Annotated in this window: 52 protein-coding genes and 1 pseudogene (2 of these 53 only partly in view); 14 read left to right on the plus strand and 39 right to left on the minus strand. The window is 41.8% G+C overall.

What is annotated here, in order from left to right; genetic code table 11:
* From ribB to rutR, 11 genes and pseudogenes are all read right to left on the minus strand, one after another.
* A pseudogene (ribB, locus tag G5S32_RS21195) lies at nucleotides 1-490 on the minus strand (3,4-dihydroxy-2-butanone-4-phosphate synthase); its annotated part reaches 119 nt to the left of the window's first position; the annotation flags it as partial.
* A 49-nt stretch (nucleotides 491-539) separates the two neighbouring features.
* Nucleotides 540-1,301 carry an SDR family NAD(P)-dependent oxidoreductase gene (locus G5S32_RS21200; RefSeq protein WP_165314110.1) on the minus strand — a complete coding sequence of 254 codons (762 nt, stop codon included), beginning with the start codon at nucleotides 1,299-1,301 and terminating at the stop codon, nucleotides 540-542.
* Nucleotides 1,302-1,374: 73 nt separating this feature from the next.
* Nucleotides 1,375-2,856: an NCS1 family nucleobase:cation symporter-1 gene (locus G5S32_RS21205; protein ID WP_165314111.1), complete on the minus strand. Its 1,482-nt coding sequence runs from the start codon at nucleotides 2,854-2,856 to the stop codon at nucleotides 1,375-1,377.
* Nucleotides 2,857-3,020: 164 nt separating this feature from the next.
* Nucleotides 3,021-3,200 (minus strand): hypothetical protein, encoded by a 180-nt coding sequence (locus G5S32_RS21210; RefSeq protein WP_165314112.1) that lies wholly within the window; start codon nucleotides 3,198-3,200, stop codon nucleotides 3,021-3,023.
* 76 nt (nucleotides 3,201-3,276) lie between these two features.
* On the minus strand, nucleotides 3,277-3,834 hold the full coding sequence (locus G5S32_RS21215; protein WP_165314113.1) for a flavin reductase: 558 nt from the start codon (nucleotides 3,832-3,834) through the stop codon (nucleotides 3,277-3,279).
* On the minus strand, nucleotides 3,827-4,417 hold the full coding sequence (locus G5S32_RS21220; RefSeq protein ID WP_165314114.1) for a malonic semialdehyde reductase: 591 nt from the start codon (nucleotides 4,415-4,417) through the stop codon (nucleotides 3,827-3,829). Before G5S32_RS21220 ends, G5S32_RS21215 begins: the two co-directional genes overlap by 8 nt.
* 12 nt (nucleotides 4,418-4,429) lie before the next feature.
* Nucleotides 4,430-5,206, minus strand: a complete 777-nt coding sequence (gene rutD / locus G5S32_RS21225; protein ID WP_165314115.1) for a pyrimidine utilization protein D — start codon at nucleotides 5,204-5,206, stop codon at nucleotides 4,430-4,432.
* 35 nt (nucleotides 5,207-5,241) lie between these two features.
* A complete protein-coding gene (gene rutC, locus G5S32_RS21230; RefSeq protein ID WP_165314116.1) occupies nucleotides 5,242-5,631 on the minus strand; it encodes a pyrimidine utilization protein C in 390 nt (129 codons plus the stop codon).
* Between the two features lie 10 nt (nucleotides 5,632-5,641).
* Nucleotides 5,642-6,352, minus strand: a complete 711-nt coding sequence (rutB, locus tag G5S32_RS21235; protein ID WP_165314117.1) for a pyrimidine utilization protein B — start codon at nucleotides 6,350-6,352, stop codon at nucleotides 5,642-5,644.
* Nucleotides 6,349-7,440, minus strand: a complete 1,092-nt coding sequence (rutA, locus tag G5S32_RS21240) for a pyrimidine utilization protein A (RefSeq protein ID WP_165314118.1) — start codon at nucleotides 7,438-7,440, stop codon at nucleotides 6,349-6,351. The genes rutB and rutA overlap by 4 nt, the downstream gene beginning before the upstream one ends.
* Before the next feature lie 339 nt (nucleotides 7,441-7,779).
* A complete protein-coding gene (gene rutR / locus G5S32_RS21245; RefSeq protein WP_165314119.1) occupies nucleotides 7,780-8,463 on the minus strand; it encodes an HTH-type transcriptional regulator RutR in 684 nt (227 codons plus the stop codon).
* A 240-nt stretch (nucleotides 8,464-8,703) separates the two neighbouring features.
* Between rutR and G5S32_RS21250 the strand changes: the two genes are divergently transcribed.
* Nucleotides 8,704-9,825 carry a 5-methyltetrahydropteroyltriglutamate--homocysteine S-methyltransferase gene (locus G5S32_RS21250; protein WP_165314120.1) on the plus strand — a complete coding sequence of 374 codons (1,122 nt, stop codon included), beginning with the start codon at nucleotides 8,704-8,706 and terminating at the stop codon, nucleotides 9,823-9,825.
* Nucleotides 9,826-9,963: 138 nt separating this feature from the next.
* Here G5S32_RS21250 and G5S32_RS21255 read toward each other — a convergent pair whose 3' ends face one another.
* Nucleotides 9,964-10,383, minus strand: coding sequence for a rhodanese-like domain-containing protein (locus tag G5S32_RS21255; RefSeq protein WP_165314121.1), 420 nt, complete (start codon nucleotides 10,381-10,383; stop codon nucleotides 9,964-9,966).
* 184 nt (nucleotides 10,384-10,567) lie between these two features.
* On the opposite strand from G5S32_RS21255, the gene G5S32_RS21260 reads away from it, so the two are divergent.
* Nucleotides 10,568-11,419, plus strand: coding sequence for a LysR family transcriptional regulator (locus G5S32_RS21260; protein WP_165314122.1), 852 nt, complete (start codon nucleotides 10,568-10,570; stop codon nucleotides 11,417-11,419).
* 72 nt (nucleotides 11,420-11,491) lie between these two features.
* Here G5S32_RS21260 and G5S32_RS21265 read toward each other — a convergent pair whose 3' ends face one another.
* The 6 genes from G5S32_RS21265 to G5S32_RS21290 all read right to left on the minus strand — a co-directional run bounded on the left by G5S32_RS21265 (nucleotide 11,492) and on the right by G5S32_RS21290 (nucleotide 18,481).
* Nucleotides 11,492-12,532 (minus strand): TRAP transporter substrate-binding protein, encoded by a 1,041-nt coding sequence (locus G5S32_RS21265; RefSeq protein ID WP_165314123.1) that lies wholly within the window; start codon nucleotides 12,530-12,532, stop codon nucleotides 11,492-11,494.
* A 78-nt stretch (nucleotides 12,533-12,610) separates the two neighbouring features.
* On the minus strand, nucleotides 12,611-13,933 hold the full coding sequence (locus G5S32_RS21270; RefSeq protein ID WP_165314124.1) for a TRAP transporter large permease: 1,323 nt from the start codon (nucleotides 13,931-13,933) through the stop codon (nucleotides 12,611-12,613).
* Entirely contained in the window at nucleotides 13,930-14,439 is a 510-nt protein-coding gene (locus tag G5S32_RS21275; protein WP_165314125.1) for a TRAP transporter small permease subunit, read from the minus strand. Before G5S32_RS21275 ends, G5S32_RS21270 begins: the two co-directional genes overlap by 4 nt.
* A gap of 494 nt (nucleotides 14,440-14,933) precedes the next feature.
* Nucleotides 14,934-15,506 (minus strand): NADPH-dependent FMN reductase, encoded by a 573-nt coding sequence (locus tag G5S32_RS21280; RefSeq protein WP_165314126.1) that lies wholly within the window; start codon nucleotides 15,504-15,506, stop codon nucleotides 14,934-14,936.
* Between the two features lie 248 nt (nucleotides 15,507-15,754).
* Nucleotides 15,755-17,314 (minus strand): AbgT family transporter, encoded by a 1,560-nt coding sequence (locus G5S32_RS21285; RefSeq protein ID WP_165314127.1) that lies wholly within the window; start codon nucleotides 17,312-17,314, stop codon nucleotides 15,755-15,757.
* Between the two features lie 414 nt (nucleotides 17,315-17,728).
* Complete coding sequence (locus tag G5S32_RS21290; protein WP_165314128.1) at nucleotides 17,729-18,481, minus strand: SDR family oxidoreductase; 753 nt, start codon at nucleotides 18,479-18,481, stop codon at nucleotides 17,729-17,731.
* Between the two features lie 208 nt (nucleotides 18,482-18,689).
* On the opposite strand from G5S32_RS21290, the gene G5S32_RS21295 reads away from it, so the two are divergent.
* Nucleotides 18,690-20,501, plus strand: coding sequence for an amidohydrolase (locus tag G5S32_RS21295; RefSeq protein WP_165314129.1), 1,812 nt, complete (start codon nucleotides 18,690-18,692; stop codon nucleotides 20,499-20,501).
* Between the two features lie 46 nt (nucleotides 20,502-20,547).
* On the opposite strand, the gene G5S32_RS21300 is transcribed toward G5S32_RS21295, so the two are convergent.
* From G5S32_RS21300 to G5S32_RS21330, 7 genes are all read right to left on the minus strand, one after another.
* Nucleotides 20,548-20,994: a GNAT family N-acetyltransferase gene (locus G5S32_RS21300; protein ID WP_165314130.1), complete on the minus strand. Its 447-nt coding sequence runs from the start codon at nucleotides 20,992-20,994 to the stop codon at nucleotides 20,548-20,550.
* 163 nt (nucleotides 20,995-21,157) lie between these two features.
* A complete protein-coding gene (locus tag G5S32_RS21305; protein WP_165314131.1) occupies nucleotides 21,158-21,943 on the minus strand; it encodes an ABC transporter ATP-binding protein in 786 nt (261 codons plus the stop codon).
* Nucleotides 21,944-21,954: 11 nt separating this feature from the next.
* A complete protein-coding gene (locus G5S32_RS21310) occupies nucleotides 21,955-22,794 on the minus strand; it encodes an ABC transporter ATP-binding protein (protein ID WP_165314132.1) in 840 nt (279 codons plus the stop codon).
* Nucleotides 22,794-23,735, minus strand: coding sequence for an ABC transporter permease (locus G5S32_RS21315; RefSeq protein ID WP_207621646.1), 942 nt, complete (start codon nucleotides 23,733-23,735; stop codon nucleotides 22,794-22,796). Before G5S32_RS21315 ends, G5S32_RS21310 begins: the two co-directional genes overlap by 1 nt.
* On the minus strand, nucleotides 23,735-24,769 hold the full coding sequence (locus G5S32_RS21320) for an ABC transporter permease (protein ID WP_165314133.1): 1,035 nt from the start codon (nucleotides 24,767-24,769) through the stop codon (nucleotides 23,735-23,737). Before G5S32_RS21320 ends, G5S32_RS21315 begins: the two co-directional genes overlap by 1 nt.
* A 60-nt stretch (nucleotides 24,770-24,829) precedes the next feature.
* On the minus strand, nucleotides 24,830-26,443 hold the full coding sequence (locus G5S32_RS21325) for an ABC transporter substrate-binding protein (protein WP_165314134.1): 1,614 nt from the start codon (nucleotides 26,441-26,443) through the stop codon (nucleotides 24,830-24,832).
* Nucleotides 26,444-26,493: 50 nt separating this feature from the next.
* The gene (locus tag G5S32_RS21330) at nucleotides 26,494-27,654 is read right to left on the minus strand and encodes a mandelate racemase family protein (protein ID WP_165314135.1); all 1,161 of its coding nucleotides are present in this window, start codon (nucleotides 27,652-27,654) and stop codon (nucleotides 26,494-26,496) included.
* A 228-nt stretch (nucleotides 27,655-27,882) separates the two neighbouring features.
* Here G5S32_RS21330 and G5S32_RS21335 point away from each other — a divergent pair, with 228 nt between their 5' ends.
* The gene (locus G5S32_RS21335; RefSeq protein WP_165314136.1) at nucleotides 27,883-28,575 is read left to right on the plus strand and encodes a FadR/GntR family transcriptional regulator; all 693 of its coding nucleotides are present in this window, start codon (nucleotides 27,883-27,885) and stop codon (nucleotides 28,573-28,575) included.
* A gap of 180 nt (nucleotides 28,576-28,755) precedes the next feature.
* Here G5S32_RS21335 and G5S32_RS21340 read toward each other — a convergent pair whose 3' ends face one another.
* The 5 genes from G5S32_RS21340 to nirB form a co-directional block, all read right to left on the minus strand.
* Entirely contained in the window at nucleotides 28,756-29,892 is a 1,137-nt protein-coding gene (locus G5S32_RS21340) for an enolase C-terminal domain-like protein (protein ID WP_165314137.1), read from the minus strand.
* Between the two features lie 638 nt (nucleotides 29,893-30,530).
* On the minus strand, nucleotides 30,531-31,301 hold the full coding sequence (cobA, locus tag G5S32_RS21345) for a uroporphyrinogen-III C-methyltransferase (RefSeq protein WP_165314138.1): 771 nt from the start codon (nucleotides 31,299-31,301) through the stop codon (nucleotides 30,531-30,533).
* 130 nt (nucleotides 31,302-31,431) lie between these two features.
* Nucleotides 31,432-32,277, minus strand: coding sequence for a formate/nitrite transporter family protein (locus G5S32_RS21350; protein WP_165314139.1), 846 nt, complete (start codon nucleotides 32,275-32,277; stop codon nucleotides 31,432-31,434).
* 133 nt (nucleotides 32,278-32,410) lie between these two features.
* Nucleotides 32,411-32,734, minus strand: a complete 324-nt coding sequence (nirD, locus tag G5S32_RS21355; protein WP_165314140.1) for a nitrite reductase small subunit NirD — start codon at nucleotides 32,732-32,734, stop codon at nucleotides 32,411-32,413.
* 13 nt (nucleotides 32,735-32,747) lie between these two features.
* Complete coding sequence (nirB, locus tag G5S32_RS21360; protein WP_165314141.1) at nucleotides 32,748-35,312, minus strand: nitrite reductase large subunit NirB; 2,565 nt, start codon at nucleotides 35,310-35,312, stop codon at nucleotides 32,748-32,750.
* Nucleotides 35,313-35,676: 364 nt separating this feature from the next.
* Between nirB and pelA the strand changes: the two genes are divergently transcribed.
* A complete protein-coding gene (gene pelA, locus G5S32_RS21365) occupies nucleotides 35,677-36,774 on the plus strand; it encodes a pectate lyase (RefSeq protein WP_165314142.1) in 1,098 nt (365 codons plus the stop codon).
* Nucleotides 36,775-36,780: 6 nt separating this feature from the next.
* Here pelA and G5S32_RS21370 read toward each other — a convergent pair whose 3' ends face one another.
* The 6 genes from G5S32_RS21370 to G5S32_RS21395 all read right to left on the minus strand — a co-directional run bounded on the left by G5S32_RS21370 (nucleotide 36,781) and on the right by G5S32_RS21395 (nucleotide 42,989).
* Complete coding sequence (locus G5S32_RS21370) at nucleotides 36,781-37,236, minus strand: low molecular weight protein-tyrosine-phosphatase (protein ID WP_343033181.1); 456 nt, start codon at nucleotides 37,234-37,236, stop codon at nucleotides 36,781-36,783.
* 64 nt (nucleotides 37,237-37,300) lie between these two features.
* Complete coding sequence (locus G5S32_RS21375; RefSeq protein WP_165314144.1) at nucleotides 37,301-38,374, minus strand: XrtA/PEP-CTERM system-associated ATPase; 1,074 nt, start codon at nucleotides 38,372-38,374, stop codon at nucleotides 37,301-37,303.
* 2 nt (nucleotides 38,375-38,376) lie between these two features.
* Nucleotides 38,377-39,855, minus strand: a complete 1,479-nt coding sequence (locus G5S32_RS21380; RefSeq protein ID WP_165314145.1) for a TIGR03016 family PEP-CTERM system-associated outer membrane protein — start codon at nucleotides 39,853-39,855, stop codon at nucleotides 38,377-38,379.
* Complete coding sequence (locus G5S32_RS21385; RefSeq protein ID WP_165314146.1) at nucleotides 39,806-40,732, minus strand: XrtA-associated tyrosine autokinase; 927 nt, start codon at nucleotides 40,730-40,732, stop codon at nucleotides 39,806-39,808. The genes G5S32_RS21380 and G5S32_RS21385 overlap by 50 nt, the downstream gene beginning before the upstream one ends.
* 12 nt (nucleotides 40,733-40,744) lie before the next feature.
* Complete coding sequence (locus tag G5S32_RS21390; RefSeq protein WP_165314147.1) at nucleotides 40,745-42,313, minus strand: XrtA system polysaccharide chain length determinant; 1,569 nt, start codon at nucleotides 42,311-42,313, stop codon at nucleotides 40,745-40,747.
* Between the two features lie 25 nt (nucleotides 42,314-42,338).
* Nucleotides 42,339-42,989, minus strand: coding sequence for an XrtA/PEP-CTERM system exopolysaccharide export protein (locus tag G5S32_RS21395; RefSeq protein WP_165314148.1), 651 nt, complete (start codon nucleotides 42,987-42,989; stop codon nucleotides 42,339-42,341).
* Between the two features lie 724 nt (nucleotides 42,990-43,713).
* On the opposite strand from G5S32_RS21395, the gene G5S32_RS21400 reads away from it, so the two are divergent.
* From G5S32_RS21400 to G5S32_RS21440, 9 genes are all read left to right on the plus strand, one after another.
* The gene (locus tag G5S32_RS21400; protein ID WP_165314149.1) at nucleotides 43,714-45,117 is read left to right on the plus strand and encodes a TIGR03013 family XrtA/PEP-CTERM system glycosyltransferase; all 1,404 of its coding nucleotides are present in this window, start codon (nucleotides 43,714-43,716) and stop codon (nucleotides 45,115-45,117) included.
* 52 nt (nucleotides 45,118-45,169) lie between these two features.
* Nucleotides 45,170-46,018 (plus strand): XrtA system polysaccharide deacetylase, encoded by an 849-nt coding sequence (locus G5S32_RS21405; RefSeq protein ID WP_165314150.1) that lies wholly within the window; start codon nucleotides 45,170-45,172, stop codon nucleotides 46,016-46,018.
* Complete coding sequence (locus tag G5S32_RS21410) at nucleotides 46,011-47,072, plus strand: FemAB family XrtA/PEP-CTERM system-associated protein (RefSeq protein ID WP_165314151.1); 1,062 nt, start codon at nucleotides 46,011-46,013, stop codon at nucleotides 47,070-47,072. The genes G5S32_RS21405 and G5S32_RS21410 overlap by 8 nt, the downstream gene beginning before the upstream one ends.
* A gap of 4 nt (nucleotides 47,073-47,076) precedes the next feature.
* On the plus strand, nucleotides 47,077-48,297 hold the full coding sequence (locus G5S32_RS21415; protein ID WP_165314152.1) for a TIGR03087 family PEP-CTERM/XrtA system glycosyltransferase: 1,221 nt from the start codon (nucleotides 47,077-47,079) through the stop codon (nucleotides 48,295-48,297).
* Nucleotides 48,287-49,732 (plus strand): exosortase A, encoded by a 1,446-nt coding sequence (gene xrtA, locus G5S32_RS21420; protein WP_165314153.1) that lies wholly within the window; start codon nucleotides 48,287-48,289, stop codon nucleotides 49,730-49,732. Before G5S32_RS21415 ends, xrtA begins: the two co-directional genes overlap by 11 nt.
* Nucleotides 49,733-49,854: 122 nt before the next feature.
* Nucleotides 49,855-51,735, plus strand: coding sequence for an XrtA/PEP-CTERM system amidotransferase (locus tag G5S32_RS21425; RefSeq protein WP_165314154.1), 1,881 nt, complete (start codon nucleotides 49,855-49,857; stop codon nucleotides 51,733-51,735).
* 7 nt (nucleotides 51,736-51,742) lie between these two features.
* Nucleotides 51,743-52,927 (plus strand): glycosyltransferase family 4 protein, encoded by a 1,185-nt coding sequence (locus G5S32_RS21430; protein WP_165314155.1) that lies wholly within the window; start codon nucleotides 51,743-51,745, stop codon nucleotides 52,925-52,927.
* Nucleotides 52,928-52,948: 21 nt separating this feature from the next.
* Nucleotides 52,949-53,896, plus strand: a complete 948-nt coding sequence (locus G5S32_RS21435) for a sulfotransferase family protein (protein ID WP_165314156.1) — start codon at nucleotides 52,949-52,951, stop codon at nucleotides 53,894-53,896.
* Between the two features lie 16 nt (nucleotides 53,897-53,912).
* On the plus strand, nucleotides 53,913-55,064 hold the full coding sequence (locus G5S32_RS21440; protein WP_165314157.1) for a glycosyltransferase family 4 protein: 1,152 nt from the start codon (nucleotides 53,913-53,915) through the stop codon (nucleotides 55,062-55,064).
* A gap of 2 nt (nucleotides 55,065-55,066) precedes the next feature.
* Here the strand turns inward: G5S32_RS21440 and G5S32_RS21445 are convergent, their stop codons facing one another.
* From G5S32_RS21445 to G5S32_RS21455, 3 genes are all read right to left on the minus strand, one after another.
* Nucleotides 55,067-56,125, minus strand: a complete 1,059-nt coding sequence (locus G5S32_RS21445; protein ID WP_165314158.1) for an acyltransferase family protein — start codon at nucleotides 56,123-56,125, stop codon at nucleotides 55,067-55,069.
* The gene (locus G5S32_RS21450) at nucleotides 56,109-57,392 is read right to left on the minus strand and encodes a putative O-glycosylation ligase, exosortase A system-associated (protein ID WP_165314159.1); all 1,284 of its coding nucleotides are present in this window, start codon (nucleotides 57,390-57,392) and stop codon (nucleotides 56,109-56,111) included. The genes G5S32_RS21445 and G5S32_RS21450 overlap by 17 nt, the downstream gene beginning before the upstream one ends.
* Before the next feature lie 130 nt (nucleotides 57,393-57,522).
* Nucleotides 57,523-57,671, minus strand: the 3' end of a protein-coding gene (locus G5S32_RS21455; RefSeq protein ID WP_165314160.1) for a glycosyltransferase. 1,024 nt of this gene lie beyond the right edge of the window; the window shows 149 of its 1,173 coding nt (coding positions 1,025-1,173); its start codon lies off the right edge, out of view — the gene reads right to left on this strand; the stop codon is at nucleotides 57,523-57,525.

Genomic DNA, 57,671 nt, shown 5'->3' on the forward strand with positions numbered 1-57,671 from the left:
CAATAATTGCGCAGGACGGTGCCAAGCCTGCCAATCTGGCTAAGTCACATCCAGCTTCAGTATGACCGGGACGAACTAAAACCCCGCCTTCCCGTGCGACAACAGGAAACACATGCCCCGGTGAGACCAAATCAGTCGGCTTTGAGTTTGGAAAGACAACAGTCTGAATCGTCACCGCTCTATCATGCACTGAGATTCCCGTTGTCACGCCCTTGGCTGCTTCTATAGACACCGTAAAGTTAGTGCCAAATTGTTCGGTATTGTTTTTGACCATTAAAGGAAGCTCTAGTTGCTGAGCCATCTGCTCTGTTATTGTCATGCACAGCAAACCTCTTCCTTCCGTTACCATAAAGTTGACGATTTCAGGTGTAATTTTGTCGGCGGCGACAATGATATCGCCTTCATTTTCTCTGCCTTCGTCATCCATTAGGATCACCATTTTCCCTAAACGGATATCCTCGATGATCTCTTCAATTGAACTCAGTTTCATTTTTAATTCCTTTTAAAAATACGCTGGTTTGATTCGGTGTCGGTAGAAATCAGCTTTCGCGATAGATAGCAAAAGGGTTCCACGCTTGTGCGGTCGGCATCACTTCCAATCTGTTTACACACATATGGGCTGGAAGCGTTGCAAGGTAGAACATGGTGTCGGCGATATCTTCAGCCGTTAATGCTTGCGTATTTGCATACAGAGCGTCAGACGCTGCTTGATCCCCTTTGGTTCGCACTAAAGTAAATTCCGTTTCCGCTATGCCGGGAGCGAGATCAGTCACTCGAACACCAGTCCCTAATAGGTCACAGCGCAAGTTATAACTGAACTGCTTAACAAATGCCTTGGTTGCACCGTAAACATGGCTGCCCGGATACGGCCACTGACCAGCAATTGAACCGACGTTGATAATCGACGCACCTTTACCCACTTCAATTAGAGTTGGAAGCAGCGCATGAGTAACATTCACTAACCCCGTTACGTTGGTATCAATCATGGTGTGCCAATCTTGGATATCGACTGTCTGGGCTGGGTTTGGTGATAACGCAAGACCAGCATTGTTCACCAAACAGGTTATCTTTTTAAATGATTCAGGTAATGATTTCACTAGACTATCGACGTCTTCTTTACTGCGAACATCCAACGTTTGATAGTGCACAGGAACGCTTTCACAAAGCTCTTCTGCCAATTCTTTCAGGCGTTCTTCCCGTCTTCCCGTAATCACAAGTGCCCAGCCTTCAGACGCGAATTTTCTCGCTGCTGCTCGTCCAAAACCTGACGTTGCACCAGTAATAAATACCACTTTACCCATATCAATTTATCCATTAAATCTTGAGTGAATTAAGGGTATAGGGATGAATACCCCATACCCTTCCAATAAATGTTTATGCTTTCTCTAGCTCGGTTTTCATCACAACCTGTGGTGAGAATTTACAAATAACGTAGTACAAAATCGCACCACTGAAAGCACCTGTAAACCAACCATAGTCATAGAACCAAGTCATCACATTGAAGAAAATCGCCATCATAGTGAAACAAACAGGGATGAGTAGCGCGATGAAGCCAGCCCAGTTGAATGCCGGATACGCATCTTCCTTATACAGCGCCAACACATCTAGCTTCTGCTTCTTGATGAGGAAGTAATCCACAATCATGATGCCAGCTATCGGTCCCAGTAAACTTGAGTAACCCAGTAACCAGTTAGAAATATAGGCTTCAACGCTAACGTCTGATTCGATCATGCCCACTTTTTTCATCAGTTCCCAAGCCATCATCGCAATACCGATCGCACCTGTCAGTAACACGCCTTTAGTATGGTCAATATGTTGTGGAGAAATGTTTTGGAAATCGTTGGTTGGCGAGACTATATTCGCAGCTGTGTTAGTAGATAGAGTCGCGATGACAATCATCACCATTGCAACAGCCACTAAAAACGGACTGTCTATCTGACCAATCAGTGTAATTGGGTCTGAGATTGTTTGACCAAACATGGTCTCTGATGCGGCTGTCATAACTACGCCTAGTGACGCAAACAAGAACATCGTCAGTGGCAATCCCATGATTTGCCCAATCACCTGATCTTTCTGCGATTTTGCATAGCGGCTAAAGTCAGGAATGTTCAGAGATAACGTCGCCCAGAAGCCAACCATAGCAGTCAAACCTGACATGAAATACTTCGCGAAACCATCGCCTTCAGGACGGTTTGCTGGCGTAGAAAGCAATTCGGTGTATGAGACTTTATCACTTGCCCAGAACAGCAGACCTAAAGACACAATCAGCAATAGCGGTGCTGATAGGGTTTCAAGCCACTTGATGGAGTTTGCACCTTTAAGCACAACGCCAATATTCAGCGCCCAAAAGATAAAGAAGCCAATCACCTCACCTACGCCACCTAGTGATGCCCATGCAGATGAGATCTCTGATAAAAATAGATGAATCGCCAAGCCACCAAACATGGTTTGAATACCGAACCAACCACAAGCGACAAACCCGCGAATCACACATGGTACGTTTGACCCCATAATGCCAAACGAAGAACGAAGTACGACTGGGAACGGCAAACCATATTTTGTTCCAGCGAAAGCGTTCAGCGTTAGAGGCACCAATACAATAATGTTCGCAATAAGAATGGTGAGTAGTGCCTCAACCACAGATAAACCAAAGTAGTTGGTTAATATTCCGCCCAACGTATATGTCGGCACACATATCGAAATACCCACCCACAGAGCAGCAATATTGAACTTGCTCCACGTGCGTTCTTTGATTTTGGTTGGTGCCAAATCACTATTGAAATTCTTGCTAGAAATGAGGTCTTCACCGACTTCTAACTCGTAGAATTCCCCCACTTGCTTCATTTCCGTTTTCATTTGAATCCCCTCTCTTCCTAATTGAGTTAAGGCTTGTTGACCCTAGTTATTTCCCTTCGGCTTTATGCTGCTACCTATCCAAATAAATCAAATGAACCACTAAACCACTCGTTTAATTCTGGAAAACATGAAACGTGAAGATAAAAATCACTGTTACTGATTATTCATGTACCCAAACTACTTGGAGTTGCAGGTAGGCGGCAAGTGAGTGAACCCCCATGAGCATAGATAACTATGTGATTGGGGCGAACGAACGTAGCCAACACCGCTGCAGCTTCAAGTAGGAAGGGTATATCGTTAAAACAAAATCCGTATAGGTAATACGTATCCATAGAAATCGTCATTACTCACTTCCTTTTTCTGATATCCGCCGTTACTGATATCCACTTTTAAAATAAGCCAGCTTTGCAACTCTTCCTGCTACACAAGGCTGTGATACTTACGATTGAAGTAGACAAGATTCGACGTTTTTTCAGACTGGCCAATTCCGAGCACTTCACAGAAAAACACATCGTGAGTTCCCACTGAAGTACGCGATGAAATGCGACAATCGAATACGGTTGAAGCGGCATCTAGTGCAGGCGAACCTGTGACAAACTGCTTCCATTCGACTGAGTCAAAACGTTCTGCTTGGCTCAGTTTGCTGGCAAATGCGCCAGACACCGCTTCTTGTCCCGCTGCTAGCGTGTTAACGCACAAAAACTCAGCCTTATCAAACACAGAAAATACGGATGACGAGCGGTTTAAGCACACCAACAGAGTTGGCGGAGCATCGGTAACACTTGTGACTGCGGTTGCAGTGAACCCCGCAGGTTTGCCATCTACCATTGTGGTAATAACATTTACTGAAGCACCAAGCCCAGACATGCCATCGCGGTACAGCTTTACACCTTTGTCATCTGTAGATGTGAACGGGGTAAAAGTGAGTTCGTTTTCCTTTGCTAAAGAAAACGGAATATTGATAGCCAAATTAGACATACAAACACGCCTCTTCTAAAGGTAAACGAGGTAAACGACCATACAACTTAGCTGCGTCTCCATAGCCGATGTTGATAATTAGGTTGACGCTCCAACTTGTTCCAGCAAAAAATTCCTCATCCACCGCTTTAGCGTTAAAACCAGAGAGTGGTCCAGTATCAAGCCCCATTGCTCGCGCTGCCAAAATCATATAAGCCGCCTGCATGGAGCTGTTTCTCATCGCGGTTTCTAAAGCCAATTCCTCACTAGAGGTAAACCAGCTTTTCGCATCTCCATGAGGAAAGAGTGTTGGCAATGCGTCGTAAAACTTTCGGTCATAAGCAACGATAACAGTCACCGGAGCTGTCATAGTTTTTTCTAAGTTACCGCTTGATAATGTCGGCGCTAAACGCTGCTTGCCTTCTTCAGAAGTAATAAAAACAAAGCGTGCTGGAGAGCAGTTTGCCGAAGTCGGACCTAGGCAGGTCAGTTGATATAGCTGTTCAATTTGTTCTTGGCTCACTTTCTTATCCAGCCAGCCGTTGTGCGTTCTTGCTTCTGTAAACAGTTGCTTTAACGCTGACGTATCCATCGTCTCGTTCATTCGAACGTCTCCTTAAATCTCTTTATAAAAATCAAGCATCGTTTTATTAAACGTTACAGGGTCAGACACATTGCAGGCATGTCCCCCTTTCTCTAATAAATAAAACGAAGAATGGCTGAGTTTTTTATGTAGGTTTGCCGAGCAGGAATATGGCACCAACAAGTCGTCACAGCTTGCAATAACCCCAGTGAAGCACTGAACCGAGTCAATGCTTTTAGAGATATCGAAACTTTCAACAGCACCAATCCTTCTCAATAAATTGCTTTCATTGAAAGGTGAAGAAAGAACCTTGTCTTCTTCCTCCTTCAACAGAGCAGCGTTGTTTTTCATCCATTCAGCAGGGTACAAAAACAGAGGCTGCGCCTTGAAGAACATCTCTACGCCAGAATTGAGCAGCAGAGATTTTCTAATGTCAAAACACAACTTGGTATGATCATCGGTTTTTTCCCAAGCGTTAATGAGCAATAAGCTCGACACTCTTTTGGGACAATCAGCCGCAAGTTGTAAGCCAATAAGCCCACCTAACGCATGACCGATGAAATGAACTCGTTCGCTATCTGTTTGATCCAGCAGCGTGACGACTTCCTTCGCCATGTCCGCCATGCTGTAACCTTGCGGAATATCGCCATGGCTTTGCCCTGTCCCAAAGTGGTCATAGACAATCACTCGAAATCGGCTTTTCAACAGTGGTAGCTGATGATGCCAATAATGATGAGAACCGCCCAAGCCTGAAGACAGAATCACTGTCTCTTTGTATTGCTGACCATCATCATGAATTTCGTAATACATTCGCTGCTCTACCTTCCAATGGTTTAATGGTGCTGTTAAGCCTTTCCGACATGAGCAATTGATGCAATTTCAATCAATGCTTCTTCTTTCACCAATCCACATTGAATGCAGTAACGTGCAGGTTTTTCTCCTGGGAAGAAATCCGCATACACCGCATTGATGGCAGCGTAATCAGCCCAGTTTTTAATCATGATCATGTTGAAGGTGACGTCATCCATCGTGCCGCCCGCTTCTTCAACTACCCCTCGGATCGTGTTCAACACATGACGAGCTTGAGCGGCTGCATCACCGGGAAAAACGACATTGTTTTCACTATCAAAAGGTAGCGTTCCTGAAACATACAGAACACCATCAGCCATAGAACCAGGAACATATGGGGCAAGTGGTTTACCAGTTCCAGCAGGAAGTACGGTTTGTTTAGGCATAGTAATCTCCTTATTTAGCCAAAGCGTTTGAATAATCTTCCAGAGTTGTTACCCATCCGAAGAAAGTTCGGATGTTGAGTAACGCTGCATCGTGCGCTGAGCGCGGTCCCGCCTGATGTGTGGCATCGGAAAGCACGACACCAAAGTATTCGAGATGGAAACCGTCTCTTAATGTCGATTCCACACAGACATTCGTTGCGATACCTGTGAAAACAAGATTTCGTATCCCACGCGAGCGCAGCATGGTGTCTAGGTTGGTGTTAAAGAAGCCGCTATAACGGGTTTTCGGAATAACCCAATCTCCCTGTTGAGGTTTTATCTCTTCAACTAGCTCGTAATCCCAACCGCCTTTTGAAAGAAATCGACCAGATAGCTCTGGTTGCTTACGCATCGTTTTCAGCGCGTTGGACTTATGCCAGTTTGGCGAACCTTCACCACCCGCTTCGACATACTTGTTATCCCAACCGTTTTGCAGAAAAACCACTTGAATACCCGCTTTGCGCGAGATTTCGATAGTTTTGTTGATGTTTTCAATCACAGGTCCAGTGCCGGAAACATCAAAGCCCGCCAAATCCAGATACCCTTCTTTGCTGGCATATGCGTTCTGCATATCCACCACAATCAAAGCCGTTTCACTGGCTTTAATCGCCAGATTTTCTGGTTCAGCTTTTAATACAACTTGTGGAGATTCACCTGTATTCAGTGAGTAGCCAGTAATCATGCTGCGTACGCTCCCTGAACTGTGACGTGTTGACGAGTTTTCATTAACGGTTGAATACGTTCACCAAACGCTGTGACGCCTTCAACAAACTCATCGAATGTCAGTAGAACACCACCAGTGCCTTCAACTTCATCGACTTCATCTAGGAGACGAGCAACCGTTTCGTAAGAACCCACTAACGTACCCATGTTGATGTTTACCGCTGAAGTCGGGTCAGACATTTGGCGTACGTTAGTATCGCTACCCGATTTGGTATCCTGAGCGGCTTGAACACCCAGCCATTCTAAAGCTGCGTCGTCTTTGCCTTCTTTGTAATGCTCCCATTTAGCGCGAGCCGCTTCATCTGTTTCATCAGCGATGATCATAAAGAGCACAAATGAGCTAACTTCACGGCCGGTCTTTTCTGTCGCCTCAATCAAACGGCTGGCTTGAGGTGCAAATGCTTTAGGCGTGTTGACACCTTTACCAAAAATGAAGTTGTGGTCAGCATATTTTGCTGAGAATGCCATGCCAGCATCACTAGAACCGGCACAGATGATTTTCATTTTTTCCTGAGGTTTAGGACTTACTCGGCAATCTTCCATGGTGAAGTAGTCACCTTTAAAATCTGAAGAACCGGTATCCCACAAATCGCGAAGCACTTGAGCGTATTCAGATAGGTAGTCATAACGAGAAGAGAAAAACTCATCGCCCGGCCACAAGCCCATTTGCGTGTATTCCGGCTTTTGCCAACCTGTTACCAAGTTAACGCCAAAGCGACCATGGGAGATGGAATCAATGGTGGAAGCCATACGTGCCACAATCGCTGGCGGCAACGTTAACGTTGCAGAGGTTGCGAACAACTGAATTTTTGAAGTAACAGCAGCAAGACCCGCCATCAAACTGAATGACTCTAGGTTGTGTTCCCAGAACTCTGTTTTTCCGCCGAAGCCGCGTAACTTAATCATCGATAGAGCGAAATCTAATCCGTAATGTTCTGCTCGTAATACGATCTCTTTGTTCAGGTCAAAAGTCGGCATGTATTGAGGCGCATTTTCCGAGATCAACCAACCGTTATTTCCAATAGGAATGAAGACACCAATCTGCATATAAAACTCCTTGTAATTAACCATGCATATATTTACTTCCTCGCATTGATCTAAATCAAAGTTTATGCCAATAAATTATTTGCATTAATTAACAAACAGTTAACTAATTTAGACCTCAAAAATCAGACCAAATGGTCTGTTTTAAAACATCTGGATTGGTGCAAAAGCACTAATCGAGTGCACAAAAAACGCACAACCAGAATGCAAATAGAGGTTAGGAACCAGGTTTTACACTGCGGAAATAAAGACAAAAATGGGAATCTAGAGCGATAAAAAAGTCACTTATAAGTGACCTTTTAGAGACTTCTCGAAACAACTTATTGGACGCTTAACAAGGCACTATGCAATGCCATTGAAGATGATGTTTTGGATGGACTGGCAAGTTTCTTCAAAGAATTTCTTATTGGACAGGTCTTTCCCCGTTATCGCTTTAACCTGAACACTAAAGTCTGCATAGTGCTGTGTGGTTGACCAAATTGTAAAGATCAATTGTGTGGGATCGATTGGCTTAATTTTACCTTGGCTTATCCAACGCTCGATGACTTTAGATTTTTCATCGATGATGTTTTTTAACTCACCATTGAGATAATTCTTGAGAATTGGTGCACCTTGAATGATTTCCAAACAGAACAAGCGTGAAGCTTCAGGTTGATCGCGTGACAGTTCCATCTTGAGACGAATGTAGTTTTCAATTGCGGTTTTAGGGTCGTCCACTTCATCAAAGCCAGCAATTGGCGCAAGCCAATCGTTTAGGATGTTTTCTAAGATGGTTAAATAAAGCTCTTCTTTGCTTTTGAAGTAATAGAATAAGTTTGTTTTGGAAATATCTGCGCTATTGGCAATTTGTTCGATCGTCGTTCCATGAAAACCGTATTGAGAAAACACCGCTAAAGCAGTTTCCAAAATAAACTGTCTTTTATCATCAAACTTTTTTCGTCTACGAACCCCTGGCTCAACCGTTGTACGACTTTTTTTCAACGGACTCACTTTCGTCCCTTTTAGCGATATAGCTGCTTTAGCCATCTGTCTTCCTGACACCTTCTCAATACTACTGAATTGCGGTCATACTAACACCTTCGGATGAGAATGTGTCTTTAGATCTTCGTTAATGTAAACCGCCACTCACTTGAAGCATTACGCCAACCCCCAAATTGAAAAAAACTCATGTACAACATGATCAAAATGCGATTGAGTTCATATAAATAAACATTAATCATTTAGCCATCTAGACGTATTCAGTTTTGTTTATTTAGAGGTAACAAGATGTCTGAACATATTAATCCGTTGATCACTCCTTTCTTTGCTGACCAAGTTGGTAGCCTACTACGCAGTGACAAGCTAAAAGCCGCTCGATTACAAAAGCAAAACAACGAAATCACAGCTGAGCAGTTGATAAAAATTCAGCGAGAAGAAACCCGTTTACATGTTGAGCAACAAAAGTTGGCTGGACTTACCGCTATTACTGATGGTGAATATTCAAGAGCATGGTGGCACTTTGATTTTCTTGAAGGATTAAAAGGAGTTGAAGGCTACACACCTGAAGTACCGCTTAACTTTAAAGGAACCAAACCCAAAACGCATAGTGTTAAGATCACTGATAGAATTAGCTTTGACTCCAATCACCCGTTTCTTGGCGATTTTGTGTTCCTGAACTCATTACTTCAACCAAATCAACATGTGGCCAAACAGACAATTCCAAGTCCAAACATGCTTTTTCTACGTGGGAAAAATGTGGCTGAATGCTACCAAAATAATGACGGGCTGTTCATCAACGATTTAATCCAAACCTATCAGGATGCTATTCAAGCTTTTTATGATAAAGGCTGTCGTTACCTTCAACTTGACGATACTTCTTGGGCTTCATTCTTCTCAGTTGATGGAGTGAATAGTCTCAAAGAGCAGGGATACGACACCAACAAGTTACTCGCTATTTTCGAATATTTGCTTAACGAATCGATTAAAAACAAGCCCCAGGATATGCTAGTTACAATGCACATTTGCCGAGGAAACTTCCGATCGACATACTTTGGTTCTGGGGGATATGAAGCAGCCGAAGAAACCATATTTGGTCGACTCAACGTTGATGGATTGTTCCTAGAGTTTGACGACGAACGCTCAGGCGGATTTGAACCGTTAAGACATGTGAACAGAACAGATCTGTTCATCGTATTGGGGTTAGTCACATCTAAGACGCCAGACATTGAGCCAAAGGATTACATCAAGTCTCGGATTGTTGAAGCTACAAAATACATCCCCCTTGAGCAGTTACGCTTAAGCCCACAATGTGGGTTCGCATCCACTGAAGAAGGTAACATTCTCTCAGAGCAACAACAGTGGAATAAGCTCAAACATGTTGTTGAGATTGCTAACGAAGTTTGGGGATGAAAGCCGCTAGCGAATCTGGTGACTTTGAGTGGCTCCCTTTAAGGGGGCTCACTATTTGTACTGTACCCTAACACGTCTTCCTTCCTCACGAAATCTGGCTACCTGAAATATCTACGTCACTCTTTACTTAACCAACTTTTAGCTTTGAGCCTCATCCAATCGGCGATTCACAGGGTATCGCTCGAAATCTTCCCAATACTGAATACCGCCAATCATCTCTTTAACAGCAAAGCCTAGTGCTGAGATTTTTTTTGCAGCTTTAGTCGCACCGTTGCAACCCGGTCCCCAGCAATAAACAACAAAGATTGTATCTTTAGGAAAATGAGCGAAAGACTCCGCACTAATATTGGCGTGAGGCATGCTCTCTGCAGTGATAGCGTGGCTTTTGTTGTATGCATCTACACTTCGAACATCGAGCAAAATGAACTGTTTGTTGCTCTCTTTAATATCTGCATAAACATCTGAGCAGTCGGTTTCAAAGCCCAGTTTGCTAGTAAAAAACGCGTTCGCAGTTTCACTGTCCGCGGCTGGATGGGAAAGTACATTTGATATTTTCATAGCGATTTATCTCCTTAACGCTGTTGAACCAAAACCATGTTGTTTCCTAGTTAGTGTATTAGGCATAAGTGGTGGAGAGAATTCGTAGTTTCTGAACGGAGCGTTAAGAGAAAACAAATATACTTTTGCTTCTGAAAGCCGATAATGAGCTATCGATTGTGACTTTTGGAACGCGCTGGATTACATGGAATTTTATCACCTACGCTCATTTGTCGTTGTTGCCCAAACCGGCAACTTAACCCTAGCGGCTAAGCAGCTATACACAACGCCACCAGCCGTCAGTGCACACATCAAAGCTTTAGAAGAAGAGCTGCAAGTTCCGTTGTTTGTAAGAAGTAGCAAAGGCATGACTCTCACCGAGAAAGGCGAGCTGTTACTTAAGAAGGCGCAGAAAACCTTAGATTCTGCGTTTGATTTGGTTAACACTGCGGCATCCAGTCAAGACGAAATCATCGGCACTTTTCGATTAGGAATGAATCAAAAGCCAGCTCAACTTCAGATACCTCGTCTTATTGAAAATTTACTGATAAGCACTCCCGGCATTACTCTTCAAATCCAACCCGTGTCTTCAGGTAAAACAATTGAAGCGATTCGAAATGAAGAGCTGGATGGCGGTTTTATTTATGGAGAAATACCTAGTGATTTAGCCGCCATGAAAATAAAATCGCAAAGGATAACCACCATAGCACCATTTGGTTTTGTTTCTAATGCACCTTTAGAAACTGAACGTTGGATCACAATGGGGTACTACTGCCCATTCGATATCTTTCTAAAATCAAAGTTAGGAAGAGAGATCAATGCCATTACTAGCAGCGACGATGACGCAACAAGATTAGAGCTAGTAAAAAGTGGTTTGGGTATCAGTTTCTATGAGTTGGAAGACGCACAGACACATGCGCAAAACAATGAAATCACCCTCCTTTCTGAGCTCGATTTTGACGCCGAACTCTACTTTGTTGTCGCACAAAACAAAGCAAGCTCACCGATTACTAAAGCTGTGTTGCAAGAGCTCAGTACTCTTTGGAATATTAACTAACCTTTATCAACCACCTAAAACAACATCAGCGACCAAAGCCGCTGATGTTGTGAATCTAAACAAAGAAATGGATTAGCTGTAACGATAAGGTCTGCCTGCTTTTTCCATATCTGAGTTGTATTTCTTAAATATCTCAACCACTTTTGCTTTAGTTGGCGATTCTTTCGCAATCTCATCCCAGAATTTGTGCGATTCAGCTTCAACAGTTGCCCATTCCGCATCTGGAATTGAAGTTAGCTTCATGTCTGCACCCTCTACACGAAGTTTTGCTTCACCGCCCCAGTACCACCATTGACGATAGTAATGAGAACTATCCATACAGAGTTGTAGTAGTTCTTTTAGATGTTCAGGTAGCGCATTGTAGCGATCCATATTGGCAAAGAAGTGTCCAATCCACGCACCAGAGATGTTGTTGGTTAGGAAGTAATCGGTCACTTTGGACCAACCAACCGTGTAGTCTTCAGTAATACCAGACCATGCAATACCATCTAGCTCACCCGTTTGAAGACCCACTTCCACATCTTCCCATGGAATGGATACAGGAACTACGCCGAACTTAGCAAGGAAGCGCCCCGCTGTTGGGAAAGTAAAGATACGAAGACCTTTAAGATCCTTTAGGCTAGTAATTGGTTTTTTAGTTGCGAAGTGACAAGGGTCCCATGCACCTGCGGAAATGTGTTTAACGCCCACTTTCGCGTACTCTTCTTTCCAGATTTCGTCCAAACCGTACTGATTGAATAACACAGGAATATCCAGTGAGTAACGGCTGCCAAATGGGAAGTAGCCACCAAAAGTGGTCACTTCCGTTGGAGAAGCCATTGAGTCATCATCAGACTGAACGGCATCTATGATGCCTTTTTGCATCGCACGAAACAGCTCACCAGTTGGTACTAATTGGTCTGCGAAATACAGTTCAATTTGCATTTCATCGCCCGCAAGGCGGTTAAACATTTCAATAGCAGGTTTCACTACGTGCTCGGCCAACGCTGGCCCAGCGTAGGTCTGCATACGCCACTTAATTTTTGGGTTAGCAGCAAACGTTTTGGCAGGAGCAAGTAGAGTTCCTGCTGTAAGCGCCGCAGCACTGGTTAGAAACTTACGTCTTGAATTCATGGATATCCCTCCGGTTAATTTCCCTGTGGACTTATCGTCCGACTGGTATTTTTATTTCTAAAAAAATCGAGTTATTGCTTATTTTCCGTAAACGTAATCAGGCAACCACAACGCCATTTGTGGAAAAATCATAATTAGAATCAGTGAAAGCACCATGATGGCAACAAATGGTCCTATGGAGCTGTATATATCCCGCAACGTAATACCAGGTGGTGCCATAGCACGCATCAGGAACAGGTTGTAACCAAACGGTGGCGTAATATAGGCAATCTGAGAGGTGACCGTGTAGAGCACTCCATACCAAATGAGGTCAAATCCCAACGCGTGCACTAAAGGGACATACAACGGAGCCACGATAACCAGCATCGCCGTATCATCAAGAAAGGTTCCCATCACCAAGAATGAAAGCTGCATCAGGATAAGGATTGTCCATGGGCTTAAACCTAGCTGTTCCGTAAACAAAGTTTCGATGGATTTCACCGCTCCTAAGCCATCAAACACCGCGCCAAAGCCCAAGGCTGCAAGAATGATCCACATGAACATACAGGATATAGCTAACGTGCTACGCACAGAGTTCTCGAACACAACGCGCGTCATACGTCTTTTAAGAATTGCCGCAAGAAACGCAGCCATTGCACCAATAGCTGAACTTTCCACAAGGCTTGTCCAGCCATTTACGAAAGGAACCATCATCACTGCGAAAATGCCTAGCGGCAGGATACCTGCACCGAGCAAACGAAGTTTTTCAGACATCGGAACATTGCGCTCTTCTGCACTAAGAACAGGACCAAGACTGGGGTTAATGCGACAGCGAATAGCCACATAGAGAATAAACAATACCGCCATGACTAAACCAGGTATTACACCCGCAAGCCAAAGCTGACCAACAGGTTGACGCGCAATCATCGCATACAGAACCAACACCACTGATGGGGGAACAAGTATTCCCAAAGAAGAGCCCGCCTGAACAACGCCTGTGACCATTTTCTTGTCGTATTTACGCTTTAGAAGCTCAGGTAACGCAATGGTTGCACCGATTGCCATACCCGCAACGGACAAACCGTTCATGGCTGAGACCAGCACCATAAGGCCAATAGTACCTATCGCTAGGCCTCCGGGCATAGGCCCCATCCAAACATGGAACATCTTGTATAAATCGTCAGCAATTTTCGATTCAGACAGAATATAGCCCATGAAAATAAACATGGGCAGTGTAAGCATTGGGTACCAGTTCATCAGCTTTACAGCTGCGGTAAAAGGGATTTCGACCCCTCCGTTTCCCCATAAGAGAATAGCAGCAATGGAAGCAACAGCACCTATTGCAGCAAATACACGTTGACCCGTTGCCATAAGCAACATCATCAACGAGAACATCATTGTTGCGATCATGCCGTAACTCATTTGAGCTCCACTCCTCTTATCGTCGCGATATCTTTAATAAATTGTGAAATAGACTGTAGGATCATCATGAAAATACCAGCGCACATCAGCGCCTTTATCGGCCACAGCAGTGGTCGCCAAGCAGTACGAGTACGCTGAGCATATTCAAGCGAATAAAGTGTGCTCTCCAATCCGCCATAAAGAAGTACAGCAAGATAAAAAAGCAAAAAGAATACGGTGAAAGCGTCAACCCATGCGCGCGTTTTGACGGACCATTCACCGTAAAATAAGTCCATTCGAACGTTCGCGTTGAGTTGGATAGCGTATGCACCACCTAAAATGTAGTAAGCAACCATCATGAATTGGGCAGACTCAAGCGTCCACAATGACGGCATAAAGAAGGTTTTAGAGATAGAAGACCAAAGCAGGATCCCCACCATGACAAATATGCCATACGTCATGATACGACCAACGCAGCGATTAAACGCGTCGACGTATTTCACGTAGGCAACAACAAATCCGGGCATGAAATTTCCTTATTACCAATCCCTTAAAAAAAGTGCAGATAATTCACTTTATCCATATCAATTTGAAGACTGATGAATCTGCTGTTTTTGTAATTAATGTTCTATAAACAGTCAGTATGAGCACTTATTTGGTGAACTAGGCAAAAGACACGCCAATTTGTATTTTTTATACAACTTAATGACTTAGAATATGAAAAGTGAAACACCACACAACATAACCATATGATTTAGATGGGTAATATTGATAACAAAAATATTGCTTTAAATATTTGACACAAGAGATAGCCAACAAATTCTTTCAGTAAATCAAAGGTAATTGCACTAAATTAGGTTAAACATTAACCACTATGGCGCAGATTATATTGATGTCTAAAAACGATTTTGCTATTGGCAATCCACAGTAGAACGTGCCCATTGTTATAAGTCATTTAAAATGAGCTGGCACCGACGTCATAAGGCCGGTGCCAAATCCGTTACAATCAACTAATTCGAATCTATTTCGAACGAGGCAATACAGTGAGAACACGCACGATAAACGCGTGCAATTCAGACATGTAATTGATTAAGAACTTCTCGGTACCTTCGTCAGTCACCTTACCATCTTCAGTGATGAGACCCGGTTTAAACTGAATGTACGCTTCGACCGTATTCATCAGCGGCGAATTACAGAAACAAAGCACACCCCGTAAGCTTTGCTGAGCAACAGCAGTGCCGATTGAACCTGGTGAAGTACCAATAACGGCTGATGGTATACCAGTGAAGGAATTCTGTCCCCAAGGACGACTTGCCCAGTCAATAGCATTCTTTAAACCGCCGGGAATTGAACGGTTGTATTCCGGCGTAACAAACAACACACCGTCCATTGCGGCTATGGCTTTTTTGAATTCCAGAGCAACGGCTGGAAAATCCGCATCATAGTCTGGGCTATACAAGGGTAGATCTTTAATCGGAATTTCAATTAGTTCGAGTTCTGGTGGTGCAAGGCGTGCCAGTGCTTTTGCTAATAACCTATTGATAGAATTGGAGGACAAGCTACCTACGAAGTAGCCGACTTTGTACTTTGCCATACCATTAATCTCCTACTTTGCTTTCTGCTTAGCATGGAAGTGCGTGGTGAGAAGCATGTGACCACTGTCTTTATGTCTTCTACAGTGTAGTTCACATATTAAGCACACTTTGATTATGGACACTCTGGACTTAGCGAGTTTAAACAAAGCGAAGGAAGATAATTGGTTGGTTTTCTGACATATCTATCGTCGAAAAGACACAAAAAAGCCTGCTCGAAAATTGGCAGGCTTTTGATTACTTAATGGAATTACATTACGTATTCGTAGGGTGCTTGGATACCTAGTGGAATACCTACCGCCCAGTAAGCAAGTAAGAACACAGTCCAACCAATCAGCATCGCGATAGAGAATGGCATCATCAGAGAAGCCAGAGTACCGATACCAGTAGACTTCACGTAACGTTGGCAGTAAACCACTACCAGTGGGAAGAACACCATCAGAGGCGAAATAATGTTAGATACCGAATCACCAACACGGTAAGCCGCTTGAGAAAGCTCAGGTGAGATGCCCACCGCCATCAGCATTGGCACTAGGATTGGACCAATCAATGCCCATTTGGCAGACGCAGAACCGATGATTAGGTTAACTGAGGCAGTTAGCAGGATCATGCCCACGATTGTTGCTTCGCCCGGAAGGTTCATTGCTTTCAAACCTTCAGCACCGTACAACGCTAGCATAGTACCGATGTTTGATTGTGCGAAAACCGATAGGAACTGAGCACAGAAGAACGACATTACGATGTATGCACCCATGGTAGACATGGTAGTTGCCATCGCTTTGATGATGTCATTACTGGTTTTAAATGTGCCAGAAACTCGCCCGTAGACATAACCTGGAATGATGAACAGGATGAAGATCAACGGAACAATCGACTTCATGATTGGCGCTGAAAACGCAGTAATCTGACCATCTGGAGAGCGTAGTGCTGAGTCTTCAGGCATTAGCGCAGCAACAAGAAGCGCGATACCAGCAACCATTGCCCAACCTGCGTAACGGAAAGCTTTTGATTCTAGCTCAGTGAAAGACGCAAGATCCGGCGCTTTTTCTGCATCTTCATCAATTGGCGTGTTTGCCAAACGTGGCTCGATGATTTTCTCAGTTACGTACCAACCAATAGCAATAACAACAACAGAAGAAAGACCAGTAAAAATGATGTTCGCCAGAGGGTTAACTACGTATTCTGGGTCAAGAACCTGAGCCGCTGTCTGAGTGAAGCCTGCTAACAATGGATCGATACCAGAAGGGATAAAGTTCGCAGAGAAACCACCAGAAACACCAGCAAATGCCGCTGTAATACCGGCTAAAGGATGGCGACCCGCTGCGTGGAAAATAATACCACCAAGAGGAATAACCAGTACGTAACCCGCATCAGCTGCGGTGTGTGACACAATCGCCACCAGAATCAACATTGGCGTTAATAGCTTCGCTGGCGTGAAGTTCAACATCTTCTTCAGACCAGTAGTGATGAAGCCTGAAGAATCAGCCACACCCACACCTAACATCGCAACCAACACGATGCCTAGCGGTGCAAAGCCAGTGAACGTTGTCACCATGCTCGCAAGAAAGTTCGCTAGTGACTCACCAGTTAGCAAATTTTTAATGACCAGCGCTTCGCCAGTTCTTGGGTTTACAAGATCAAACGAAACGTTTGATAACAGTGCAGATGCTACCCAAGTAATAACGAGTGCCCAGAAGAAAAGAATGGCCGGATCAGGGATTTTGTTACCTGCCCGTTCAATGAAATTAAGAAAACGATCCATACCGCTCGGCTTCGGTGATGTCGCTTGATTTAATGCTTGGTTACTCATCGTAACTCCATAATCAAAGATGTTGGTTCCAAAGGCTTTCTAAAAATTATTATTTCAGCCCATTTTTCAACGTTTGATTCTATTAAATCAGCCATACAAAAGCACAAGACACTATAAATATAGAAATACTTAGATACATATTTCGATGAAACATAAATAATGTGCAACAAACAACACACAAAAGCGGATCGAAAGTTAAAACAACTGCAAAACTGATATGCAACAGCTCGCCATATAACTTAAAAAATAACCATGACTAAACGAATATCTCTCAGCTAAATCGATAACGGTTATCTATCTGATTTTATGACGCTGTTAACATTTGCTATCTCTCTACATTAAAACCAAACATCTCGAACCTATCGGCAAATTCAATCCAAATTGCCTGTAGGAAACACTTAAACACTTAAACACTTACAAACCACCGGCAAGATCCAAAAAATTGCCAGTAGAAAATGAAGACTTATCTGAAGCTAACCAGTAGATGGCTTCAGCGACTTCTTCGGGTAAACCACCACGTTGCAGCGGAATTCTTGATCTCAATCTTTCAATACGTTCGGGCTCACCACCATCAGCATGCATGTCAGTATGGATTAATCCGGGACGGACGCAGTTAACACGAATGCCCTCTGCTGCTACCTCAAGAGACAAACCTTTCGTCATCGTATCAATAGCGCCTTTCGATGCAGCGTAATCAATGTATTCATTTGGAGAGCCAGAACGGGAAGCGGTTGATGAGACGTTTACAATAACGCCACCTTGCCCACCATGACGGGTAGACATGCGTTTTACGGCTTCTCTGCAACAGAGAAAATAACTGGTGACATTGTTACTGAGGATAGTATTGATTCTCGCAGCGCTCATCTCATCCAGACGCATCTGCTTTTTCAAAATCCCAGCATTGTTAACAAGTACAGTGATAGAACCCAACTGCTTATCGACAGTTTCAAATAGTCGCATTACATCTGCCTCCTGAGAGACATCAGCCTGTACCGCAATACATTGACCACCTAACGCCACAATCTCTTCTACAACACTTGCCGCCGCTTCGGCATTTGATTTGTAGTTGATACACACCGCATAGCCTTGGCGAGAAAAGAGCTTTGCTGTCTCTGCACCAATACCTCGCCCACCACCAGTGATAATCGCAACTTTTCGTGAATTCATACGGCTTCCTTGTTGTCTGGCGTTCTCTAGTTATGAATAGTTATCTTACAGTACAGTAACTTAATTAGGGAGCAGCTCAAACTTTTTGCTTTCGAACTCCACTTAAATGCAACAAATGGAATAACGCGCACTCTACATACCAATTCCATATCTATACTGTCTTACAACTGATTAATTGAAATACGTCACTATTGCTAGGAGTAACCTAATGAAGTTTCTGCCTTTTGCTGTCGCTTGCCTGGGCATCAGCTCTGTCGCTCAGGCCACTAGTCCGACAAAACCTTATGCTCAAACCATCTATATTGGTGGTGATATTGTTACCGTAAATGACACAGCACCAACCGCTGAAGCGTTGGCTGAAAAGAACGGGCGAATTCTCGCCGTTGGTAAAGAATCAGACGTCATGAAGCTGCGTGACAGCAACACCAAAGTGATAAATCTGAATGGTAAGACACTGATTCCCGGCTTCATCGATGGTCATGGACATGTGTTTAATACTGGTATTCAAGCGTTATCAGCCAATTTGTTAGCAGCTCCAGATGGTAATGTGAAAGATATTGCTTCATTACAGGCAGCGCTTAAATCTTGGATGAATAAGCCTGAAAACAGCCGTCACGGAATTATCCTTGGTTTCGGCTATGACGATTCTCAATTAGCTGAGCAGCGCCACCCTACTCGTCAGGAGTTGGGCGTGGTTTCTCAAGACATTCCTGTGTTGGTGATTCATCAGTCTGGGCACTTAGCGACTCTCAACAGCAAAGCGTTACAGCTCGCAGGTTTCACTGCTGAGAGCAAAAATCCAGAAGGCGGAAATATCCGCCGCGAGAAAGATGGTAAAATGCCCAATGGCGTATTAGAAGAAACGGCATTCTTTGGCGTTCTCATACCGCTATTTTCAAAACTCAATGAAAAAGAAAATGAAGCGATTTTTAGAGCAGGTATGAAGCTCTACTCTAGTTTTGGTTACACCACTGCACAGGAAGGACGAGCGACGGGATCATCAGTGCAGACCATGTATAACCTTGCACAACAAAGTAAGTTACCCATTGATGTCGCCGCTTATGCAGACATTCAGGTTGCGCAGGATTTTATTAAACCGCCTTACTATTCAAGCCAATACAATAACGGCTTCCGAGTTGCTGGCGCTAAACTCAATCTCGATGGCTCTCCTCAGGGTAAAACAGCGTGGCTCACCAAGCCTTATTTAGTTCCACCTGTTGGGCAAAAAGAAGGCTACAAAGGTTATCCGAGCATGACCGATGAAAAAGCCGCTGAGTATATAGAGTTAGCACAAACCAAAGGTTGGCAGCTCTTAACGCATGTCAATGGTGATGCTGCTATTGACCAGTTGCTAAAAGGTATTGAAGCTAGTGAGAAAAAACATGGCATACCAGACCGTGGTTTTGTTGCTATACATGCTCAAACCGCCCGCAAAGACCAAGTTGAAACATTCAAACGCTTGGGGGTGTTCCCATCATTCTTTCCAATGCACACCTTCTACTGGGGAGACTGGCACATGGATTCGGTTCTAGGTGGTGAGCGCGCACAAAACATATCGCCGACCGGTTGGGCTCGCGACTTAGGGATGATTTATACCTCACATCACGACTCACCAGTAGCCTTACCAAACTCCATGCGTGTTTACTCAGCGACAGTGAATCGTATCAGCAGAACAGGAAGAGTATTAGGACCAAAACAGAAGGTATCAGCGATTGATGGGCTAAAAGCACAAACATTGTGGGCAGCCACTCAATACAAAGAAGAGAAGAATAAAGGCTCTTTAGAAGTAGGAAAGCTAGCTGACTTCGCCATTCTTTCGGCCAACCCACTTAAAGTCGCCCCCGAAACATTGGCCGATATTGAGATACTGGAAACCGTTAAAGAAGGTCAAACCGTTTATAAACGTGATGAGCAGTCAACAGCCAGTAAAGAAATGGGTGGTTGTATTGATTCCGCTCGCTGCCAAGCCATTGCAACCACTGCAATGATCTCAGCAGGCATGCTCCACCACTCGCATTAACACCTAGTACTTCTAGTGCAGATAGGCCCCCCCCTATCTGCGCTAGCTACTGCAGTGTTTTGCTCATACAAATTGACCTGTCTACTCCAACGTATTTGCCATACGGTTCTGACTCAACATACGAATTTCGTTGATAAAACTCCACCGCTTTTACGTTGACACGCCGCGTGGAAAGCACAGCTTTGCGATAACCTTTAACGGTAGCATAAGCCTCCAACGTGCTTAGCAGATAACTCCCGGCGCCAGAGCGTTTTGAATACATCCGTTTGATCTCGCAAACGCCCTCAATCTGTCTACGAAAAACTCCACAGGCAACAGGTATCTGTTCAGCATAAACAACGACGCAACCGTCTGATTGAATGTCGAACTCTTCGGCTGAAAAAGAGCTTTCACCTGAGTCATTAGTGACACTAACAAGAGAAGCATTTAGCTCAGTAACTAACGCCACAAAATCTGCATGAGTAGGATCTACTCTTTTATGCTCAAAACTCATCTCTTTTCGTATCCTTTGTAATCCATACCGCGAGCAAATACAGAATGACATCTAAGAGAACACCTAGCAACGAGCGGCTTTTCCGCTTGCAAAAAAAAGCCCACAGTTTTAGCTGCGGGCAAAGTTCACTTTCACTTATCAACTACTTTTATTAAATCCTTGGTTAGTCAGTAACCAACGCAGCAGCGCTCGCCATATCGCGAGAATACTGATGGCTCGCTTCCACCAGCATTTTTGTGTAAGGGTGGTTTTCTGGTGTCATGACCAAGTCACCACTTTGCAGCGTTTCAAGTATTTCACCGTTTTGCATCACGGCAATTTTACTGCAAAGGTGCGCAACCACAGCCAAATCATGGCTTACTAACAAATAGGTCAGATTTTCGGACACTCGAAGCTGGGCAAGAAGGTTCAAAATCTCTGCCTGAACAGACACATCAAGCGCAGATGTTGGTTCATCCAGCAGCAGAATCTTAGGCTCTAGAATCAATGCCCTCGCAATCGCAACACGTTGACGTTGCCCACCGGACAACTGGTGCGGATAGCGATAACGAAAGTCTGCATTCAGGCCCACTTTAAGTAAAATCTCATTGATACGCTCATCCTTACGATCCATACCATGAATGGTAAGTGGCTCTTTCAAGGTAGATTCCACCGTGTGTAACGGGTGCAAAGAACCATACGGATCTTGGAACACCATCTGAATGTTTCGGCAACGTGCTTTTTGCAGCTTCTTCTCTAGCGTAAAACCGTCGATTTCCAGATGCCCAGTCCAGTGATTAAATATCCCTGCCAAGCATTTCAATATCGTGGTTTTACCCGAGCCCGATTCGCCCACGAGCCCAAACGATTCATTTTCTTCTACTGCTAAATTGATGTTTTTTAGAACCTGAGTTGCTGCTTCTCTTTCACCAAAGCTGAGGTTCAAATCATGCACTTCTATCATCGACATAACTTAACTCCTTATGCTTCTAGCCATGCTGGTGAACGTTGCAGAACAGGCAACACATCACGGCGGTTATCTAAACTCGGCAATGATGCCAGCAACCCTTGTGTGTAAGGATGTTTAGCATTATCGAGATCTTTCGCAGCAATGCTTTCTACCACTCGTCCCGCATACATCACTAATACTCGGTCGCAGAAGCTGCGCACTAAGTTTAAGTCATGACTAATAAAGATAAGTCCCAAGCCACGCTCCTGAACCAAATCATCTAATACCGCAAGAACTTGTAATCGCACTGATACATCAAGCGCGGAGGTGGGTTCGTCAGCAATAATGATTTCCGGCTCTGGAATCATCATCATAGCGATCATGATGCGCTGTCCCATACCACCTGAAATCTCGTGTGGGTAAAGATCATAAACGCGTTTCGGGTCGCGGATTTTTACCGCATTTAGCATAGCTAAAGTACGCTCCTTCGCTTCAGCTTTGGATACTTTGGTGTGCACCAAAAACGCTTCGGAAATCTGCTTACCCACTGTCACCACTGGGTTTAACGAGTATTTAGGGTCTTGCAAAATCATCGAGATGCGATTGCCACGAACCTTCTGCATTTGGGCTTCTGTTGCCGTCAACAAGTCCAAATCTTTAAAACGCATGGTATCGGCTGTAACAGATGCACTGCGTGGATGAAGCTTTAGCAGTGAGCGACCCACCGTAGATTTACCAGAACCCGATTCGCCCACAATACCCAGTTTTTCTTTCCCTAATGTAAAGCTCACGTTGCGAACTGCATCAGTCAGTTTGCCGTCGTTTTTGAACTGGATACGCAAGTTTTCAACTTCAATTAATGGATTATTCATTATTCACCTCGAGGATCCAGTGCGTCGCGCAGACCATCACCTAATAAGTTAAACGCTAGCGAAACCATCATGATTGCCATACCTGGGAAGGCAACCATCCACCAGCATTCAAGCATGTAACGGCGTCCAGAAGAGATCATTGCACCCCACTCTGGAATTGGTGGTTGAGCACCAAGCCCCAAGAAGCCTAAACCCGCAGCCGTTAAGATGATGCCCGCCATGTTGAATGTCAGACGGATAATCACTGAAGACAAACACATAGGAACAATGTGGCGAATGATGATTCTTGGCGTTGATGCGCCCGTCAGTCTCACTGCCATGATGTAATCAGCGTTACGCAATGTCATTGTTTCTGCGCGAGCTAGACGAGCAATCGGCGGCCAAGCTGTTAAGGCAATAGCGATAATCGCATGGTCTAGACCCGGACCTAAAGCCGCCACGAAAGCGAGCGCCAATACAAGGCTTGGGAATGAAATAAAGATATCGGTTATGCGCATGAAAATGGTGTCAACAATACCACCGAAGTAACCAGAAATTACCCCGACCGCCAGCCCAACAGGACCGATGATGACAGTTACTAAGAACACCACGTATAAGGTAACGCGTGAACCCCAAATGATTCGGCTGTAGATGTCACGACCATATTCATCAGTACCAAACCAGTGCGCACCACTAGGTGCTTTCATCGCGTTGGTTAAGTCCTGAACCGTTGGGTCGTAGTGACTGAGCCAAGGGGCAAAAATCGCAATCAGCATCAAACAACACACCACGACAATACCACCCATGGTAAGCGGGTTTGCCAGTATTCTTCTCGCTGTGCGCTTCGCATTTTCTAGCGACGCGTGATAACGAGAATTCGGTGCAGCGGCTGCTTTCGCTGTTGAAGTCTTTTCTGTTGTCGAAGCCATTTTATTTGTAGAAACCACAGTTGTCTCACTCATTATCGGGTCCTCGGGTCAAACACTTTATAAAGAGCATCTGCAATCAAGTTCAGCGTGATGAAAATCATGCCGACAATCAGAACACAGCCCATTACAGCATTCATGTCACCACGTAGTAGGCTGTGTGTGAGGTATTGACCAAATCCCGGCCACGCAAATACTGTTTCAATCAGTACCGCACCTTCCAACATGGTGCCGTATGCCAAAGCGACGATAGTCAGTAACTGAACACGAATGTTCATGAACGCGTGTCCCCAAAGAACAGCACGAGCAGAAAGACCTTTAACACGAGCAGTAATGATGTATTCCTGAGAAAGTTGCGCCAGCATAAAGCTACGCGTCATACGGCTGATATAAGCCATGGAGTGCATGCCCAGAATACAAGCAGGTAAGATTAGGTGCGATAACGCACTGCGAAACACTTCCCACTCACCAGCCATTGCTGAGTCGACCAGTAGCAAACCTGTTTTTGGTTCAACTAAACCATCAAAGTAAAGGTCAACACGACCTGCGCCACCAACCCAACCGAGCCATGCGTAGAAAATCAACAAGCCCATCATACCGAACCAGAAAATAGGCACGGAATAACCGGTCAAACTCATTACACGCACAATGTAATCACCTAAGCGACCACGTTGTGATGCTGCATAAACACCAAGCGGAATACCACAACCAGTACCAATGATGATGGCGAATGTGCCGAGTTCGACAGTTGCAGGTAATACGCGAGCAATCTCTTCGCTTACCGGCTGACCTGTCATTGCAGCACGACCAAGGTCACCATGCAGTAGGTCGTTAACGTAAATTAAATATTGTTTCCAAAGTGGCAAGTCCAAACCTAACTGTTTGTATACCTGCATGTAAGTTTCATGGTCTGCATCAGGGCCAACAATTGACAACACAGGGTCAACCGGCATAACACGACCAATTAAAAAGGTAAGTGTGAGTAATCCGAGCAAAGTAATAGCAATAGTTACGAGCTTTCTGCCGATTGCTGCAAGATTATCCATCCGCAAGGGTATAGCATTTACCATAATTAAATCCTTTACGCTTTACACTGGCTGCACTGATTGGCAGCCAGTGTTTCATCATGATTAACGTGCTTTGTACACATCTCGAAGATGAGTCGTATAAGAAGGATGAGGAACATAATCACGAAGATCAGAACGTACCACCACTGACTCTACAACTTGTGAAATAGGCTGAATCGGTGCTACCAAATCTGCATAGAGATTCTGTGCTTTTTGGTAAAGCTCAATTTGCTTCTGTTCATCCATTTCGCCTGCGGCTTGTTCGATAAGATTGTTCATCTCTTCGCTATGGAAAGAAGTTCTCCAACCTTGGAAGTTGGTGAGTTTTGCTTCGTCACGGTTATCTGGGTTGTACGCCAGTGAACGCAAGTTCGCATGCGGATGAGGCTCAGCACCGCCGCCGCCACGGCCAACAATCATCTCGAATTGACGTTCACGCATTGCGCCATAAACTTGGTTACCGGTACCAGTTAACAGTTCAGCTTCGATACCCGCTTCAGCAAGCGTTGCTTGTACCGCCGTTGCGATTTGTAGGAATGGTGGTTCAGCAAGAACGCGAATGGTAGTTTTGAAACCATCTTTATAACCGGCTTCATTCAACAAATTCTTCGCCATATCTACGTCAAGTTTGTAGCCAGGCTCTGCAAGCGTTGCAGGTAAACCCAATTGAATTGGACGCTGATGGTAAACACCATAGCTAGGCATGATGGTGTCGTTAATACCTTTATAATCAATCAAATGACGAACAGCATCACGTATATTTTTGTCTTTAAAGTGCTGATCTTTCATGCTCATTGCTAGGTAATAAACGTTACCCTTTTGCACTTCTTCGACTTTCACTTCGTTTTCGCTTTTAAGAGCGTTAACGTCAGCTACCGATAAACCTTTCGCAATATCGATATCGCCTTGTTTCACCATTAAGCGCAAACTTTGAGATTCGGTCATATGGCGGAACATCACACGGCGCATCTTAGGTTCACCGCGCCAATAGCTGCTGTTACGGTTCATGATGATCACATCATTTACACGCCACTGAGCGATATCATATGGGCCTGAACCTGCACTGTGGGAGTTAAGCCAGTCACGAGCATAGTCATCATTTACGATGTGTTTCTTCGCAAGCTCACTGTCGATAATAAGTGCGCCAGCTGAACTCGCTAACGTATACATCACCAATTTTGGATCAAGACGTTCAGGGGTATTCAGCTCAATGGTGTAGTCATCAACCACGTTAACCAATGAATCAATGTTGTCCGCTTTAAAACCGTAGGTTTTCCAGTAAGAAGCCTGAGCCAAATTTAACTTAACCGTACGCGCCCATGACCAAGCCACATCTTTAGCTGTGAAATCGTTGCCAGACTGGAACTTCACACCTTTACGTAGCTTGAAGGTGATTTTTTTACCGTCATCACTGTAAGTCCAGCTCTCTGCTAACGCAGGCAGCAGTTTGGATTTTTCAACAGGATCTAACTCAACCAATGCTTCGTAGGTGTTAGAAACAACGTCCATTGCATCGTTACCCGTCAGCGCAGCAGGATCGAAGGTCAGCATGTTGTTCATACTCATACCTATGATGAGCTGGTCTTTCGGCGTAGCAGCCTCAGCAGTACTCATCAAAGGTGAAGCAGCAAACAGAGCACCTGCAATCAATACTGCGAGAGTTTTTTTGTTTCGCATTCTTGTTTCTCCACGTTATGGATTAGTTTTTTAATTTTGAACGTTTGGTTTTATTGGAATTCGTTCGTTGTATTTTCTTCGATGTAAGCAAAGTTAATGTCTTCACCTAAACCGGGTTCTTGGGATAGATGTACAAATCCCTCCTCATCCATAGGATCAGGCAGGCTGTTTAAATAATCAGGAACTTCGTCGTAGTTTAAGAACGGGTGCAACAAGCCTCGTTCATACCACTGACAGTTTTTAATCGCTGCACAAACGGCAAGGTTCGCTGCGCCGTTACCATGCACTTCGCAGTTCATGCCAAATGCTTCCGCCAAATGGGCAGTTTTTAAGGTCGGACTGATTCCACCGACACCCGGAACACCTGCGCGTAAAATGTCGCAGCTTTGTGAAAGTACCCATTCTGCACGGGTATGATGCTTGCCTGATGCAGACTCAGGGCCAAGAACTGGGATATCCAGCTTACTCTTCAACCATGCATAAGAAGCCGTACTTTGCTCGTTCATTGGCTCTTCAAACCATGCAAAATCAAGACGCTGCAACGCTTTACCTATGGTGTATGCCTCTGTGCGGCTATACCAATGAAATCCATCAAGCATCAGTGCGATGTGTGGTCCAACGGCTTCACGGACCGCCTCACAAGCTTTAATGTCCATGATCACACTTGGTGCAAATGAAACTGGAGGCATCCAAGTATGTAACTTAATGCCTTTGTACCCTTTATTAACGAGTTGCTCTGCAAAACGAGCGTAATCTTCCGGTGTTGCTAACCCACCTTCAAGTTCATCTCCACACATAGTGCTGCCATATGCAGGCACTTTGTCACGGTAGCCTCCAATCAAACGGTAAACTGGAGTATTCAATGCTCGTCCAGCTAGATCCCATAACGCTTGATCAACCACGGCCAGAGCTCTGTCTGTTAGCTGCCCTGCACTGCCACGTTGCCAGTGCTCTAGCTCTTGCCAAATCAATTCGCGGTCAAAAGCGTGTTTACCTATTAATACTTTTTTGAAAAATGCATGTACAACATGTGCGCGGATCACTTCAACAGGTCCAAAAGCATGCCCCTTATGGCCATCTTCCGTTTCAATCGTCAGCATCGCTAAACTTGCTTGCGAGCCTGCAGGATTGGGATGAGAGTGACCAGCAGTATCAGCAGAGCGTTTTGCTAAATACTGAAAAACATTTACTTTCACCATACTAATGATCATACACACTCCAACTTGTAATACATATTCCATCTAATCCATGGATACAATTTAGCAAATGAAAAACCAAATAAATGACGACTGAATCTAAAAATAACTAGGCTTACAGTTTATTTACTACTCAAAATAAATACTCATGATATGTATCACAATTTTATTGGAGTATTAAATTGACATAAAATACCAACTTGTATTACAACTTTAGCAAGCAAATATGAAGGAGAAATTCAAATGGTAGTACAACGTAGCGGACGATTATCAACTCAAGTTGTACAGGAAATTATCAACGACATTGATAATGGGAAATACCAAGCGGGCGACAAGCTTCCAACAGAGCATGAACTGATTGAATTGTTTGGGGTAAGCCGTACCGTTATTCGTGAAGCGATTGCGAATCTACGCGCCAGCAACCTTATTGAAACCAAACAAGGTAAAGGTGCGTTTGTCCTAAGTAAGCCTTCTCAAGATCTCTTTCAGTTGAAACACTCAGGTGCATCGACCGCAGATGAACTTGGCTACATTCTTGACCTTCGTATCGCTATTGAAGCTGAAACTGCTTTGATGGCCGCTAAAAACCGTACAGAAAAAGACATTGAAAGAATTAAAGATGCCATCAAAGAGATGGAAAACTTGATCAGTGAAGATAAAGAGCCGCTTCAGGCCGACCGAAACTTCCACTATGCAATTGCGATGGCATCCAGAAACCCACACTTTCTTGGGCTGCTCAAGTACATAGACAATACTTTAGCAACTCATAAGAAAAATACCTCTATTGCCCCGGTTGCGCGTAAAGTATTGGCATTTAAAGAACACGAACAAATCTGCCATGCGATTGAGAAAGGCGACCCAGATGCTGCGCGCGCCGCAATGAGACTGCATCTATCAGGCACACGTGAACGTTTAACGGCTAGGATCAACCACTAAGTATCATTTAACGCTCATTTTGCGCGAGTTTCCTCATCGATACTCGCGCTCTCAAAGAAGCGGTTGCCAAAGCAAGCACGCTAATCTTCTAAATACCTAAAACAACAAAAGCTTATCTTTCTCAAGACAAGCTTTTTTATCGTGGAGAGGCTGCCAAAACAAATATGACTTCTTGGCTTGTTACTTATTAGCGTAGAAGTACTGCTTTGATTTCAGTAGCCCTTCTCTTTCCAATTTATCCAGATTGAGTCGCTGTGGGTTTCCTGGCATATCTGTCGGTAGATAGAAACGCCCATTTCGCTCTTGTGGAATATTCAAAGCGTATTCACAGACCGGTTTACTAATAGGTTCGTGGAATTCAATCAGTTCATCTTCGTTAAACAAGGTGCCAAATAGAGCACACAGATAAACTCGACCACCAGACATAAATCGCAGACCTTTCTCACGAGCAAGATCGCGAATCGCAATCAGATCATCAATTCGAGTCATGCGACCAACCGAAGGCTGTAACACATCAACACCCTTCTCAGCGTAGATTTCAAACTCATAGCTGATACGCATAGATTCACCAAAGGCGATTGGAACCTTAAAGCCCCTCTCTTTTAGCTCACGAATACCATTCATGTCATTGGCGTGAATCGGCTCTTCAAGCCATGCAAGATTGAAAGATTCGGTAAGCTCAGCAAATTTCGCAGCCGTCGCCACATCCCATTTCTGGTTGGCATCCACTGCAAGCTCAATATCCGGCCCAACAGCCGTGCGAACTTTATCGATACGGCGTAAATCTCGTTCCATATCATCGCTGCCGACTTTGAACTTTACAGTTTTATAGCCTTCGTCGACATAGCGTTGCATGTCGTCTACCAGTTCAGAATCTTCCAATAGTATTGAGCCGCCACCTTTATAAGCGTTCGCCCAATCTTTGGTTGCTCCTAAGAAGCGATGTAATGGCATGTTTTTACGCTGCGCGAGAAGATCCAACATTAGCGTATCCATTTTCCCAAGACACACCGCCTTTTCACTTTGGCAACCATGGTTCCTAACCTTCCAATACAAAAACTCACGCCATTCGTTAAAAGTGCGTGTTTCACCAGTTAGAATAAGGGGAAGAATGGTATTGATGAAGGTTTTATCAATCGCAAGATAATGAGCCACAAAGCCTTCTGTATCATATAGTTCGATACAGCCTCGCTCTGGAGCATATTTTCCTAGACCACCTGTGCCATCTTGGAATATTCGTGGTAAGGAGATCGGATCAAATTCGTAATATATCGCCTTACTGAAGCACAACTTTTCGTCGAAATTGTAGCGAAACATGAGCTACCTCATCAGTTATTGTTATCACACTAAATATTGAATATTTCGTCGCTTTTACAAGGCTGCGTCTTATTCGCTTACCATTTCAGCGTCGCTTGCTCTGTCCCATAGATATGAAAACCCGCTTTGTCTGATGAGATTTAACTGAAGTAAAGAAAAACCCTTTTCGCTCAGTCAAAGCCACTCAACAAAACAACTTGTCATACATGTTACATTAAAATAATGAAACAAATTTACCAGATAAAAATCGCAATAAATGACGACCAAATCTCATTTTTGCTAGGTTTTTAATAGTTTTAGTTTCCAGGCCATTAAGCCATGACATATATCACAATTATTTCATATGTTTAATTCTTCATAAAAATACAACTTGTATTACAACAATGATTTTACAAAACGATGGTTCTGCCCTCACCAGAACACAGAAGAGTTACGTTAGAAATAATTGGAGTACACCTGATTACTAGTCTTGAACGCCAAGAATTGGATGGTCTTTATGCACTTTGAGATAAAGTCAGAATGAAGAGATGCAGGTTATGAAGATTAATGTCTTTACTAAATCGGGCGAAAAGGCGAGTTGAGAATAAAGCTCACGCGATTGTCACATGGCAACAGCGTGAACTTCTTTTGTAAAGACTTTATTTGTTGAACCAATCCAGTTTATTGTGCAACTCAGTAACGCTGCCAACCACAATCAGAGCTGGGCTTTGTGCTTGTTCCGCGAGCAGTGCCAGTTCGTTTAACTTACCTTGGAATACACGCTGCTCTGGTCGCGTGCCGTTTTCAATAATTGCACACGAGATCTGTGGGTCTAAACCATGAGCAATCAGGTTATCCATGATGTGACCGCTTTGCTTTAAGCCCATGTAGAACACGAGTGTGTTATTTGATTGCGCCAGAGATTGCCATTCAATTTCACGGCCATCTTTTTGCACATGTCCCGTAATAAATTGAACGCTTTGCGCATGATCTCTATGAGTAAGTGGTATGCCTGCATAAGCGGTTGCACCAGCCGCAGCAGTTATTCCCGGAACAACTTCATAGGCAACGCCATATTCGGCAAGCTCTTCTAACTCTTCACCACCACGACCAAAGATAAACGAGTCACCGCCTTTTAAACGCACAACACGCTTACCTTCCTGCGCTTTCTGCACCAGAATTTGATTGATTTGCTCTTGAGGTACGCAGTGAAAATCGAGCTTTTTGCCGACGTAAATAAGCTCTGCATTCGCATCCGCTAGTGCGAGAATTTGCTCGGAAACCAAACGGTCATACACAACCACTTCCGCCTGTTGAATGACGCGATAGCCTTTTACGGTCAGCAGGTCTGGGTCACCCGGACCTGCACCAACAAGCGAAACAAAGCCCGCTTTCAAGTCATGGTTTTTCACAGCGATATCAGAATTCATAGCAACGCCCGTTATTTCAAATTTGGATATAAAGAGAAGCACTCATCGGTTATGTAAGTCACTGCTTTTTATAGCCAAAAATATCTGTATTAAAAGGGCTCCATCACTTTAATGACGGAGCCCATAAACATTAATTGCTTAGTGCAACTTCAGCGTTTACTTCAGTTTCTGCACTTAACGCTGGCGCTGTTTTCGCGTGAGTTAGGTATAGAGGGATACAAGTAAATACTAGACCGCCCACAATGTTACCAAGAATGGTTGGGATCAGGTTGAAGTTCAACCAAGTTGCCACGCCAAAATCTGCGCCTAGCATCATACCTAGCGGGAACAGGAACATGTTTACTACTGCGTGTTCAAATACCAATGCGAAGAAGATGAAGATTGGAAGCCACATTGCGGCAATTTTGCCAGCCACAGAACGAGCAGTCATATTACCGATGACACCTAGACACACCATTAGGTTACATAGGATGCCGCGTACAAAACAGGTAATCCAACCATCAGCACCTAGGTTTTCAAAACCCACAGTACGAGACGTTGCAACAGCAATAAATTTTTGACCAACGGCATTTGGCTCTACGCTAAAGTTCATAGTTAAAGAGAGTGCGATCAAACCAGCCACGATCAGTGAACCAACAAGGTTACCGAAACCAACAAGCCCCCAACAACGAAGCACACGAACCCAAGTGATACCCGGACGGTTTTCAAATTTAGCTAGTGGCGCAATACCAAACACACCAGTAACTAGGTCATAACCCATTAAGCTCAGAATACAAAAGCCAACAGGGAACACCAGTGCGCCAACAACGCCCAAACCTGTTTGAACAATTGTTGTAATCGCAACCACAACCGCTAACGACAAAATCACACCTGCCATCATGCCACGTAAAATAAGGTCACGAGTGCTGGTTTTCACTTTTGCCTCACCAATGTCGATCATGGTTTGGACAAACTCTACAGGTTTTAATGCAGACATGTGGATCTCCTAAAATGTAAAAATAAAAATGTGTAAAACGGAAGATTAAATAGAGAAAGGCTTTCAAACAGTTTCTAGACTAAAGCCTTTGCCTATTGAATCTGCCCCTCCCAGTGAGAGGGGCATTAATCAGTTAGGCTACGATTTCAACTTCGCCCTTAGTGACTCTTGCTTGGTAAGACTTCACGCTAAAACGTTCATCTTCCATACACACACCTGTCGCCAAGTTGAAGCGCTGCTTTTTCAGTGGGCTTGCTACCCAAAGCTCACCTTTGTGCTGACAAATCAAACCGCGAGACAGTACGTTCGATTGGTAAAACGGGTCGGTATTACTGATAGCAAACACTTCTTCAGCATCAGTAGGACGAAACACCGCAACTTGCTCACCGTTAACTAGAGCACAAACACCAGTACCCGGAATGATGTCGCTGATTTGGCAAATTTTTTCAAATGACATATCCAACCTTCCCTTATGCTTCAGTTGCCGCTACGTGTAAGATGTCGCCTTTCATTTCAGGATGTTTTTCCGTGAACGTTGCAGGGCGGTGTTGCGCTCGCTCAGGTACAAACACGACGTTTTCATCACGTTTGTCTGAGTTGATGAAGTGAGCAAAACGAGTCAGTTGTGATTCGTCGTTGATAGTAGCTGTCCACTCACACTCATACTCATCCACTAGCTTCGCGACGTCAGTTTCTAGTTGAGCATTAATGCCGAGTTTGTCTTCAACAATCACTTGGCGCAGATAATCCACTCCACCTTCCATGTTTTCTAACCATACTGAAGTGCGTTGAAGTGGCGCAGCCGTACGAATGTAGAACATCATGAAACGGTCGATGTATTTGATGAGCGTTTCTTTATCCAGATCGCTTGCCAGAAGATCCGCATGGCGAGGTTTCATACCACCGTTACCACAGACGTACATGTTCCAGCCTGCATCTGTTGCGATGATGCCTAAGTCTTTACCTTGAGCTTCTGCACATTCACGAGTACAGCCAGACACACCGAACTTCATCTTGTGAGGAGTACGAATACCTTTGTATCGGTTTTCGATCATTGAACCTAAACCGACCGAGTCTTGAACACCGTAACGACACCAAGTAGAACCCACACAAGTCTTCGCCATGCGAAGTGCTTTGGCATACGCTTGACCAGTTTCAAAACCAGCATCAATCAGCTTGCGCCAGATTTCAGGTAGGTCATCTTTTTGCGCGCCAAACAGACCAATACGTTGAGCACCGGTAACTTTGGTGTATAGCTTGTATTCTTCAGCTACCGCAGCCAGAGCGCCTAACGCTTGCGGTGTTACTTCACCACCCGCCATACGCGGAATAACTGAGTAAGTACCGTCTTTCTGAATATTGCCTAGGAAGTTGTCATTGGTGTCATGCAGTTTCACCAACTGAGGTTTCAGAATGTGTTCACCCCAGCATGAAGCCAAAATAGAACCAGCGAGTGGTTTACACACTTCACAACCGTAGCCTTTGCCATATTTCGCTAACAGTTCATCGAAGGTTTTGATCTCTTCAATTCGGATAAGATGGAAGAGCTCTTGGCGAGAATAAGCAAAGTGCTCACACACATCGCTTTTCACTTCGATACCTGATTTCGCAAGCTCTGCGTTTAGAACAGAAGTCACCAGTGGAATACAACCACCACAACCAGTGCCAGCTCCCGTTACCGCTTTGATATCTGCAAGTGTGTGATGACCATCAGCAACCGCTTTGGCGATCTTGCCTTTGGTCACATCAAAGCATGAACAAATTACTGCGCTTTCAGGCAGCGCGTCCGCTCCAAGTGATGGTTTTTCTGCGCCAGCATGTGCAGGCAGAATCAACGCATCTGGGTGTTCAGGCAGGTCAATTTCATTGAGCATTAGCTGAAGCAGATCACCGTAGTCAGAGGTATCTCCCACAAGCACTGCGCCAAGCAATTTCTTGTTGTCATTCGATACAATCAGGCGTTTGTAAACTTCCTGCTCTTCGTTTTGGTAAACGTAGCTCTTACAACCTTCGGTGCGACCATTCGCATCACCGATTGAGCCCACTTTCACGCCAAGCAATTTCAGTTTTGCAGACATGTCTGCACCTTCGAATTTGCTTTCCGTTTTACCAAGCAGGTGGTCAACCGCGACTGTTGCCATCTTGTAGCCCGGAGCCACAAGACCAAAGAACATTTGGTTCCAAGAAGCACATTCACCAATCGCGTAAATGTTCTCATCAGAGGTTTGACAGTGGTCATTAATCGCTACACCACCACGAGGCGCGATATCCAGATTCATTTGGCGCGCAAGTTTGTCCTGAGGGCGAATACCCGCAGAGAACACAATGAAGTCTGTTTCAAGCTCAGTGCCGTCAGAAAAACGCATTACATTACGAGCCGTTGTACCTTCTGGCACAATCTCAAGCGTGTTTTTGCTGGTGTGAACATTCACGCCCATGCGTTCAATTTTCTGACGTAGCTGATTACCACCAGCCAAATCTAGTTGCTCTGCCATCAGCTTAGGTGCGAACTCTACTACGTGAGTTTGAACACCCAGCGCCTTCAATGCACCAGCGGCTTCAAGACCTAACAGACCACCACCGATAACCACGCCAGATTTGCTTTTTTTGGCGCAAGCTTCAATGGCTTTAAGATCTTCAATGGTGCGGTAAACAAAGCAGTCTTTACTTTCATGGCCTTTAATAGGAGGAACAAACGGGAACGAACCAGTAGCAAGGATCAACTTGTCGTATTGAATTTCACGACCAGTACTTGAATACACAACGCGGTTTTCACGGTTAACGTTTATCGCACGTTCGCCAAGAAGGATGTTAATACCGTGCTTTTGGTAGAAACCTTCTTTTACGAGTGAAAGCTCTTCGGCTGTGTGATGTGAGAAGTAAGAGGAAAGATGCACACGGTCGTATGCTGCTCGAGGTTCTTCACAGAAAACAGTGATATCCATTTGAGAGACATCGATTTTCTCGACTAAATCTTCGATGTAACGGTGACCAACCATTCCGTTACCGATGACGACTAGCTTCAACTTGCTCATTGTAATTCCTAAGGGTTAGGTTCTTAACTAAGAGAAGTTTTATTTTTTTGCTCGAAATATTACATGATGTAGGTCAATTCAGTTTTTAAACTACCCTAAAGTGGTATGTGCTTTATCAATAGATTGAGTGTTATTGATATTTTTTGCGGTTGTATTATTAACCACGAGCATCCAATAAAGAGAGACTCAGAGAACCCTATGTGTGTGAGTAAGGTTTTTCTTAAAAAAACAACGATCCTTATAACTATTCGATTTTCCTACCTATTTCTCATAAGAACTTAACAAGTTCATTTACAATCATTGTCACACTATCGTTATTGGTCTCTTGTTGATGTCCCTACTGCAAACTTCCAAAGTTTTTTCAATGTTGTCTACGCTAACTATTATTGGCTGCACAAGTTTACCAGCACAGAACTGGCAAACCATTTCTGTAAGCGACTTTGCGGATTCCATACACCATGCCCGTATGAAGTTTGAAAAGGAAAATCCTCCTTATGAACTTTACCAACAAGATCAAATCACTTTCATTGCAGATAACATTCTGGCAGGGCAACTAGATGATGGTGGGTGGAGTAAGAACAAGGATTGGCTACGCGTTTATGATGCCAACGAAATCTTTCTGTTGAAACAAGGTCGAAGTACATTAGATAACCGTACTACTTGGTCGCAAATCGAGTATCTCGCAAAAGTTCATGAACAAACGCAACAAAAACAATACGCCGATGCTGCAATTCGCGGGATTGAGTACTTAATCTCAGAACAAAGAGAATCCGGAGGCTGGCGCGGTTATGATATTGAAGCAATCACCTATAATGACGGAGTAATGGTCGGGGTTCTACAAACACTCAAATCCATATTAGACAATCGTACTCAATATAGTTTTGTCGACCAAAATTTATTTAAAAGAGTGCAATCTGCTTATAATAAAGGGGTTGATTGCGTGCTTAAGACTCAAATAATAATAGATGGTCAATTAACTGCTTGGGCACAACAATATGATCATAAAAGCCTCAAGCCAATTTGGGCTAGAAGCTTTGAACCGCCAGCATTGAGCAGTAGTGAAAGTGTTGCAGTGACACGTTTCCTAATGTCGATTGATGAACCATCAACTGAAATCCAAAACGCGGTAGTTTCTGCAGTAACGTGGCTAGATAAAGTTAAAATTCCTGATATCAAGCTAGAGAAAGTACCGGCACCTGCTATTAACTTTAATTATCATTGGAGTAACTTTGATTATGAAGTCGTAGAAGAAAAAGGAGCGAAACCAATTTGGGCTAGATATTATGACTTAGAACATCAACAGGCCATATTCTGCACTCGCCAGAGCATCATCACCAGCAACTATAAAGATTTAAGTCGCGAACGTCGTACGGGTTACGGTTGGTACGGATATTACGCAAATAGGCTTATCGAAAAAGATTTCCCGAAGTGGGAAGCACGATGGCATGGCGACCAGAAATAGCGGCCCCTATGAGATTTCTGTACGCCATTTTTCTACCCATGCCTCAGCGGCATCATCAATGAGTGTAAATGCTAAACGAAAATTTAGCTCACCTCGTTTGTACGGATCTTCAATTGCGGTTGCACCTACCCAATGAGAAAACATAAATACTTTATGCTTAATACTGGGGAAAGTGTCACAAATGGATTCCATATGCTTGGCTTCCATAACCAATATGAAGTCATTACTTTGCAGCATATGCTCTGTTAATTGCTTAGCTCGGTGGCTTCGAAGATCAATCTGCGATTCCTCAGCTATTCGCACGGCAACAGAATCAGCACGCTTCCCTACTAGACGATTTATATCGGTATCTAAACCGGCTGAAGAAATCGTCAGTTCAGGAAATAATTTCCTCAATTTATATTCGCCATAAGGAGATCGGCAGATATTACCAGTGCAAATAACTAACACTTTTCTACACACTTTCTGCTTCTCCGGTTATACATTTTTGTCATTGAAAGTATCTAACGAACAAATGCTATGACTGTCACTTTTTACGATAAGTATTATCTAAAAAAGAAGGCTCAGATACTTGAGATAACTCGTTTCTTTTTTTTACGATCATTTTATCTAAATTCTTAAGCGTCATTGTTTTACGATAGATCTCTTCATCTAGAACCTTCATTACATCCATAAGTGTGCGGTGAGCCCTGTCCATATCGGGTATATGTACATCTGGCATCATTTCTTGCGCTTTAATACCTAGAGGAGAAAAAGCCGTAGGCTCTGGACGCCTTGCCTTTAACCCCCCGGACAATTCTTCCCCTAACTCTTCAATAATACTTTGAATGTGGTCGAGAGTAATGGTTCCAATACCTTCCATGAAGGCATATAAAAACAGTCGGTCCATAAATATATTGATTTTTCTCGGGATCCCTCCGGTATAATTTGTTATTAAATCAAATATATCCGAGTCTAGACTTGGGTTTTCATTCCACCCAACTGTACGTAGCCGATGAAGAATATAGTTTTTTGTCTCATCAATATTGAAAGATTTCAGATGACATGATGCAATGATTCGTTGTCTGAATTGTTCCATTTCTGGCAATTCAATAATAGGTTTAAGCTCTTCCTGTCCAAGCAAAAAACTCTGTATTAAAGGTTTTCCATCTGCCTGAAAGTTCGACAGCATTCTGAGCTCTTCTATCGTTTCAGCGGACAAATTCTGAGCTTCATCTATAATCAACAAAGCACGTTTACCTTGCTGGTATAACGCGAAAAAGTAGTTTTCTAAGCGACGAAGTATATCAGCCTTATTTAAACCTTCGACTTGAAGACCAAAATTGGCGGCAACCATAGTAACAAGCTGCTCGGGATTCAAGCGAGTGGTTGCAATTTGTGCAGCTGTAATAGATTCGTCCAATGAGACAATCAAACTACGCGCTATCGTTGTTTTACCCGTACCTATTGGACCTGTGACGACAATAAACCCTTCCCCTAATTCCAATCCATAGCGTAGATAAGAGATGGCTTTTGAGTGATGTGCGCTTTCAAAAAAGAACTGGGGATCAGGGCTAAGTTTAAACGGTTTGTCTGATAATCCATAATATGATTCATACATACTTAAAGCTCTTTCCTTACATTCAGGTAAACTCGATTTTCTTGATATTCTCGATCAACATTCGATGAAGAACGGTTTTTATAAGAAAACTCCAAACTCGCATTAAAATCCTTCGTAAAATCATGCTTCAGCTCTAAACTTAGCTTTCTATAGTAATCCTTCTGATAAGTATCGCCAGCCGTTTGAAATGTATAATACTCGTACAGAAAACTAGGCTTAAACGACGTTTTTCTTGAAAGATGATGATTTAAAGATAGCTCACTACTATAAGTATCTACATCTGTATCATCTGACAAAGTGTTAATAGCCTTTTGATTATCAGCATCTATTTCCAAATTAAACGTTGTACGTCGCAATTCCAAAACCGACTTCCAAGCTAATTTTTTTGTAATACTTAAATCTTCTATCCGGTTGCCTTCAATATATAGGTCTCGGTCATAGTTAGTCACTTCTTCCGTGTAACTAATCGTATTCGTCCAACGTCGGTTACTGTGAGTGAGAGATAGGTTATACGCATCGCCATAAAACCGTCTCGTATATTCGAACTGTAGATTCGTTCTATCAGATGGCTGCAGCACCACTGAACCTCGCCAGTGATCAGAATTATCATCATCTAGTGAAAACTCATATCCAAGGCTCAGATAGGAATATCTATCTATATAATATTTGATGCCAGGTCCCCAACTTGATGAATCAGCGCTGTCGCTAGCAGTCTGTCCGGAATAATCTTCGTAATATAAGTGCAGATATGGACTTAAACTGTGTATAGGTTGTAAGCCAATTTCTTGATCAAGTTGCATAGACTCCGTGTCATTGGTATCACTATGACCGATTGTCTTTTGATAGGTATATTTAGTTGTCCAAAAGTAGCGCTTTATATCCTGTCCCTGAGTGAAATTAATGTTCCCTTTATAGCTATGATTGTTACCGACATTGTCCTTATAGTCCTTAACAGAACCATAGATACTGGCATTCAAGTCTACCATTCCGGCAGGATTAGTTTGGTATGAGAAACCTACTGTCGCCTCTCTACTCTCTACGGTATTACCATTCACAATATCGCTACTGGCGTTATTTGTGATATCCGATGCAATATTGGAGATAGATGCAGAAATATTACCGCGAAAACGATTTTGGTCGAATAATCCTTTATCTGCCGTCAATTTCAAATCATGAAACAGTCCGTTTTTATCTGAATTATTAGAGTAATACAGCTGTTCCATTGAATAGGACAATGAGGCGTTACCATCATTCCCTGTCGACTGAATATCCAAACCAGCTATAAACGATGCGATTTCACTTGTTTGTTCATTTGAAGCGGTTAAGTCTACATTGTCTGTATAAGTCACTCCTGCTTCAACTCTGGGCTTTACGGTGACATCGGCTGCAAAACCAACATTGTTAAAAAACGCCAAGCAGATGAGATAGCTTCTATTTATTCTTACCCTTCGAACCATAGCCATAGCCGTACCCATATCCATATCCGTATCCATAGCCCGCTTTATGTACAGCCTTATTAACTATAAAACCGATATTCATATCACTATTCAACAAAGCAACTGCCTGTTTTACATCTGAAATTTTGGTTTTATTCTGTTCAACAACAATGACGGCTTGTCCGATAAGATTAGACAAAGTAACGGTTTCAACCACCCCTAATAGGGGTGGACAATCCAAAACAATTATCCTATCTGAGTAGCGGTTGGCCAGTTCTTGCATTAAAGCGAGCATTCGATCGCTGGATAAAAGCTCATAGCTCATATGATGTGCTCTACCAGCTGGCATAATTCGAAGATCTGGGACAGATGTCGGATAGATAATGTCTCCTACATCGTCGATTTCACCCGATAGATAATCAATGAGTCCGGCCTGCTCTCCTAAGTCCAAACATTCATCGATACTAGGGCTTAGTACATCCGCATCAATAAGCAATACGGTTTTGTCTTGTTCAGAAGCAATACTTAACGCTAGATTAATAGATATGAATGTTTTCCCTTCATTTGGATTGGCACTCGACACCATCACAAGATTATTTGCTAATGTTTCTTGCCGATTGACTCCAAACGCATTTTTCAACAATTTCTGTTTAATAACCCGAAATTCATCTCTGACTAGGCGTTCGGACATACTCGCGTTCAAGCTAATCATTCCTAACGACTTGAGGCGGGCGTCATCTATGAAAAGAGTTTTCTGTTTCTTGTGAGATACAGAGACTTCCTTGTCCTCTATTTTTTCAGAATACGCAGTCGCTATTTTGACTTTGGTACTCAGTTCATCGGTCTGTAGCTTAGGTTTCACAGACTCAGCATTACCGGGAGAACGATTAAGCTGTTCCATCGCTTTTTCAATAGTACTCACAATAGCTTATCCCTAAATAAATCTGTCGCGTACGATCGTATTAAAACTTTGAACTAACTCCTCACGTAGAGGTGGCATCATGTTCATTGCCAAAAACGCAGCGAATAGTCCAAGCAATAGAATGTTAGAAAAAATAAAGACCCTCATTTTTCTCTTTTCCCACTTAATCAATCCAGAAACCTCTGTAGCAGATACAATACCTAAAACAGGTAGTTCAAGTGATTGAACTAAATCTCGACTGGAAGATATAACCGGGGATATTTGACTGAAAAGAAAAGAAATACCACCACCAGCGCCCAAAGAAAAGATAAGAACAGCGACGAGTAACATTACTCGTGGAGGGCCAGATGGTTTATCAGGGACTCTTGGTGGGTCGATAATACGGAACTTAATATCATCAGACGAATTATCAACACTTTTTGAGATCAGCGCACTTTCCTTACGAGACAACAATTGCTCATATTTGTCTTTAGTAATGTCATAGTTTCGAGTCAGAGCAGTTAATTTTGCTTCTACATCCGGAACTTTATCTAAGCTCGCCTGCAACTCATTAATACGTGACTTGTATTGTTCAACACGAGTGTTCAATGAAGCCACTTCATTTTCAAGCTGACCGTAATTCATTTTCAAATCTTGATAGATCAAATTATTTTTTAGCGCTTCATCCGCAGTAAAACTAGATAGTTTTGCATCTTTAACGTCTTGTAACTCTTTTAACTGCCTGCGAGTTTCAATAACATCGGGGTGTTTATCAGTATAGCGAAAGAGCAAATCGTCAAGACGCTGTTGCAAGGATTCAATGCGATCATCATATTCGGTACGAATCTTAGAGATATCTCTTTTTGCTCTCTGCTCTTCTTTAAGCATCTGACTACGGACAGAATCAAAACGGGTTTTTGTCTCTTTTAGCTGCAGTTGAGCCGTTTCTAAAGCTCCTTTGTTTTGTTCTAATTGTTGTCGATACCCATTGCCCGATCCGGGCATAAAATTGAAATATTCTCTTTTGAATTCAGCCAGTTTTTGTTCAGCATCAATAAGTCTCGACTCATAGTCTTCAATCTGGGTAGTAATTATTTTACTTGCATTATCAGTATCTAACCTTTGCTCAGACAAGGTATTCTCAACAAAGACATTTAAAGCAGCTTGAACAACATTCTTCACATAAATAGGGTCTGAGCCACTGTAGCTAATAGTGTAGAGATTTTCTCTACCTGCAGAATGGATTTGAATATTAGACCCAAGGTTCTTAATTACCTGCTCATACTGCTGACTATTTCTTGCTCTTACATCAGCGTCGACATTCCTGGCTATCGTCTCCAAATTACTTCGGCTGAGCAGAGTTTTGACCATTAACTCTAACTCCTTAGTAGGATCTGTTTGAATAGCCAACCCGCGCAACAAAGGTTGCAAAATAGAACGGGTGTCTGCATGTATACGGGCCTCTGATGTAAACTGACTCGGAAGCATAGTCACCATAGCCCATCCAATTGGGCAAACGACCCAAACCACGATAAGAATATAACGCCTCTTTAACCAGACACCGCGCAGATACCCAATGATCTGCTCAAACATTTCCTGCATATACTTTTCTTTCCTTGGTTAAAAGTTAATACCATGCTTCGGGAATAATGATAATATCGCCTGGCAGGATATCGACATTTGCCTTCATATCCCCTTCCTTAAGCAAATCAGCCATTTTCAAACGATATTGTTCCTGCTTTCCATCTACAATTCTCACCAAACTAGCACTGTTACCATCCGCATACTCAGTAAGACCACCCACTTGTATCATCACATCAAGTAGAGTCATATGCTGTGCATAACTAATGGCTTTTGGGTCTAACGCTTCACCTAATACTCGAACCTGTTCACTAAATGGGCCATTAAAATTATTCACAATAACGGACACAATTGGATTGTTTAAGTAGACAGCTAACTGCTTTTCAATCTCGCGTGCGAGCTGAGTAGGCGTTTTACCCGATGCAACAATATCTTCGACCAACGAGGTTGTAATTTTGCCATCGGGTCTAACAGTGTAACTACCTGATACTTCTGGGTTACCCCATACAAAGACATTTAGTGAATCCCCTGAACCTATTAGATAATTGTAATTGTCAATATTTTCAGTGAGAGAAGGGTGAATGGTCGCCGTTGGCAACTCAGACAACGATGAACTGGAGCATGCTGTCGTTAACAGAATGATACTTATCGTTGTTACACGACATAATCCACCCAATAACCCATCTATTTTGTTCATGATAATATCCCGCCATCAATAAAAATATTCTTCCGTGCTCTAACTTATTTCTAAGAATATTTTTTCACATATTCTTAGAAATAAGATTGATACTAGTCTACGCGTTGTTTCTTAGGAGTTATGTTCTTATATTCTATATGGTTAACATAATGTCTGCACATTTTTTTACCTATATAAATAACAGACCAACTGGACAATAAATTTATTTCTTGATGCTTTAAACCAGGACACAAGCTCATAAACAAACAATACCCCGTCACTAAACATTAAATTTAAAAAGAGATCTTGGTTCAAAATTACTATAGTGCTACGCTAAACACCACAAGTAGATAATAATGTGTTCATAAATGTGAGATAGCTTATCTTTAGCTTGATATCTATCATATGTAATTAAAAAATATTTATTTCCGATAATGTATTGATCAGAGAATGGAAGATGTACTACTTTTCTTTTGGGTCAATACTATTTGTAGTGTAGTACTTATGATGTACTAAGTTTGTACTACTACTGTAAAGATAGAGCAGCGTTCCTTGTTAACATTAGCAGCGGCTCTATTAATCTATAAAAATATTATTTATATCATGTAGATAGCCTTCAACTTACATACATTAAGTTGCAAATTAAATTTGTGATTTTTGTTAGTAACTGATTGAAATAAATAATTTATATAACCTAAAAAATAGTGACATATTGGATATGTCAGGTTCACTAAGAGAATCATATATGAATGGATCACACTTTAGCGAATTTAAACCTAGCAGTAGCGTGATAATAATTTCTGATATAGTAGCGATTTGTACAACATTTCTTATTTGTGAGATTTTATTAAAAAAGATTGATACGGGAAATTTACTTAACGATAGTTGGCATCATTCTTATATTTATTTAATGATTTTTTTGCCGATTTTATTGCTTACACTATTATCAGTCGGTCTGTATAACGGTCGGCTACGTGTCACTTCATCAGGCATTAATTCGCGAGTTGTAGTGGCGACAAGTTTAGCTTACCTGTTAGTAAAATCTATTTATCATGTTTCACTTATAAATGAGCTACCTAGTCACTTCGCTGAATACAACCTTATTGCAGTCTCTGCTTCTATAATGTTACTCAGGTTTATTATCAGTAAAACTCCATACCAAAATTTGGGTGTTAAACGTATTCTTATCCTCGGAGCGGGTCGAAGAGCCAGTCTGATAGAACAGTATATGAGACGCAAATCTGACAGAATTGGGATTGATATTGTGGGATTTGTGGAAATGGAATGTGATGCTGACGGCTCCATTCAGAACGAAAAAAAAATTATATTAAATCAACCATTAGAAACTTATGTAATTGACAACAATATTAATGAAGTCGTTATAGCTTGTGACGAACGTAGAGAAGTTTTGCCAAATCAAAGCTTGTTTAGTTGTAGAAGGAGTGGTGTCAAGATCATCGATATCATTGACTTCTTTGAGCGCGAAACTGGGCAAGTTGCTGTGAATCATGTTTATCCCTCTTGGATAATTTATGGTTCAAATAATACGTACCACAGTCCCATACACCATTCACTTTACTGGGCATTCAATGCCGTTTTTGCATTATGCATTTTTGTGCTTACTTGGCCATTCATGCTAATGACTGTCGTTGCAATTAAGTTCGAAGAAGGTTGGAGAGCACCAGTTTTGTACTCGCAGAGCAGAACTGGACTCGACGGTAAAATATTTAAAATCTACAAGTTTAGAAGCATGCGTACAGATGCCGAAAAAGACGGGGTGAAATGGGCACAACTCAGTGACCCGAGAGTAACCCGAGTCGGTGCATTTATTCGAAAATATCGTATTGATGAGCTCCCTCAACTCTTCAATGTTATCAATGGCGATATGGATTTTGTTGGTCCTAGACCTGAACGCCCTGAATTTACCAAAGTGTTTGAACATGAAATTCCATATTACAACCATCGTTTCAATGTAAAACCAGGGTTAACTGGTTGGGCACAGTTAAAATATCCATACGGTAGTAATGAGAATGATGCCGTCGAAAAGCTTAAGTACGACTTGTACTACATTAAGAATCGTGGATTCTTGTTTGATATTTTGATCTTACTAAGAACAGCAGAAATAGTGATTTTTGGGAAAGGACGATAAGTGACACCCGATAATGAATTAGATTTGATTTTTTAAAGGTGATTGGTAAGACATGGAGAAAGTCAGTCGTAGTAATGCAATGACAGTGGATGTAGAAGACTATTTTCAAGTATCTGCATTTGCCGATAAGGTCCAGTTTTCAGAGTGGGGTAATTCAAAATATCCGATTAGAGTAGAGAATAATACTGATAGACTTCTAGACATTTTTTCTAGACATAATACTAAAGCTACCTTCTTTGTTTTAGGCTGGGTCGCAGAGGCTCGGCCTAATATTGTTAAAAAGATAGTTGAACAGGGACACGAGTTGGCCAGCCATGGCTATGCGCACCAAAGAGCAAATACACAAACACCAGAAAGCTTTAGGGAAGATGTTTACCGTAGTAAAGCATTTCTAGAAGATACATCTGGCATTGAGGTAAGAGGATATAGAGCACCCAGTTTTTCTATTGATCCTAGTAATGAGTGGGCTTTTGCAATTCTATCGCAGCTTGGCTTTACATATAGCAGCAGCACGTATCCTGTAAAACATGACTTATATGGTGCACCCAACTGGCCACGTTTCAAGTATAAGCGTCCTGAGGGCATCATTGAAATACCCATTCCCACCAATAAAACCGCAGGAATCAATGTACCCATTGGTGGTGGCGGATTTTTTAGGCTCTACCCTTACTTGTTAAGTAAGATACTAATAAATAATTTTATAAAACAAGCAAAACACCCCTATTGCTTTTACTTTCATCCTTGGGAAATAGATCACACGCAGCCCAGAATGACGGACGTACCTCTTAAGTCCCAGTTTCGGCACTATCTCAATTTACATCGAATGGAAAATAGGCTCGACCGATTATTAAATGATTTTCATTGGGATACCATCAGTAAGGTTTATGAATTAAATGAATAATCGCATTTACATAGATATAGAACCTACCATAAAGACAGCCACATCCAGTGACTTACAACTCTGGGATGAATATGTTCATCAACATCCAAAAGGTAGCTTTTTTCATCTTTCTGGTTGGATAAAAGTCATAAACGGCGCTTTTCAACATAAACATCATTACATAATGGCTGTACAGAATGAAAAAATAGTGGGTCTATTGCCTTTATTTGAGCAAAAAAGTCATCTGTTTGGACATGCGTTAATTTCCACTCCTTTTTGTGTTTACGGTGGTGTCATCGCAGATAATCAATTTATTGAAAGAAAGCTTGAAGACGCAGCATATAAGTTAGGTTGTCAGCTGAATGTAGATTACATTGAACTTAGGGATCGTGAATACAAAGAAAGCTATTCACCTTGGGTTGAGCACTGCCATCATTCAACCTTTTCGTGCGGCATCGCTGACACACCTGAAGAAATATTGACTGCAGTGAAGAGAAAACAAAGGGCTGTAATACGCCATTCTTTAAATAACAATCTTCATTGGGATAATAGCCCTTCTCCAGAGCTCTGTTACGACGTATATGCAGAAAGCGTTAGAAACCTAGGCACTCCTGTTTTCAATAAAAAATTGTTTACTCTCCTAACTCAAGTATTTGGCGAGCAATGTGAAACACTGATCATTCGCACTGCTGATAATACTCCTATTTCCAGCGTATTGAGCTTTTACTATAAAGATGAAGTTCTTCCCTACTATGGAGGTGGGACATTAGATGCAAGAGCACTTAAAAGTAACGATTTTATGTATTATCAACTCATGTGCATCGCTAGAAACAAAGGCAACACGAAATTTGATTTTGGTCGAAGCAAACAAGATTCTGGTTCTTATAACTTTAAGAAAAACTGGGGAATGCAAGAAGAACACCTCCATTACAGAATTGCTCTAATTAAAAGCCAACAGGCGCCTAATCTATCTCCTAATAACCCGAAGTATAAGTACTTTATCGCCATTTGGCAGAAGTTACCCTTATCACTAAGCAGGTTGATTGGTCCTTATTTGTCAAAGTATCTGGGGTAATTATATGAAAGAAAAGCTACTTTACCTTTGCCACAGAATCCCTTTCCCAGCAAACAAGGGAGACAAAATCACAACATGTAATATTCTCAAGTTTCTTAACCAACACTATGAGATTTATTTAGGCTGCTTTATTGATGACCCTTTTGATCAGCAATACAAGAAAGACGTACAGCTATTATGTAAAGAAGCCTTTTTTGTCGAATTAAATCCTCAAATGGCAAAAATAAAAGGGCTAAAAGCACTATTTACCGGAGATCCAATAACTCTTCCGCATTATTTCAGCTCCAAAATGCAGAGTTGGGTACAAAGGACAGTCTCCGACAACAACATACAAAAAGCGTTAGTCTATTCGGGTTGTATGGCTCAGTATGTACTTAATATCAATCAGCCTCAGCTCCATAAAGTGATGCACTTTGCTGATATTGATTCCGATAAATGGAAACAATATGCAGGAAAATCTGCAGGAATGATGCGCTGGGTTTATAACCGGGAACATCGAACCTTAGAAAAATACGAAAAACATGTTGCCCGATCCTGCAACATAAGTTGCTTTATCTCAGATACTGAAACAGAGATGTTTCGATCACTGCTAGCTTCAGATCAAAGAAGAAAAGTTCAAACTCTGGGTAATGGTCTAGATAGTGAGTTTTTCTCTCCATCTGCAAAACATCATTTAGCTGAAAACTACCCTTTAGATAAACAAAATTTTTTAGTTTTTACAGGTGCCATGGACTACTGGGCAAACGCCGATGCCGTTGACTGGTTTGTAAAAAATGTTTGGCAGGATGTTCACCGTATTCAACCAGAGAGTTTATTTTACATAGTTGGTTCTTCACCAACGAAAGAAGTCATCGAGTTACAAAAATATCCCGGAGTTATTGTAACTGGCCGCGTTGAAGACGTAAGGCCTTACATGCATTATGCCAAAGCGTCTGTCGCTCCAATGCAAATTGCTCGAGGTATTCAGAACAAAATTCTCGAAGCAATGGCTATGGAGCTTCCTGTATTAACAACACAATTAGGCATAGAAGGTATCGATGACTACCCTACTGAGGCTGTATTCGTGTCGAACTCGGCTGAAAAACATAAAGAATGGGCAGTTAACTTACTCGGTCATGAAACTATTAAAGCTCATGCATCAAGAACTTGGTTAAAAAACAATTACAGTTGGGAAGCCAAACTGACATCTTTACTCAGTTATTTAGAGCATTCATATGAGCCCTAAACTAGTTTTTACTTTGAGAATTGGTTTACCCCTACTTGTTTGGCTATTAGTTTATTGGTCATCCTTGGAGAGCATGGTCGGTGTTTGGGCTAATTCAAAAACCTACGAACACTCTTACCTGATAGCACCAATCAGTTTATGGTTAGTATGGCAAAAAAAAGAACAAGTTAAAAACTATCCCCTAAACACTGCGTTCTTACCAATACTGCTTCTGGTACTTCCATGCCTGCTTTGGATTGTTGGGACGTTGGCTGGAGTTGCGTTTTTTGAACACATCGCGGCAATAACAACTCTCCAATTGATTCTATGGGCGGTCTTAGGTAATCAGCGAGCAAAACTGCTCCTTTTTCCTATATTTTACCTCACATTTTGCATCCCTTTCGGAGAAGAACTGATCCCTTATTTGCAAGAAGTTACGGCTTACTTATCTGTAATAATGATTCGATTGTCCGGAGTACCTGTATTTAGAGAAGGTATGTATTTAACGATTCCGAATGGTCAGTTCGAGGTCGCAGAAGCTTGCTCTGGCATAAGGTTTTTGATTTCCAGCATTGCACTTGGAACGCTATTTGCGAATTTCTTTTTTACTCAAAAATGGAAGTTATTTCTTTATGTCACATTTTCCTGCCTATTTCCTATCATTGCAAACAGTATACGTGCCTACGGAATAATTATGATTGGATACTTAAGTGATATGAAATATGCGACTGGAGCAGACCATCTTATCTATGGTTGGGTGTTTTTCTCGATAGTTATTGGCATCATGTTTTATATCGCTTGGGCTTTTCAAGACCGTGTTACAAAACAAGAAACGTTAAATATAGCATTGGCCAAAAACGCATTGCACTATAACCTAGCACCAACTCTGTTAATCGTAACTGTACTACTAAGCTCGTCAATTTGGCTAAATATCATCGAAAAAAAATCAAACTCATCAGAATCTAGTACATACCTACCATCAACCCAGATTAAAGATTCTAAATTAACAAATTGGAAAATCACATTGCCACCAGCAGATCAAGTATCAGTAATATCTAATCAAGATAATTCAGCAACTATTTTCCATGCTGTTTACCATAAAAGTAAAAGTCGTTCTGATTTAATCAACAGCAAAAATTCCATATACAACAAAGAAACATGGTCAATAAATGAAACCATACAATTAAACATAAATGGAAATAACGCAACAGGTGTATCATTAGTAAATTTAAATGGGAATTCTAAGAAAATAATCTATTGGCACTGTATAAACGACTACTGTTCAAATAACTCTATAAAATTAAAATTTATAAAAGCTTATTACTTACTCACCAACCAAGAAATATCCTCAAGTGTTACAGCAGTTAGTAGTGAAAGTTTGAATTTTCCAATGCTTGAAGACAATTTCCTGCACTACACGTCAAACGACGGCGAGAGGTTCGCGAATGAAAGATAATAGTTCAGGAATTCTCGGTAAAATATTTTCTCTATACGAGCCACCACCATTAACATTAATAATAAAATTATTTTTATTAGCTAAAAAAGACTTACTTAAACAAGTAAAAGTGGAGTACTAATATGTGTGGAATATCTGGAATCTTCAACTTACATAAAGCCCACAGCATTAGTCATGGTGTTTTACAACACATCAACAATACACAAAGTCATAGAGGGCCTGATGATGAAGGTTATTACATTGATGACTATGTTGGATTAGCTCATCGTCGCCTTTCTATTATCGATTTGTCCGGTGGACACCAACCCGTATTTAACGAAGACAAATCCGTGTGTGTAGTTTTCAATGGTGAAATTTATAATTTTCAACCTTTAGTCAATGAGTTAAGTGAACTAGGACATATTTTCTCAACACTATCTGACACTGAAGTAATTGTTCATGCATGGGAAGAGTGGGGAACAAAGTGTCTACAACGGTTTCAAGGGATGTTCACGTTCGCTCTGTGGGATAAAAGGCAGAGACAATTATTTATAGCTCGCGATCGTTTGGGTAAAAAGCCCCTCCATTACGCTATCACGGCCAAAGGGCAGCTAGTATTCGCTTCTGAATTGAAAGCGCTAGTAGCCCATCCAGATATTGATATAACTCTTCGTAATGAGATGACTGAAGAGTTTCTAATGTTTGGTTATATCCCAGATCCTTATACCGCTTATAAAAATATTTATAAATTGGATGCAGCTCATTATCTGCTCATCACTCCTGAAGCTAAAGTCACACAGACAAAATATTGGGATCTATCAACACCATCACGCATTCTTACTTGGGACGAGACACAGCATGACCTGATAGAGCATCTTAAAGAAGCTGTAAAGACAAGGATGATGGCAGATGTACCATTGGGAGCATTTTTGTCTGGAGGGGTCGATTCAAGCGCTATAGTTGCACTAATGGCAGGGTTGCAAAATGATTCCGTAAATACTTGCTCAATAGGCTTTAATGAACAGGCGTATGATGAAAGTGACTATGCCACACGTATTGCCGAGCGATACCACACGAATCACTCGACTAAAATCGTTTCTGCACAAGAATATGACCTTATTGACCAACTCACCGACATATACGATGAACCTTTTGCCGATAGTTCAGCACTACCGACATATAAAGTATGCCAACTCGCAAGAGAGTCTGTAAAAGTTGCCCTGTCTGGTGATGGCGGAGATGAAATATTTGCTGGATACCGCAGACACCGCTTCCAGGTAGCAGAAGCAAACTTACGCAATAAAATCCCTTACACTTTTCGTAAGCCACTCTTTGGTGCCTTAGGTAAGGTTTACCCAAAAGCTGATTGGGCTCCACAACGCTTTAGAGCTAAAACAACCTTTCAGTCACTTGCTATGAATGCAGTAGAAGCCTATGGCAACACAATGTCGCGTTTGCGAACTGAACAGAGAAATAAACTGTTTACGCAAGAATATATTACATCACTTGATGGCTACTCAGGATTAGAGATTATAAAGCATCATGCTAAAAATGCTCCGACAGCCGATCCACTTAAGTTCGTTCAATATTTAGATATTAAAACTTGGTTGCCTGGGGATATTCTAACCAAAGTCGACCGAGCAAGTATGGCGAACTCTCTAGAAGTTCGAGCTCCTCTTCTTGACCACAAACTGATGGAATGGGCATTTGCAATTAAAAGTTCAGATAATATCCGTTCTAATCAAGGGAAATTTGCTTTCAAAAATGCACTTGAGCCTTACGTAGACGCAGATATTCTCTATCGTCCTAAAATGGGTTTTAGTATTCCAATTAGCCAATGGTTTAGAGGGCCACTTAAAGAAAAATTGGAAAAAAGCGTTTTGTCGCAGTCAATGTTTGATAGTGGTTACTTTGATCCCAAGAGTTTGAAACAGTTAGTTAATGATCATACATCGGGTCGTAGTGATCATGGTGATTCATTGTGGTGTTTATTAATGTTCGCTCAATTTTTGAACCGACAATAGGTGCTGCATGAAAATACTAACCGTTTCTACCTTATTCCCTTATGAAAATAATCCTAAACACGGCATTTTTGTTGAAACTCGTCTACGTCAATTGCTGCAACACTATCCAGATATAGAAGCGAAGGTTATTGCTCCAATCCCCTACTTTCCGTTTACTCATCCGGTGTTTGGCAGCTATGCAGAAAATGCCAAAGCGCCTTCATTTGAAGTTCGCCACGGAATTGAAGTTTATCATCCACGGTATCTTGTTATTCCCAAAATAGGCATGACACTTACACCGGTAACACTTGCTAAAGCGATTTATAAACAAGCAAAAGACATCATCGCTAGTGGCTATGATTTTGATTTGATCGACGGGCACTATTTCTACCCTGATGGTGTGGCTATTGAAATAGTAGCTAAAAAATTAGGTAAACCATTTACGGTGACAGCTAGAGGAACAGACATCAACCTGATACCTAAATTCAATAAACCGAAAAAACAGATCCAACACGTTCTGAAAAGCAGTAATCACAACATGGCAGTATGCGAGGCTCTAAGGCAAGAAATGATTAACTTGGGAGCGGCTCCGGAAAAAGTAACGACCTTGAGAAATGGGGTTGATCTTGAACTGTTTTCTTTTTCAGACCAAACAAAGCAACAACAGCTCAGACAGCAACTTAAACTCCCTGACCAACAACCCGTCATTATTTCCACAGGGCACCTGATTGAGCGCAAAGGACATCACTTAATTATTGAAGCTTTGAGTCAGGTACCCGATGGATTACTTCTGATTGCAGGTGACGGTCCTGAGAAGAAAAAGCTCCTCAACTTAGTCGAAAAACTAGGTCTGAAAAACAGAGTTCAATTTCTCGGCAGTATCAGCCAAGTCAAATTAGCTCAGTACTATGGAGCCTCTGATGTTTTGGTACTCGCATCAAGTCGCGAAGGCTGGGCCAACGTTCTCTTGGAAGCGATGGCCTGTGGTACACCAGTTGTAGCAACAAATATATGGGGAACACCAGAAGTGGTTGCACGTAAAGAAGCAGGAGTATTAGTAAATCGTAACTCTTCAGATATAGCTAGAGGAATAGTTGAAGCTCTTAATAGCAAAATTGTACGCTCAGAGACTCGTAGGTATGCCGAGCTTTTTTCATGGACGGATACTGTAATCCTAAAAAAAACGCTTTTTAAAAAGATTATTAACAACTAGCACAAGAAGGGTTTAAATTAGATGAATCAATATTGCCATGTACTTGGAATAATGCCTAGATCAGGTACTAATTATCTAGAAAATATAATTTCGCTTCATACGAAATGTAAACCATGTGACCCTATATATGAAGACTTTCTAATAAGCCAATCAGAACTGCTAATAAGATTTTCAAAGAAAGTGAGAAGGTATTGGAACCCTAACTGGGATACTAATAACGAATATCTAACTGAAAAGAACTTATTAGAACATATCGGCTATGGCTTACATAGATTCCTGTCAAGTCCACATCTAGGACAAGAAGTCACCAACGATGGTCAAAATAATATCACTATCAGTAAAACTCCTTCGGTGAAAGGTATAGAGCATTTTTTTCAACTCTTCCCAAATTCAAAACTGATTATCCTAGTTAGAGATGGCAGAGCAATTGTAGAATCTGGGTGTAAGTCTTTTGATTGGGACTTTGAGAAAGCCTGTTTTGACTGGAGTCGATTGGTAAAACGCATCAATGCTTTTATTGCGGAAAACACTGATCATAAAGCTCAAATCAAAATGGTTAGATATGAAGATCTGATCAACAATACAGAAGAGGAAGTACCGCTAATCTTCAAATTTCTTCAAGTTAATGAAGATGAAGTTCTCATAGAGGACGTAAAAAATTTGCACATTTCAGGTTCATCTGAGACAAAGAAAACGAATAAAGAAGTTACATGGCAGCCTAAAAAAATGGACGATAACTTTAAACCTCTAGAACGTTTTTCGCACTGGAGTCGTTATAAAAGAAGAAGATTTGAATGGATATCTGGAAATAGTTTGATCTCTATGGGCTATGTAAATAGTTTGGAAAGATTTACTATTCTTGAGAGAATAGCACATACTATTCTTGACATTAGTTGGCCAATTAGAGTTATTCCAAAAACTATTATAAATCTTATTATTTCCAGAAAATTCGTCCTTAAAACTTATTAATCATTCAGGCTTAGTCATGAAAATTCTTTACCATCACCGAATAGCCTCTAAAGATGGCCAATATGTACATGTAGAGGAAATAATTAAGGCTTTAAGAAAACAAGGCCATGACGTTATTGTTGTATCGCCTCAGCTAGTTGAACAATCTGATTTTGGTAGCGATGGTGGCTGGGTATCAAAATTAAGACAAAATGTGCCACAAATAATTTCAGAGTCACTTGAATTTTCATATTCCATTTGGGTTTTTTGTAAGCTTTGCTATGCCATAATGAAACATCGTCCGGATTGTATCTATGAAAGATACAACCTATTCCTCCCTTCTGGAATATGGGCAAAAAAAATATTTCAATTGAAGCTTCTGCTCGAGGTTAATTCTCCGTTATATGATGAGCGAAAGAAGTATGGTGGAATCGCATTAAATAGGATTGCAAAGTGGTCAGAATACTATGCTTGGCGAAACGCAGACCATGTGTTACCAGTAACGCGTGTTTTAGCCAGTTATATTATCAAAGCCGGAGTTCCCGACTCTCGCATTACCGTGCTGCCAAACGGAATTGACCCCTCGCTTTTCTACCCATCTGACGAGCCTAATCGTGATAAAGAGTTTCATGACAAACTTGTTATTGGCTTTGTTGGGTTTTGCCGAGAATGGCATAGACTAGACCAAGTGTTAAAGCTTATTGCTAGTGAAGAAAATCCTAATCTAATGCTTCTGATCGTTGGTGATGGTCCAGTAATTGAACAGCTACAAGAACTCGCCAGAAGCCTTCAACTTCAAGAAAGGTTCCATATCACTGGGCTAGTTGATCGACAAAACATGCCACATTGGTTAAATCAGATAGATATCGCTATTCAACCAGCAGTAACACCATGGGCTTCACCGCTAAAGCTAATTGAATATTTAGCAAAGGGTAAAGCTATAGTCGCTCCCAATAACCCGAATATCAGAGAGTTATTGAGTGACGATGTCAACGCACTGTTATTTGAACCAGAAAATGCAGAAAGTATGATACAAAAAATTCGTGAAATAATTGAAGATAAATCCTTACGTATGCGCCTACAAACACAAGCTCATAATACTATTAAAGAACAAAATTTAACTTGGAATCATAATGCGATGAGAATCGAAAGAATTTTTCAAGAAAATATTACTCAATCAGGGAAATGAATTTATTTATTAACTAATGGCAAAAACACACATAACATTTTCTTTTTAGCTGGTAACTCAAAAAATTTATACGTTAAATGGGAAGTAAGTAAAACTAAAAATAGATACACCATACTCCATTCCAAAGAGGCTTGATCTGTATCTAAAAACAACTTCATTATATCTCTTATAATGTAGTGCCCTAGATAAATTGAATAACTTATATCACCCAACCATAATAGAACCTTCGGCACTTTAACTGATATATTATCTTCAATAAAAATCATAAGACTCACAAAAACCATCATAAAAATAGGTAGCCAAAAATAATTTTTTAAGTTCATTGCAATAGAAAAAGCCAATATAGACACCATACCTAAAAACAGGTACTTACCTTTAAAATAGTAAAGATGCCCTTCTCGATAAAGGCCAAAAATAACAATTCCAAGAATAAATTCAAAAATACACCGCCATATACCTAACATTGGAATATAATCTCCAATATTATTAGCGTTTTTTTGACTAAACAATAATGCAATAACGGAACAACTAAATATCGTAGCAAGAAATAAAAGGCTTAAAGAGCGTAGTCTATTGATAATAAGAATAATAAAAGGGAAAAGTAGATAGCACGAAAATTCAGTACTTATTGACCAAGAAGGAATATTCCAGGTAAGTGTATCGTGAAACCCCCAGTTATTGACTAATGCTAAACTGGTGAAATACGACTGGTAGTCATACACCACAGGCACATCTCGACCTGTAAGCATAAAAGTAACGGGTAACGAAAGATAAAGAAGCATGATTGCTAGATGTAAAGGGTAAATTCTCGCGATACGTTTAATATAAAAAGAGACCAAATTCCTATAGCTAAAGCTTTGCGACAACTGTTCTTGATAAGTCATAGCAATAACAAATCCACTTAGCACGAAAAAAAAGTCAACTGCAACATATCCCATGCTAAGAGTATGGTTAACCCATGGCCCAACCAAATGATAAAGGTTTGGTTGTATGTGATAAAAAACTACCCACAGTGCCAGAATGCCTCTAAGAGCAGTTAAAATATCAAAACTCTTCTGCACGTGATTCCTTCTCTTTTAGTTCTTTATAAATAAGAGTGTAATGAGCGGCGGATAGAGCAATTAAATGATAAATAATTGGCTTATAGGCCACACCGATGAAGCATCCTCCAATGCAAAAAATATAAATTGCGTGATTCATAGCCAAACAAAAGTCTTTCGCATTTTGATCTGTACCCTTTTTCTTAATAAGTGATTTATTGATGCGTATTGCACTAATAATTAAGCTTAGAAATAGGAACAAACCCACATACCCTTGCTCACCTAATACTTCGAAATAAATACTATGAAAAGCCAGAGAATTCGGGGTATTTATAAAAACAGGATCGTAGAAACCAAGTTGCCCGTAATTTGCAACAAAGCTATTGAAACCACCGCCCATGATCGGATGACTATTTGCATAATCTATAGTCCACTTCCAAACAGCAAGTCTTTGCGAACCCGATGTATCAGTTATGGTATTCATCCTTTCGATCCAAGACTCTGGTGCAAAGTGATAGAGAGCGAAAACTGTCACTATGGTTAGCGGAATAGTACCAAGAAGAGCACGAAAATTAAGCGACTTAATGCCCATGTAAGCAAAAAGTGCAACTAAGCCTGTACGAGCGGTCGATCCTACAACAGCAGCAACACAAAGGACGTAGGGAAGAAACCATACTAGAGTTCTATTTTTCAAGAAAGGAACAAAGCTAATATGTTTCTTCAAATATGAAATAATTGGAATTGTAAGAACAGCAAGACAAGCTAAGGAAGAACTTTCAGACCATCCAGAATTGGAAGAGTTCAAAATTAATCTAGCACCATATCCCCCACCACCTAAAATCGTTTTTGGTCCTGCGGAAGCCATGTAAAACATGATAGATAAGAATAAAACAAGTATAACAAATTCAAGTTGCTTTCGATTAGTGATAGTAAACATTAATAAAAATGCCATGATTAATGTTTTAAATGAAGTATCCCATTTTTTCCAGGCTATAGGTGGAAATTGCGCGTTAAAAGTCGATATAGTTATCCAAATAATAAAGCAGATAAATAAAAATGGGATAAGTTTTGAGTTAGAACTTATTAATTTCCTAGAATTCAAGACTAAACTCAAAAAGCAAACTATTGCCATAACCATAGAAATAGGTTTCCCCAAAAGAAAGCCAAAAACTAATCCTTGTGGGACGACAGTATCAACCCATAGATAACCAGCGAAAGCCAAGTAAGGACGAGTTAATCCAGGTATGATAAATGCTAAAATGATAATTAAAACAAGTAAATCACGCATCACTACTATTCTTTTTATGCTGTCTATTATCTTTACTTTCTGATTTCAACATCAAGTACACCACAAAAACTATCCCTAAATGAGAAATTGCAAAAGCCAAAGTATCTATATCCATATAATTCCCTCACACTCAACCATTCCCTAAATAAATATCACTATATGCTTCAATCATTATATCTTGGTTAAATTTTTCAATTATTCTATTACGAGCTTTCACCGACATAATCTTTGTTCGCTCTTTTTTTACGAATAGATCTAACAACCCTCTAGAGTAATTAC

It is taken from the genome of Vibrio ziniensis, from assembly GCF_011064285.1.
Taxonomy (GTDB): Bacteria; Pseudomonadota; Gammaproteobacteria; order Enterobacterales; family Vibrionaceae; genus Vibrio; species Vibrio ziniensis.

Excerpts from the sequence above, each read along its gene's own strand:
- G5S32_RS21200 (WP_165314110.1), bottom strand. The coding sequence starts at position 1,301 with ATGGGTAAAGTGGTATTTATTACTGGTGCAACGTCAGGTTTTGGACGA.
- G5S32_RS21205 (WP_165314111.1), bottom strand. The coding sequence starts at position 2,856 with ATGAAAACGGAAATGAAGCAAGTGGGGGAATTCTACGAGTTAGAAGTC.
- G5S32_RS21210 (WP_165314112.1), bottom strand. The coding sequence starts at position 3,200 with ATGACGATTTCTATGGATACGTATTACCTATACGGATTTTGTTTTAAC.
- G5S32_RS21215 (WP_165314113.1), bottom strand. The coding sequence starts at position 3,834 with ATGTCTAATTTGGCTATCAATATTCCGTTTTCTTTAGCAAAGGAAAAC.
- G5S32_RS21220 (WP_165314114.1), bottom strand. The coding sequence starts at position 4,417 with ATGAACGAGACGATGGATACGTCAGCGTTAAAGCAACTGTTTACAGAA.
- rutD (WP_165314115.1), bottom strand. The coding sequence starts at position 5,206 with ATGTATTACGAAATTCATGATGATGGTCAGCAATACAAAGAGACAGTG.
- rutC (WP_165314116.1), bottom strand. The coding sequence starts at position 5,631 with ATGCCTAAACAAACCGTACTTCCTGCTGGAACTGGTAAACCACTTGCC.
- rutB (WP_165314117.1), bottom strand. The coding sequence starts at position 6,352 with ATGATTACTGGCTACTCACTGAATACAGGTGAATCTCCACAAGTTGTA.
- rutA (WP_165314118.1), bottom strand. The coding sequence starts at position 7,440 with ATGCAGATTGGTGTCTTCATTCCTATTGGAAATAACGGTTGGTTGATC.
- rutR (WP_165314119.1), bottom strand. The coding sequence starts at position 8,463 with ATGGCTAAAGCAGCTATATCGCTAAAAGGGACGAAAGTGAGTCCGTTG.
- G5S32_RS21250 (WP_165314120.1), top strand. The coding sequence starts at position 8,704 with ATGTCTGAACATATTAATCCGTTGATCACTCCTTTCTTTGCTGACCAA.
- G5S32_RS21255 (WP_165314121.1), bottom strand. The coding sequence starts at position 10,383 with ATGAAAATATCAAATGTACTTTCCCATCCAGCCGCGGACAGTGAAACT.
- G5S32_RS21260 (WP_165314122.1), top strand. The coding sequence starts at position 10,568 with ATGGAATTTTATCACCTACGCTCATTTGTCGTTGTTGCCCAAACCGGC.
- G5S32_RS21265 (WP_165314123.1), bottom strand. The coding sequence starts at position 12,532 with ATGAATTCAAGACGTAAGTTTCTAACCAGTGCTGCGGCGCTTACAGCA.
- G5S32_RS21270 (WP_165314124.1), bottom strand. The coding sequence starts at position 13,933 with ATGAGTTACGGCATGATCGCAACAATGATGTTCTCGTTGATGATGTTG.
- G5S32_RS21275 (WP_165314125.1), bottom strand. The coding sequence starts at position 14,439 with ATGCCCGGATTTGTTGTTGCCTACGTGAAATACGTCGACGCGTTTAAT.
- G5S32_RS21280 (WP_165314126.1), bottom strand. The coding sequence starts at position 15,506 with ATGGCAAAGTACAAAGTCGGCTACTTCGTAGGTAGCTTGTCCTCCAAT.
- G5S32_RS21285 (WP_165314127.1), bottom strand. The coding sequence starts at position 17,314 with ATGAGTAACCAAGCATTAAATCAAGCGACATCACCGAAGCCGAGCGGT.
- G5S32_RS21290 (WP_165314128.1), bottom strand. The coding sequence starts at position 18,481 with ATGAATTCACGAAAAGTTGCGATTATCACTGGTGGTGGGCGAGGTATT.
- G5S32_RS21295 (WP_165314129.1), top strand. The coding sequence starts at position 18,690 with ATGAAGTTTCTGCCTTTTGCTGTCGCTTGCCTGGGCATCAGCTCTGTC.
- G5S32_RS21300 (WP_165314130.1), bottom strand. The coding sequence starts at position 20,994 with ATGAGTTTTGAGCATAAAAGAGTAGATCCTACTCATGCAGATTTTGTG.
- G5S32_RS21305 (WP_165314131.1), bottom strand. The coding sequence starts at position 21,943 with ATGTCGATGATAGAAGTGCATGATTTGAACCTCAGCTTTGGTGAAAGA.
- G5S32_RS21310 (WP_165314132.1), bottom strand. The coding sequence starts at position 22,794 with ATGAATAATCCATTAATTGAAGTTGAAAACTTGCGTATCCAGTTCAAA.
- G5S32_RS21315 (WP_207621646.1), bottom strand. The coding sequence starts at position 23,735 with ATGAGTGAGACAACTGTGGTTTCTACAAATAAAATGGCTTCGACAACA.
- G5S32_RS21320 (WP_165314133.1), bottom strand. The coding sequence starts at position 24,769 with ATGGTAAATGCTATACCCTTGCGGATGGATAATCTTGCAGCAATCGGC.
- G5S32_RS21325 (WP_165314134.1), bottom strand. The coding sequence starts at position 26,443 with ATGCGAAACAAAAAAACTCTCGCAGTATTGATTGCAGGTGCTCTGTTT.
- G5S32_RS21330 (WP_165314135.1), bottom strand. The coding sequence starts at position 27,654 with ATGATCATTAGTATGGTGAAAGTAAATGTTTTTCAGTATTTAGCAAAA.
- G5S32_RS21335 (WP_165314136.1), top strand. The coding sequence starts at position 27,883 with ATGGTAGTACAACGTAGCGGACGATTATCAACTCAAGTTGTACAGGAA.
- G5S32_RS21340 (WP_165314137.1), bottom strand. The coding sequence starts at position 29,892 with ATGTTTCGCTACAATTTCGACGAAAAGTTGTGCTTCAGTAAGGCGATA.
- cobA (WP_165314138.1), bottom strand. The coding sequence starts at position 31,301 with ATGAATTCTGATATCGCTGTGAAAAACCATGACTTGAAAGCGGGCTTT.
- G5S32_RS21350 (WP_165314139.1), bottom strand. The coding sequence starts at position 32,277 with ATGTCTGCATTAAAACCTGTAGAGTTTGTCCAAACCATGATCGACATT.
- nirD (WP_165314140.1), bottom strand. The coding sequence starts at position 32,734 with ATGTCATTTGAAAAAATTTGCCAAATCAGCGACATCATTCCGGGTACT.
- nirB (WP_165314141.1), bottom strand. The coding sequence starts at position 35,312 with ATGAGCAAGTTGAAGCTAGTCGTCATCGGTAACGGAATGGTTGGTCAC.
- pelA (WP_165314142.1), top strand. The coding sequence starts at position 35,677 with ATGTTGTCTACGCTAACTATTATTGGCTGCACAAGTTTACCAGCACAG.
- G5S32_RS21375 (WP_165314144.1), bottom strand. The coding sequence starts at position 38,374 with ATGTATGAATCATATTATGGATTATCAGACAAACCGTTTAAACTTAGC.
- G5S32_RS21380 (WP_165314145.1), bottom strand. The coding sequence starts at position 39,855 with ATGGATATGGGTACGGCTATGGCTATGGTTCGAAGGGTAAGAATAAAT.
- G5S32_RS21390 (WP_165314147.1), bottom strand. The coding sequence starts at position 42,313 with ATGCAGGAAATGTTTGAGCAGATCATTGGGTATCTGCGCGGTGTCTGG.
- G5S32_RS21395 (WP_165314148.1), bottom strand. The coding sequence starts at position 42,989 with ATGAACAAAATAGATGGGTTATTGGGTGGATTATGTCGTGTAACAACG.
- G5S32_RS21400 (WP_165314149.1), top strand. The coding sequence starts at position 43,714 with ATGAATGGATCACACTTTAGCGAATTTAAACCTAGCAGTAGCGTGATA.
- G5S32_RS21405 (WP_165314150.1), top strand. The coding sequence starts at position 45,170 with ATGGAGAAAGTCAGTCGTAGTAATGCAATGACAGTGGATGTAGAAGAC.
- G5S32_RS21410 (WP_165314151.1), top strand. The coding sequence starts at position 46,011 with ATGAATAATCGCATTTACATAGATATAGAACCTACCATAAAGACAGCC.
- G5S32_RS21415 (WP_165314152.1), top strand. The coding sequence starts at position 47,077 with ATGAAAGAAAAGCTACTTTACCTTTGCCACAGAATCCCTTTCCCAGCA.
- xrtA (WP_165314153.1), top strand. The coding sequence starts at position 48,287 with ATGAGCCCTAAACTAGTTTTTACTTTGAGAATTGGTTTACCCCTACTT.
- G5S32_RS21425 (WP_165314154.1), top strand. The coding sequence starts at position 49,855 with ATGTGTGGAATATCTGGAATCTTCAACTTACATAAAGCCCACAGCATT.
- G5S32_RS21430 (WP_165314155.1), top strand. The coding sequence starts at position 51,743 with ATGAAAATACTAACCGTTTCTACCTTATTCCCTTATGAAAATAATCCT.
- G5S32_RS21435 (WP_165314156.1), top strand. The coding sequence starts at position 52,949 with ATGAATCAATATTGCCATGTACTTGGAATAATGCCTAGATCAGGTACT.
- G5S32_RS21440 (WP_165314157.1), top strand. The coding sequence starts at position 53,913 with ATGAAAATTCTTTACCATCACCGAATAGCCTCTAAAGATGGCCAATAT.
- G5S32_RS21450 (WP_165314159.1), bottom strand. The coding sequence starts at position 57,392 with ATGCGTGATTTACTTGTTTTAATTATCATTTTAGCATTTATCATACCT.